We start from the raw sequence: 55,938 nt of genomic DNA on the forward strand, positions 1-55,938 counted from the left end.
CCGGGGGGGGCGCGGGCGGGGGGGCGACCCGCGGCGCCCCCCCCCCCCCCCGCCCGCCCCCCCCCCCCCCCCCCCCCCCCCCGCCCCCCCCCGCCCCCCCCCCCCCCCCCCGGCCGGGGGGCGCCGGACCCGGCGCGGTGCTGCCGGGTCCGGGCGCCGGGATCAGACCTCGGCCGGAGCCGGGGCGGGGACGGTCAGCGCGTGGGCACCGCAGGTGCAGCTGCCCGACGAGCGGGAGGACAGGACCAGCGAGACGGCGTGCGCGCGGTCGCGGGCGCCGAGCTTGCGCAGGATCGCCTTCACGTGCGACTTGACGGTGTCCTCGCTGATGAAGAGGTTGCGGCCGATCTGCCGGTTGGACTGGCCCTGCAGCAGCTCGTCGAGGACGTCCTGCTCGCGGCGGGTGAGCGGCACCTCCGGGGTGAGCGGCTTGCCGGCCGGCGGGGCGGTGGCCCCCTCGACCCGGCGGATCTGCGGGTCGACGACGGTGCGGCCGGCGCGGGCGGCCAGGATCGCCCAGCCGAGCAGCGTCGGCGAGGTGTTGAGCATCAGGTAGCCGCGGACACCGGCGGCGACCGCCTCGTTGACCACGGCCGGGTCCTCGGAGGTGGCGAGGGCGACGACGGCGACCCGCGGGAAGCGGCGGCGCAGGTCGCGGACGACGTTGAGGGTGGCGGCGCGGCCGGCGCCCATCTCGACGACCACGGCGTCGGGCCGGGCGGTCTCGACGAGGGTCAGGGCGCGGCGCAGCTCGCCGGGGGTGCCCACCGACTGCATGCCGGCGGTCTCGTTGATCATGCTGACCAGGCCGCGCCGCAGGACGGGGGCGTCGGCGAGGAGGAGCACGCGGGCGACGCCTCGGGTAGCGCTCGCCAGGGGTGCGGACACGACTTTCTCCATTTCGGTGGACCGGGTTGCTCTCGACTACTCCATCGGGATGAATGGTGCGGTCCTTGAACACTTCCTGAGGATTTTTTCCACGATCCATATTGGTAGCGCTCGTCACAGGAGAAACCGAAAAGGTGACCGTCTCCCATTTGTCGACATGGGGACGCCGATACCGGGAATGGCGCACGAAAGACGACGGCGCCGTCCCTCGGGGAGGGACGGCGCCGTCGGGAGGCGGGCGGAGGTCAGTCCGGGGGCGCGCGGCGCAGCCGGCGCCGGTGGTTCCACACCGCGACCGGCAGTGCGCCGACGAGGCCCGCGCTCAGCGGGAGCACCCGGCCGACCGCGCCCGCGGCGGCGGCCGCCTCCGTGCCCTGGATGTCCGGGGAGTCCAGCGTGCCGAACCGGGACACCGGCCAGACGATGAGCGCGGCCTTGCCGATCACGTCGTCGACGGCGACGGTGCCGCCGTACCGGTCGCCGACGTGCGAGCGGGAGTCGGCCGAGGCCGACCGGTGGTCCCCCATGACCCACAGCCGGCCCTCCGGCACGGTGACGGGGCCGAAGGCGCGGGACTCCAGCGGGGTGTCCTCGTAGATGTAGGGCTCGTCGAGCGGCTCGCCGTCGACGGTCACCCGGCCCTCGGCGTCGCAGCACTGCACGGTCTGCCCGCCCACGGCGATGACCCGCTTGACGTAGTCGTCCTCGCTCGGCGGCGCCACGCCGACGGCCCGGCCCAGCCACAGCAGCCCGCCGGTGAACCAGTTGGTGGGCTCGGAGACCTCGACCTCGGGCGTCCAGGTGTCCGGCCCCTCGAAGACGACGATGTCGCCGGGCTCGGGGTCGCCGAACCAGTACGGGACCTTGTTGACCAGGACGCGGTCCCCGGTGCAGCCGGTGCAGCCGTGCAGCGTCTGCTCCATCGACCCGGAGGGGATGAAGAAGGCCTGCGCCAGGAAGGTCTTCACCAGCAGCGCGAGCACGAAGGCCACCAGCAGCAGCACGGGCAGCTCGCGCAGCAGCGAGCCCTTGTTCTCCGGCTCGTCCCGCCGCCGCCAGGTGCGGCGACGGCCACCGGCGTCCGGCCGCTCGGGCGTGGGGTCGTCCCCCGGGACGACGTCGGCGGGCCCTCCGGACCGATCGCTGCTCATCAGGAGCCAGCGTACGGCCGCGGAGGACCCGCCGTGGTCAGGCCGGGTCGGACCGGCCCGGAGTCGTCCGGCCGGAGCCGGGGACGGTCAGCGCGCGACGGTCTCGCGACGCTCCTTGATCTTGGCGGCCTTGCCGCGCAGCTCGCGCAGGTAGTAGAGCTTGGCCCGGCGGACGTCACCGCGGGTCAGCACCTCGATCTTCTCGACGACCGGGGTGTGCACCGGGAAGGTGCGCTCGACGCCCACACCGAAGCTGACCTTGCGGACGGTGAAGGTCTCGCGGATCCCGCCGCCCTGGCGCCGGATCACGACGCCCTGGAAGACCTGGATCCGCGAGCGGTTGCCCTCGACGACGCGGACGTGCACCTTGACGGTGTCCCCGGGGCGGAACTCGGGGATGTCGTCGCGCAGCGAGTCGGCGTCGAGTACGTCCAGGGTGTTCATCGCGGCATTCCTCGGTCTCAGCGTTGGCTCGTCGTCGGCCCGGGCATCGGGGTGCCCCACGCTCCGGACCAGGTGGCTGCGACTCCGGGAGGAGTGCCCGTCGGCGGCGCCTCCGGTCTGCAGCGACTCTCTACTGTGCCACACGGTCGCCACCCTGCCGAGCGCGGGCCGGGCGGAAGCGGTCAGTCGACCACGCGGGGTGGCCGGCGCCACGGCCCGGCCAGCAGCTCGGGCAGCACGCCGGCGAGCTCGCGGGGAGCGAACTCCACGTCCGCGGCGGCGATCTCGGCGGCGGTCCACCAGCGATGCGGCTCCTCCCCCAGCAGCTCCAGCTCGGTGCGGCCGGTGGCGTCCACCTCGTGGACGACGTCGCGCAGGACGAAGAAGGTCTCCCGCGAGTCGACCTGCACGCCGGCGAACGGCCCGACGTGCCGCCGGAACCACACCGGGCCCTCCAGCGCCGCAGGGTCGACGACCAGGCCGATCTCCTCGGCCAGCTCGCGAGCGGCGGCCTCGCGGACGCTCTCGCCGTCCTCCACTCCCCCGCCGGGCGTGTACCAGAACAGCACGTCGCCGGGCGGGACGGCCGGGTCGGTCAGCCGGGCGCCGAGCAGCAGCACCCGCCCGTCAGGGTCGAGGACGACGACCCGCGCCGTCGGGCGGACCACCGCCGGGGCGACCTCCGCGCGCTCAGGCACCGTCGAGGACCGCGCGGTCGGCGGGCGACAGGGCGTCCCCGGGCAGCGCGGCCAGCAGGTCGGGACGCCGGGTCGCGGTCCGCCGCAGCGACTCCGCGCGGCGCCAGCGGGCGATCGCGGCGTGGTCGCCGGACAGCAGCACCGGCGGGACGTCCAGCCCGCGCCAGGACGCCGGACGGGTGTAGGAGGGGCCCTCGAGCAGCCCGTCGGCGTGCGAGTCGAACTCGACCGACTCGCGGTTGCCGACGACGCCGGGGATCAGCCGGGTGACCGCCTCGACCATCACCAGCACCGCGGACTCGCCGCCGGCGAGCACGTAGTCGCCGATCGAGACCTCCGACACCGGCCCGGCCGCGGCGGCCCACTCGGCCACCCGCTGGTCGATGCCCTCGTAGCGGCCGCAGGCGAACACCAGCCCGGGCTCGGCGGCCCACTCGGCGGCGACGGCCTGGGTGAACGGGCGCCCGGCGGGCGTGGGCACCACCAGCCGGGTGCCCGGCGGGCGGACGGCCTCCAGGGCGCGCGCCCACGGCTCGGGGCGCATGACCATGCCGGGGCCGCCGCCGTAGGGGGCGTCGTCGACGGTGCGGTGGACGTCGTCGGTCCACTGCCGCAGGTCGTGCACGCCGACGGAGACCAGGCCGCGCTCGGCGGCCTTCCCGAGCAGCGACTGGCGCAGCGGCGCCAGGTACTCGGGGAAGATCGTGACGACGTCGATCCGGAAGGCGTCGCTCACAGGTCGAGCAGCCCCTCGGGCGGGTCGACGACGACGAACCCGCCGGGCACGTCGACCGTCGGCACGATGGCCGTGACGAACGGCACCAGCAGCTCGCCGCCGTCGGGGCGCGCGACGACCAGCAGGTCCGCGCCCTCGTGGCGGACCGCGGTGACCTCGCCCAGCGGCGTGCCGTCGGTCAGCCGGGCGGCCAGGCCGACGAGCTGGTGGTCGTAGAAGGCGTCGGGGTCCTCCAGCGCCGGCAGGTCGGCGACCGGGACCTCGAGCAGGGTGTCGCGGAGGGTCTCGACGGCCTCGCGGCTGTCGTAGCCCTCGAACGCGAGCAGCAGCACCTCGCGGTGCCAGCGGGCGCCGGCGACGGTCAGCGGACCCCGCCCGGCGGGGACGGTGCGCAGGACGGCGCCGGGGCGGAAGCGCTCACCGGGGTCGTCGGTGCGGACCTCGACGGTGGCCTCACCACGGACACCGTGGGGCCGGCCGATGCGGCCGACCACCACGGTGTCGGTGGAGGAGTTCTGCGCGTCCAAGCCGCGCGGCTCAGCGCCCGTCGGTGTCGACGACGTCGACCCGCAGGCCGCGGCCGCCGACGCCGGTCATGACGGTGCGCAGCGCCTTGGCGGTGCGCCCGCCGCGACCGATCACCTTACCGAGGTCGTCGGGGTGGACCCGGACCTCGAGGGTCTTGCCGCGACGGCCGCCGACCAGGTCGACGGTGACGTCGCGCGGGTGGTCGACGATGCCCTTGACCAGGTGCTCGAGCGCCTCTTCGAGCACGTCTTACTCGGCGGGCGTCGTGGTGGCGCCGGCGGCCGGGCCCTCGCCACCGGCACCGGCGGCCTCGGCCACCGTGGCGGCGGCGTCGTCGGCCTTGGGAGCGGCCTTCCTCTTCGGGGTGGTCGCACCGGCGGCCGGCTCCTCGCCGGCGCTGCGGACGGCCTCCTCGTAGAGGGCCTTGCGGTCGGGCTTGGGGGCGGCGACCTTCATGGGCGGCGGGGCCGGCTCGCCCTTGAACTTCTGCCAGTCACCGGTCACGCGGAGGATGGCCGCGACCGGCTCGGTCGGCTGCGCGCCGACACCCAGCCAGTACTGCGCGCGCTCGCTGTCGACCTCGATGAAGGAGGGCTCCTCCTTCGGGTGGTACTTGCCGATCGTCTCGATGACGCGGCCCTCGCGCTTGGTGCGCGAGTCGGCGACGACGATGCGGTAGTACGGAGCACGCATCTTGCCCAGACGCATGAGCTTGATCTTGGTGGCCACGGTGGCTCGGAATCTCCTCGAACGCTGTTCGTCGGTGCTCGCCGGACGGACGCGTGGGGTTACGCCGGGGCGGAGCCAGGGACACGGCCGGCGTCGGTGAGAGGGCCGCACACCGCCGTGTTCGACCGACCATGATGCCAGATGCCGGGAGGCGTGCCATGACCAGCCGGGGTCTGCTGCACCACGTCGAGCTGTGGGTGCCCGACCTGGCCCGCGCCGAGCGCTCGTGGGGCTGGCTGCTCACCGCGCTGGGTGCGGCGCTCTACCAGTCGTGGGAGCACGGCCGGTCCTGGCGGCTCGGCGACGTCTACGTCGTCGTCGAGCGGTCGCCGGACCTCGCCGCGGACACCCACGAGCGCCGCCGGCCCGGCCTCAACCACCTCGCGTTCTGGGCCGGCACCGCTGACGACCTCGACGCCCTGGTGGCCGCGGCGCCGGCGCACGGGTGGCGGCTGCTGTTCGCCGACCGCCACCCGTTCGCCGGCGGCCCGCAGCACCGGGCGGCCTACCTCGAGGACGCCGACGGCTACGAGGTCGAGCTGGTCTCCGACCGGACCTGAGCGAGCACGGCCGCGGCGGCGTCGGCCACCGGCACCTCGGACCGCTCGCCCGTCGGCCGGTCGCGCAGCTCGACGACGCCGTCGGCGAGCCCGCGGCCGACGGTCAGGATGGTCGGCATCCCGAGCAGCTCGGCGTCCTTGAACTTCACCCCGGGCGACACCTTCGGCCGGTCGTCGTAGAGCACGGTCAGCCCGGCGGCGACCAGCTCGTCGGACAGCGCCTCCGCGGCCTCGAACACCGCGGCGTCCTTGCCGGTGGCGACGACGTGCACGTCGGCCGGGGCGATCTCGCGCGGCCAGACCAGGCCCAGCTCGTCGTGGGTGGACTCGGCGATCGCGGCGACGGCGCGGGAGACGCCGATGCCGTAGGAGCCCATGGTGACCGTGACGAGCTTGCCGTTCTCGTCGAGCACCTGGAGGCCGAGGGCGTCGGCGTACTTGCGGCCGAGCTGGAAGATGTGCCCGATCTCCACGCCGCGGGCGAGCTCCAGCGGGCCCGAGCCGTCGGGCGCCGGGTCGCCGGGCAGCACCTCGGCGGCCTCGACGGTGCCGTCCCAGGAGAAGTCGCGGCCGGCCACCAGGTCGAACACGTGCTTGCCCGGCTCGTTGGCGCCGGTGATCCAGCGGGTGCCGGGGACGACGCGGGGGTCGACGAGGTAGCGGATGCCCGACTCGCTGTCCTTCCCGAGCACCTGCGGGCCGATGTAGCCCTTGACCAGCGCCGGGTGCGCCTCGAAGTCGGTGAACGGCTCCACCTCGGCCGGCGCCACCTGCGCCTCGAGCCGCTTGGCGTCGACCTCGCGGTCACCGGGGATGCCGATCACCAGCGGCTCCCGCGTGCCGTCGGGGTGCACGAGCGTGACGACGACGTTCTTCAGCGTGGAGGCGGCCGTGTACCCGGCGTCGGGGAACAGCTCCCGCGCGACGGCGACCAGCGTCTCGATCGTCGGGGTGTCGGGGGTGTCCTCGACGTGCGCCTCGGGCAGGCCCTCGATCGGCAGCGGCTCGGGGACGACGGTGCTGACCGCCTCGACGTTGGCCGCGTAGCCGCCGGCCGAGCGGACGAAGGTGTCCTCGCCGATCTCGGTCGGGTGCAGGAACTCCTCGCTCCTGGAGCCGCCCATCGCCCCGGACATCGCCGAGACGATCACGTACTCGAGGCCCAGCCGGTCGAAGATCCGGACGTAGGCGGCGCGGTGCGCGGCGTAGGAGGCGTCGAGGCCCGCGTCGTCGACGTCGAAGGAGTAGCTGTCCTTCATCGTGAACTCGCGGGTGCGGAACAGCCCGGCCCGGGGCCGCGCCTCGTCCCGGTACTTGGTCTGGATCTGGTACAGCGACAGGGGCAGGTCCTTGTAGGACGAGTACAGGTCCTTCACCAGGAGCGTGAACATCTCCTCGTGCGTGGGCCCGAGGAGGAAGTCCGCGCCCCGGCGGTCCTGCAGCCGGAAGAGGTTGGGGCCGTACTCGGTCCAGCGGTTGGTGGCCTCGTAGGGCTCGCGGGGCAGCAGCGCCGGGAAGTGCACCTCCTGCGCGCCCATCCGGTCCATCTCCTCGCGGACGACGCGCTCGACGTTGCGGAAGACCCGGTAGCCCAGCGGCAGCCAGGTGAAGCCGCCCGGCGCGGCCCGGCGGATGTAGCCGGCCCGCACGAGCAGGCGGTGGCTCGGGACCTCGGCGTCGGCCGGGTCGTCGCGCAGGGTGCGCAGGAACAGGGAGGACATCCGCAACAGCACGGCACGAGTCTCCCAGGGCGCGCGAACGGGTTGTGCCGCACGGTCAGCCGCGCGCAAGAGCGGCGCAAGCACCGGCCGCGACCGTCGTCCCCGGCGAGCCGCCGACCGGCGGCCTCTCCCCCGCCGAGACCCGGCTCGAGCTCCCTGGAGTCCCCCGTGCGCACGCCCCGCCGCCTGGCCACCGCCGTCCTCGCCCTCACCGCCGGCGCCTCGCTGGCCGCCTGCGCCACCGCGGTCAGCGGCTCGGCCACGCCCGTGTCGCGGTCCGCGGAGGCCTCGGCCGAGCCGGCCGCCCCGCCCGTGGAGGAGGCCGGGGAGACCGGGCCCGTGACCGACCCCGCGCCCGGGACCGGCAGCGTGCCCGCGGGCGACGACGACCTGCCGGTCCCCGGCGCCGGCGTCCCCGGCGACGAGGGCCTGTGCCAGGCGGTGGCCGGGTGGTTCGGCTACGTCGGCCTGTCGCTGATCTCGGTCGACGAGACCGGCTACGTCGACCCCGCCGGCGTCGTCCCGCTGCTCGAGGCCCTGCGCGACGCCCCGGCCGACCACCGGGACGCGAGCGCGCCCCTGCTCGCCGCCGCCGACGCCGTCTCCGCGGCCACCGGCGCCGCGATCGACGACGTGCGGGCCGGCGGCGACGTCATCACCGCGGTCACCGACCTGACCGGCCCGGTCACCGAGTTCGGCACCGCCTGCGCCGCGGCCGGCGTCGACGTCTGACCGGACCGCGGACCGCCCGGACGGCGCGCGGTCGCCGTCCGGGCGGGAGCGCTCAGTCGTCGGAGCCGTCGTCGTCGGAGCCGTGCCCGCCGCCGGAGCCGTGCCCGCCGCCGGAGTCGCCGGGGGTCGGGGTCACCGCTGGGGCGGACGGCTCGGCGCCGGCGGGGTGGTCGCCGTCGGCGCGGCTGGGGTGACCGCGCTCGAGCTCGGCGCCCCTAGCGGTACGCCCGGCCGCGCAGCACGGTGAGCCGCGGCCGGGTCAGGACGCCGAGGTCGGCGCGCGGGTCGGCGTCGTAGACCGTGAGGTCGGCCGGCGCGCCCTCCTCGATGCCGGGCAGGCCCAGCCAGGCCCGCGCGGACCACGACGCCGCGGCCAGCGCCGCCTCGGCGGGCAGGCCGGCGTCGCACAGCGCGCGGACCTCGTCGGCGATCCGGCCGTGCTCGATGCCGCCGCCGGCGTCGGTGCCGGCGAACACCGGCACGCCGGCCTCGAACGCCGCCCGCACCACCGCGCCCGACGACGCGTACAGCCGCCGCATCGTGCTCGCGTACGCGGGGAACCTCGCCTCCCCCGCCGCCGCGAAGCCGGGGAAGTTCTCCACGTTGACCAGCGTCGGGACGACGGCGGTGCCGCGCGCGGCCATCTCGCCGACCAGGTCCTCGGTGAGCCCGGTGCCGTGCTCGATGCAGTCGATGCCGGCGCGGATCAGGTCGGGCAGCGCGTCGGTGCCGAAGGTGTGCGCGGTGACCCGCGCGCCCTCCTCGTGCGCCGCCGCGATCGCCGCAGCCACGACGTCGGCCGGCCACTCGGGCGCGAGGTCGCCCACCGACCGGTCGATCCAGTCGCCGACCAGCTTCACCCAGCCGTCGCCGCGGCTGGCCTGCACCCGCACCTGCTCGACCAGCCCGGCCGGCTCCAGCTCGACGGCCAGCCCGGGGATGTAGCGCCGGGTCGCCGCCAGGTGCCGGCCGGCGCGGACGATCGTCGGCAGGTCGGGCTCGTCGTCCAGCGCCCGGGTGTCCACCGGCGAGCCGCAGTCGCGCAGCGCGAGCACCCCGGCGGCCCGCTCGGCCAGCGCCTGCTCGCGCAGCCCGGCGAGGTCCTCGACGGGGGCCCCGCCGCGGCCGATGCCGACGTGGCAGTGCGCGTCGACCAGGCCGGGCAGCAGCCAGCCGCCGCGGGAGACGGTCTCGGCGCCCGGGACGCGCTCGAAGGTGACCCGGCCGTCGCGGACCCACAGGTCGCGGTGCTCGCCCTCGGGGAGGACGACCCCGGACAGGTGCAGGGAGGGGGCGGTCACCGCCCGGGCCGCTCGTCCCCGAACTTGCTGAAGTCGAGCTTGGACAGGTCCGGCAGCGCCTGGCCCGGCGGCAGCGAGGGCATGCCGCCCGGCAGGCCGCCCGGGAAGCCGGCGCCCGGGGGCAGGCCCGGGGCGCCCATCGGCCGGCGGGCCGGGGCCTTGCCGCCGCCCTTGCCCTTCTTGCCCTTGCCCTTCTTCGAGGACTGGGCCTGCATCTGCCGGCCGCGGGCCTTCTTCGACATCGGGCCCATGCCCGGCAGGCCCATGCTGCCGGCCATCTGGCCCATCATCTTCTGGGCCTGCGCGAAGCGCTCCAGCAGCTGGTTGACCTCGGTGACCGTCACACCCGAGCCGTTGGCGATGCGCACCCGCCGCGACGCGTTGATGATCTTCGAGTCGACCCGCTCCTGCGGGGTCATCGAGCGGATGATCGCCGCGGTGCGGTCCAGGTCGCGGTCGTCGACCTGCTTGAGCTGCTCCTTCATCGCGCCCGCGCCGGGCAGCATGCCGAGCAGGTTGGCGATCGGGCCCATCTTGCGGATGGCCATCATCTGCTCGAGGAAGTCCTCGAGGGTGAAGCCCTCGCGGCTGACGAGCTTGCCGGCCATCTTCTCGGCCTGCTCGGCGTCGAAGGCCTGCTCGGCCTGCTCGATGAGGGTGAGCACGTCGCCCATGCCGAGGATGCGCGAGGCCATCCGCTCGGGGTGGAAGACGTCGAAGTCGGTGAGCTTCTCGCCGGTGGAGGCGAACATGATCGGCTGCCCGGTCACGTAGCGGACCGAGAGCGCGGCACCACCGCGGGCGTCGCCGTCGAGCTTGGTGAGCACGACGCCGGAGAAGCCGACGCCGTCGCGGAAGGCCTCGGCCGTGGTGACGGCGTCCTGGCCGATCATCGCGTCGACGACGAACAGCGTCTCGTCGGGCTGCACGGCGTCGCGGATGCCGGCGGCCTGCGCCATCAGCTCGGCGTCGATGCCCAGCCGGCCGGCGGTGTCGACGACGACGACGTCGTGCATCGTGCGGCGGGCGTGCTCGATCGAGTCGGCGGCCACCCGGATCGGGTCGCCGACGCCGTTGCCCGGCTCCGGCGCGTAGACGTCGACCCCGGCCTGGCCGGCGACGATCGTGAGCTGGTTGACCGCGTTGGGGCGCTGCAGGTCGCAGGCCACCAGCAGCGGGGTGTGCCCCTGGGACTTCAGCCAGCGGCCGAGCTTGCCGGCCAGCGTGGTCTTACCGGAGCCCTGGAGGCCGGCGAGCATGATCACCGTGGGCGAGGTCTTGGCGTAGCGCAGCCGCCGGGTCTCCCCGCCGAGGATCTCGATGAGCTCCTCGTTGACGATCTTGATGACCTGCTGGGCCGGGTTCAGCGCCTGCGACACCGCGGCACCGCGCGCCCGCTCCTTGATCGCGGCGATGAACGCGCGCACCACAGGCAGCGCGACGTCGGCCTCCAGCAGCGCGATGCGGATCTCGCGCGCGGTGGCGTCGATGTCGGCGTCGGTCAGCCGGCCCTTGCCGCGCAGGCCGGTGAAGACCTTGTCGAGGCGGTCGGAGAGAGTCTCGAACACGAGCAGTCCTCAGCAGTCACGGGCGCGGACGGGCCGCGCCACCTGACCCCAGGGTATCGAGCCGGGACATCGCGGCCCGGCCGTGCGCGCCGCTCAGGCCGCGCGCCGCACCGCCGCCCCGGCGACGACCTCGGGCCCGCCGACCACCAGTGCGCCGCCGCAGCCGGTGCAGGCCCACTCGGGGCACTCACCGCCGTCGTCGGTGTGCCCGTCGGCGCACGGCGGCTGCTCGAACAGGCGGTCCTCGCCGCAGTCCCGGCACGGCCAGGTCGGCAGGGCTGCGGTCTGCTGGACGGTCACGCGGGTCCCCCTCGGCGTCGGGTTGCGGGACCGGTCCGTCCCGCCTCGTCCCGACGGTCGCACGGGGCACCGACAGTCCCGGCCCGCCTCAGCCCGGCGTGTCGCCGCCGGTGCGTGCCGGGTCGGGGACGGCGCCGCGCGCCGCGGCCACCAGCGCCGCCTCGACGCGGGCCCGCTGCCCGGCGTCGATCGGGCAGCCGGTGGGGCTGCACACGTAGAAGTAGTCGGCGGCGTCGGCCCCGAGGGTCTCGATCCGCGCGGAGGTGACGTCGAGGCCCTCGGCGGCGAGCGCGGCGGTGAGCCGGTACAGCAGGCCCGCCCGGTCGCCGGCGCGCACCTCGACGATGCTGGTCGCCTCCCCGCTGACCTCCGAGTCGTGCCAGGAGATCCGCGGCGGCGCGGCCCGGGCGGCGTCCTGCCGGTAGTCGGCCTCCCGCTGGCGCAGCCGGTCGGCCAGCGGCAGCGTCCCCTCCAGGGCGGCACGGACGGCGTCGGCCAGGATCGTCGGCTGCGGCGCGCGGCCGAACCGCGGGCGGACGGCGAACACCGCGGTCGCCCGGCCCTCGACGACGTTCACCTTCGCCGCGCGGACGTCGAGCTGGTTGAGCGCGAGCACCCCGGCGAGCCGGCTGAACAGGCCGTGCGCGTCGGGCGCCCCGATGGTCACCTGCTGCCCGTCGGCGACGTCCTCGACGCCCACGGTGACCGCGCCGTCGCCGCCGGCCTGGGTGACCGTCGGCTCGGTGGGGTGCAGCACGGGGTCGGGCCCGTCGACCGGGGTGCCGCCGAGGTGCGCCTGCACGCGGGCCACCAGGTGGGCGACCAGGTGCGCCTTCCACGGCGACCACGCCGAGGTGCTGGTGGCCGCGCCGTCGGCCTGCGCCAGCGCGTGCAGCAGCTGCAGCACCTGGCCGTCCCGGCCGATGGTGTCGGCGACCCGCTCGATGGTGGCCGGGTCGTCGATGTCGCGGCGGGTGGCGGTGTCGGGCAGCAGCAGGTGGTGGCGGACCAGCGTGCCCACGGTGGCGACGTCGGCGGGCGCGAAGCCCATGCGCTCGGCCACGCCGGCGGCGATCGGCTCCCCGACGACGCTGTGGTCGCCGGGCCACCCCTTGCCGACGTCGTGCAGCAGCGCCGCGACCAGCAGCAGGTCGGGCCGGTCGACGTCGTGGGTGAGCTCGGCGGCGGCCGCGGCGGCCTCCACCAGGTGCCGGTCGACGGTGAACCGGTGCCACGGGTGGCGCTGCGGCAGCGACCGCACCTGGGCCCACTCGGGCAGCAGCCGGGTGAGCAGGCCCTCCTGGTCCAGCTGCTCGAGGACCGGCACCGCCGGGCGGCCGCTGGCCAGCAGCCGCAGGAACGACCAGCGGACCTCGGCCGGCCACGGCTCGGGCACCGGCGGCGAGTGCGCCGCGAGCACCTTGAGCGTGTAGGGCGACAGCAGCAGGTCGGCCCGGGCGGCGGCCGCGGCGCCGCGCAGCACGAGGCCGGGGTCGGCGGCCGGGCGGGCGTCGCGGGCGAGCACCACCTCGTCGCCCTGGCGGACCACGCCCTCGGCCAGCGGCTCGCGGCGCACCCGGCGGTAGCGGCCGCGCGGCCGCCGGACCAGCGCGGCCTCCACCCGCCGCCAGGTGTCGTCGGCGACGAAGGCCAGCCGGCGCCCGGCCAGGCTCACCTCGCGCAGCAGCACGTCCTCGTCGGCGAGACCGAGTGCGGCGGCGACCGGGCGCTGCTCCTGGCGCACGAGGACGTCGCTGGGCCGGCCCGAGCGGCGGCGCAGCTCGTCGCGGACGTCGAGCAGGAAGGAGTAGGCCGCCTCGGCCTCGGCGGACGGTTCGTCGCCGAGCTGGGCGGCGGCGACCGCGCGCAGCACCTGGCCCTCGCGCAGGCCGCCGTAGGCCTCCTTGAGGTCGGGCTCGAGCAGGAAGGCCAGCTCGCCGACCTGGCGGGCGCGGCCGCGGCGCAGGTCGCGCAGCTGCGGCAGCAGCCTCGACGCCGACTGCCGCCAGCTGGCCAGCGTGGCGGTCCGCAGCGACGCGGCCAGGGTCGCGTCACCCGCGACCAGCCGCGCGTCGAGCAGCCCGAGGCCGGCCTTCACGTCGCTGGAGGCCACCGACACGGCCTCGGCCACCGAGCGCACCGAGTGGTCCAGCCGCACGCCGGCGTCCCAGATCGGGTACCAGACGGCGTCGGCGAGGGCGGCGACCTCCGGCCGGCCGTCGTGGACCAGCACGAGGTCCAGGTCGCCGTGCGGGGGCGGCTCGCGCCGGCCGAGGCTCCCCACGGCCACGAGCGCGACGCCGTCGGTGCCGGTGCGCGGGGGCGGGCCACCGCGGCCCTGCCGCGGGGGCGGCGTGCCGGCCACGGCGTCGGCCAGCAGGCCGCCCAGCCAGGCGTCGAGCACCCGCACCCGCTCGGCGCGCGGCCGCTCGGGCAGCGACCCCAGGTCCGGCACGGTCTCCCCCTCGGTCAGCGGTTCGGGAACGGCGTCGGCCGGGGCGGTGGTCCTCCCACCACCCCGGCCGACGGACGGGCTCCGGGCAGGGCCCCGGCTAGAGCGCGTCCTCGCCGCGCTCGCCGGTCCGGACCCGCACGATCTCGTCGATCGTGGTGACCCAGACCTTGCCGTCGCCGATCTGGCCGGTGGAGGCGGACTCGACGACGGCGTCCACCACGCGGGCGGCCTCGATCTCGCCGACGACGACCTCGATGCGGACCTTCGGGACGAAGTCCACCTGGTACTCGGCGCCGCGGTAGACCTCGGTGTGGCCGCGCTGGCGGCCGAAGCCCTGGACCTCGCTGACGGTGAGCCCGGTGATCCCGATCAGCTCGAGGGCGTTCTTCACGTCGTCGAGCTTGAACGGCTTGATGATGGCGGTGACGAGCTTCATGCCCGGACCCCTTCCGTGGTCTTCGGGGTGGTGGCCTGGTGGAGGGCGGATCCACTGCCGCCCCCGAGGCTGGTGAAGTCGTACCCGGACTCGGCGTGGACGACGGTGTCGATCCCGGCGACCTCGTCCTCCTCGCTGATCCGGAAGCCCATGACGGCCTTGACGACCGTGGCGATCACGAGCGTCAGGACGAAGGAGAACACGAGCACCGCGACGGCACCGACGGCCTGCCGCCAGAGCTGGTCGACACCGCCACCGTAGAAGAGCCCGTCGACCCCGGCCGGCGCGTCGGCGGTGGCGAAGAACCCGACGGCGAGGGTGCCCCAGAGGCCGCCGACCAGGTGGACGCCGACGACGTCGAGCGAGTCGTCGTAGCCGAGGCGGTACTTCAGCCCGACGGCGAGGGCGCACAGCGCACCGGCGACGAGGCCCACGACGATGCTGCCGACCGGTGAGAGCGACGAGCAGGCCGGGGTGATGGCGACCAGACCGGCGACGGCCCCGGAGGCCGCGCCCAGCGACGTGGCGTGCCCGTCGCGGACCTTCTCCGTGGCGAGCCAGCCCAGGATCGCGGCGCCGGTGGCGGCGAGGGTGTTGACCCAGACGACGGCGGCGGTGTTGTTGGCCGCGAGCGCGGAGCCGGCGTTGAAGCCGAACCAGCCGAACCACAGCAGGCCGGCGCCGAGCATGACCAGCGGCAGGTTGTGCGGGCGCATCGCCTCGCGGCCGAAGCCGCGCCGCTTGCCGAGCACCAGGGCCAGCGCCAGGCCCGCCGCGCCGGCGTTGATGTGCACCGCGGTGCCGCCGGCGAAGTCGATCGCCGCCAGGTTGTTGGCGATCCAGCCGCCGGTGTGGGTGACCACGCCGTCGTCGTCGGTGAGGGTGAAGTCGAAGACCCAGTGGGCGACCGGGAAGTAGACGACGGTGGCCCACAGGCCGGCGAAGACCATCCAGGAGCCGAACTTGGCCCGGTCGGCGATGGCGCCGGAGATCAGGGCGACGGTGATGATCGCGAAGACGGCCTGGAAGCCGACGAAGGCCATCGACGGCAGGCCGCCGGCCTCGCTCGTCGTGTCCTCCATGAGGCCCCTGAGGCCGAAGAACTCGCCCGGGTCGCCCAGCAGGCCGGCGCCGACGTCGTTCCCGAAGGCGACGGAGTAGCCGTAGAGCACCCAGAGCACGGTGATGAGCGCCAGCGCGCCGAAGCTCATCATCATCATGTTGAGCACGCTCTTCGCGCGGACCATGCCGCCGTAGAAGAGCGCGAGGCCCGGCGTCATCAACAGCACGAGAGCCGCGCTGGTGAGGATCCAGGCGGTGTCGCCGGTGTTGACCACGGCAACCTCCTGAAGTGGGTCGTGGGCCGTCGGCCGCAACGAGGGAGAGGGCCCCGGCGGGCCGGGGACGGGTGGGGTCGCGGTCGCCTCCGTCCCTGGCGGCGACGCGGCGTTCACGGTGCCGGGGTGTTGTTTCCGGGGGCGTCGTCGCCGCGTTTCCGGACCGTGAACTCCGCGCCGCGTGTCCCGGGGTCGTGTGACGGCCGTGTTGCGGGCACGTCCGGGCGTGGCGACGGCCACACGCGGGGTCCGCCTGCGAGGCATGTGCAGTTGCAAACCGTGTGCAATAAGGTCGGCGCGTCCGTCCGCCGCCCCCCGCTGGAGGAACCCGTGTCCGTGCCCGCCCGAGCCGTGCCCGCCCCGCTCGGGGCACCGCGCTCGCCCGCCGGGGTGCGCGGGGGCTTCTCCCCCCGCGAGTGGCGGTCCATCGGCGGGATGGCGGCGTTCGTGCTCCTGCTGCACGTCGTCGGCTGGGGCGTCCTCGTCCTCGCCGTGGCGCCGCAGGAGTACCAGCTGGGCAGCACCGGCGTGCTCGGCGTCGGCGTGGGCCTGACCGCCTACATGCTCGGCGTCCGGCACGCCTTCGACGCCGACCACATCGCCTCGATCGACAACACCACCCGGAAGCTGGTCGAGGACGGCCGCCCGTCGGTGAGCACCGGCTTCTGGTTCTCCCTCGGGCACTCGTCGGTGGTCTTCGTCGCGAGCCTGTTGCTGGTGGCCGGGGTGCGCTCGGTGGCCGGGGTGGTCCAGGAGGACGACAACGCCGTCGGGCAGACGCTGGCGCTGGTCGGCACGCTCGTCGCCGGCAGCTTCCTGCTGCTCATCGGCCTGATGAACCTGGGCTCGGCCGTGGGCATCGCCCGGGTGTTCCGCCGGATGCGCACCGGCGAGTACGACGAGGCCGAGCTCGAGCACCACCTGCACAACCGCGGTTTCCTCGCCCGGCTGCTGGGGCGGGTGACCCGCCGGGTCGACCGCGCCTGGCACCTCTACCCGGTCGGGCTGCTCATGGGCCTCGGGTTCGACACCGCCACCCAGGTCGCGCTGCTGGTGCTGGCGGCGGGCTCGGCGGCGTTCGTGCTGCCCTGGTACGCGATCCTCGTCCTGCCGGTCCTGTTCGCCGCCGGCATGAGCCTGTTCGACACCGCCGACGGCGTCCTGATGTCGCGCGCCTACGGCTGGGCGTTCCTCAAGCCGGTCCGCAAGGTCTTCTACAACCTGACGATCACGGTGCTGTCGGTGACCGTGGCCCTGGTGATCGGCGCCCTCGTGCTCATCGGCCTGCTGGTCGAGCGGCTGCACGTCGACGGCGGCCCGCTGGCCTGGCTGGCCTCGCTCGACCTGGAGTTCGTCGGGTTCGCGATCGTCGGGCTGTTCGCGGTGACCTGGGCGGTCGCCGCGGTGGTCTGGCGGGTCGGCCGGATCGAGCAGCGCTGGTCGGACCCGGCCGGGGCCCGCTAGTCCGCGGCGCCGACCAGGCCCTCGGCGAAGGCCTCCGGCTCGAACGGCGCGAGGTCGTCGGCGCCCTCCCCCAGGCCGATCAGCTTGACGGGGATGCCGAGCTCGCGCTGCACCGAGACGACGATGCCGCCCTTGGCGGTGCCGTCGAGCTTGGTGAGCACCACGCCGGTGACGTCGACGGCCTGGGTGAACACCCGCGCCTGCACGATGCCGTTCTGGCCCGTGGTCGCGTCGAGGACCAGCAGCGTCTCGGTGACCGGGCTCTGCTTCTCCACGACGCGCTTGATCTTGCCCAGCTCGTCCATGAGGCCGGACTTGGTGTGCAGCCGGCCGGCGGTGTCGACGACGACGGTGTCCACCTCGGCCTCGACGCCGGTGCGCACCGCCTCGAACGCCACCGACGCCGGGTCGGCGCCCTCCCGCCCGCGGACGGTGAGCACCCCCACCCGCTCGCCCCAGGTCTCGAGCTGGTCGGCGGCGGCGGCGCGGAAGGTGTCGGCGGCACCGAGGACGACGCTCCGGCCGTCCCCGACGAGCACGCGGGCGATCTTGCCGACCGTCGTCGTCTTGCCGGCGCCGTTGACCCCGACGACGAGGAGCACGCCGGGCCGGCCGCCGTGCCGGTCGGTGGCCAGGCGGCGGTCGAGGTCGGGCCCGAGGACCGCGGTCAGCTCGCGGACCAGCAGCGCGCGCAGGTCGGCGGGGGTGGCGGTGGCCAGCACCATCGACTGGGTGCGCAGCCGCTCGACGATCTGGGTGGTCGCGGCGACGCCGACGTCGGCGGCCAGCAGGGTCTCCTCGACCTCCTCCCAGTCGTCCTCGGTGAGCCGCTCGCGGGCCAGCACGGTGAGCAGGCCGCGGCCGAGCGAGGACTGCGAGCGGGCCAGCCGGGAGCGCAGCCGCACCAGCCGGCCGGCCGAGGGTGGGGGCGTCTCGAAGACGACGCCCGGCTCCGCCTCGGCCGGCGGCAGCTCGACGGCGGGCGGCGTCTCGGGTGTGACGGTGTCCGGCTCGGCCGGCGCGAGACCCTGACCGGAGGCGGTGGCCCCCGAGGGGCGGTCCTCCCGCGGCGGCGCGGGCGGCGCCGTGGGCGGGCGCGGGCGGGTGAGCGTGGTGCCGGAGGCGGCGTCCTCGTCCAGCCGGGTGGTGCGGCGACCGCGGCCCACCAGGAGGCCCACCCCGGCGACCAGGGCCACGAGGACGATCGCGATCGCGATCAGCACGAACTCCATGCCGGTCAGTCTCCCAGCTCCCGCACGGCGGGCTCTGGGCGGAACCCGGGTCGGTGGACGAGGCTGGCGGTCATGCCGCCGTCCGACGGGGATCCCCCGGCCCTGCTGCTCGGCCCGCTCCTGCGGCACGTCGACCCGGTGTCGGCGACCGTGTGGGTCGAGACCGACAGCGCGTGCACCGTCGAGGTCCTCGGGCACCGCGCGCGCACCTTCCGCGTGGGCGGGCACCACTACGCGCTCGTCGTCGTCGAGGGGCTGGCACCGGGCAGCACCACGCCCTACGAGGTGCACCTGTCGACCGACGGCACCGACGGCACGCGGGTGTGGCCCGAGGAGGGCTCGCCGTTCCCGCCGAGCCGGATCCGCACGCCGGGGCGACCCGGGCCGTTCCGGCTGGCCTTCGGCTCCTGCCGCTACGCCGCGCCGGGCACCGTCGACGTCGCCGAGGGCATCCCGCCCGACGCGCTGGACGCCTACGCCGAGCGGGTCGCGGCGCTGCCGGAGGACGAGTGGCCCGACGCGCTGGTGCTGCTCGGCGACCAGGTCTACGCCGACGAGCTGACCCCGGCGACCCGCACCTGGCTGGGCCTGCGCCGCGGCGGGCCGGTGGAGCGCGACGCCCAGGTGGGCGACCTGGAGGAGTACACCCGGCTCTACGCCGAGTCCTGGAGCGACCCGCAGGTGCGGTGGCTGCTGGCCACGATCCCGTCGTCCATGGTCTTCGACGACCACGAGATGATCGACGACTGGAACACCTCGGCGGCCTGGCGGCGCCGGGTGACCGCCACCGGCTGGTGGGCCGACCGCATCGCGGGCGGGCTGGTCAGCTACTGGGTCTACCAGCACCTGGGCAACCTCTCCCCCGCCGAGCTGGCGGCCAGCGGGACGTGGCAGGCGGTGTGCGCGCTGCCCGAGGACGCCGACGCCGAGCCGGTGCTGCGCGAGATGGCCGAGGCCGCCGACCGGGACCCGCGGTCGGTGCGCTGGAGCTACGTGCGCCACTGGGGCGAGGCGCGGCTGCTGATGGTGGACAGCCGGGCCGGGCGGGTGCTCGAGGAGCAGTCCCGCCGGATGGTCGACGACGAGGAGTTCGCCTGGATCGAGGAGCAGATGCGCGCCGCGGTCGCGGACGGCGTCGAGCACCTGCTGGTCGGCACGTCGCTGCCCTGGCTGCTCCCCCACGCGATCGACGCGATCGAGCGCTGGGACGAGGCGCTGGCAGTCCGGCACGAGGGGCGGCCGCTGGGCCGGCTGGCCGAGGCGCTGCGGCAGGCCGCCGACCTCGAGCACTGGGCCGCCTTCGGGCACTCCTTCGACCGGCTGGCCGCCGCGCTGCTGGCCGTGGCCCGCGGCGAGCACGGCCGGGCGCCGGCGACGGCGGTGGTCCTCTCCGGCGACGTCCACCACGCCTACGCCGCCGAGGTGGTCTCCCCCGGCGGCCTGGCCGGGCGGGTGCACCAGCTCACCGTCTCGCCGCTGCACAACCAGGCGCCGCACCCGATCCGGGTCGGCTTCCGCATCGGCTGGAGCCGCTGGGCGCGGCGGCTGACCGGGGTGGTCGCGCGGGCGGCCCGCGTCCGTCCCGCGTCGGTCGAGTGGGCCAAGGCGGCCGGGCCGTTCTTCGGCAACCAGGTGGGCGAGCTGGTGCTCGAGGGCCGGCGGGCGCGGTTCGTGCTGCACGTGACCGACCACCGGCCCGACGGCGAGGAGTGCCTGCAGCAGGTGCTCGACCTGCCGCTGGCCGGTCCGGTGCCCGCTGCGGCCCCGGCGGCGGAGGTGACAGGCTGACGGGGTGACCGATCCCCGTGGTCAGAAGCCGGCCCCCGGGCCCGACCAGCCGCCCATCCCCGTCCGGCTGGTCACGTTCAACACCCACCACGGCGTGGGCGACGACCGGCGGCACGACCTGCCGCGGCTGGCGAAGGTGCTCGCCGCCGCCGACGCCGACGTCGTCTGCCTGCAGGAGGTGGACCGGCACTTCGGCGAGCGCAGCGAGGACGTCGACCAGGCGCTGCTGCTGTCCCGGGCGCTGGACATGCAGCTGGCCTGGGGACCGGCGATCGACGAGGCCCGCCCCGGTGACGCGCGGCGGCGCCAGTACGGCAACGCGCTGCTGTCCCGGCTGCCGATCCTGGTCAGCGACGTCCACCCGCTGCCGGGCAGCGGCGAGCCGCGCAGCGCGCTGCGCACCCTGGTCGAGCTCGACGGCGGCGCGCTGTGGGTGACCACCACCCACCTGACGACGCGGTCGGCGGCCGAGCGGGCCGAGCAGGTGGAGTTGCTGGCGGCGCTGACCACCGAGTCGATGTCCACCGGCGTGCTGGTCGGCGACCTCAACGCCGGCCCCGACGCCCCCGAGCTCGCCGGCCTGCGCGAGCGGTTCACCGACGCCTGGGAGGTCGCCGGCGAGCGCGAGGACCAGGCGCGGTGGCGCTTCTGGCAGCGCGACGAGGGCCTCACCCACCCCGCGCGCGCCCCGCACGTGCGCATCGACCAGGTGTGGGTGACCCCGGGCATCCAGGTCGCCGGGGCGCGGGTCCTCGACGGCGCCGGCGCCTCGGACCACCTGCCGCTCGTCGTCGACCTGCTGGTCCCCTCCGGCGTCTGAGCGGCAGAAATGGCCATTTCTGCCGCACGGGTCAGGCGGAGGCGGCGTCGGCCTCGCGCAGGCGCTGGCTGATGACGCCGGTGATGCCGTCGCCGCGCATGCTCACGCCGTAGAGGGCGTCGGCGATCTCCATCGTCCGCTTCTGGTGGGTGATGACGATCAGCTGCGACGTCGCCCGCAGCTGCTCGACGAGGGTGAGCAGCCGGCCCAGGTTGACGTCGTCGAGCGCGGCCTCGACCTCGTCGAGCACGTAGAACGGCGAGGGCCGGGCCCGGAAGATCGACACCAGCAGCGCGACGGCGGTCAGCGAGCGCTCGCCGCCGGACAGCAGCGACAGCCGCTTGACCTTCTTGCCCGGCGGACGCGCCTCGATCTCCACGCCGGTGGTGAGCATGTCCTCGGGGTCGGTGAGCACCAGCCGGCCCTGCCCGCCGGGGAACAGGGTGGCGAAGACACCTTCGAACTCGCGGGCGACGTCGGCGAACGCGGACGCGAACACGTCGTGGATGCGCCCGTCGACCTCGCGGACGACGGTCAGCAGGTCCCTGCGGGTGGCCTTGAGGTCCTCGAGCTGGGTGGCGAGGAAGGTGTGCCGCTCCTCGAGCGCGGCGAACTCCTCCAGCGCCAGCGGGTTGACCTTGCCGAGGGTGGTGAGGTCCCGCTCGGCGCGGGCCGCCCGGCGCTCCTGGGTGGCGCGGTCGTAGGGCACCGCGGGCGGCTCGGGCTCCCCGGCGGCCTCGGCGGCGACCTGCGCCGGGGTCGGCGGAACCGGCGCGGCGGGCCCGTACTCGGCGACCAGCGTGGGCAGGTCGACGCCGAACTCCTCGGCGGCGCGCTCCTCCAGCGCCTCGATGCGCAGCCGCTGCTCGGCGCGGGCGACCTCGTCGCGGTGCACCTCGTCGGTGAGCCGCTCCAGCTCGGCGGTCGCCGCGCGGACGCGGGTGCGGACCTCGAGCAGCTCGGCCTCGCGGGCGGTGCGCTGCCGGGCCAGCTCGTCGCGCTCGGCGGCGGCGCGGGTCAGCGAGCCGGCCAGCGCGGTGAGGGCCTCCTCGGCGCCGGCGCGCACCCGGGCGGCGACCTCGGCGCCGCGGCGGCGGGCCAGCCGGGCGGCCGCGGCGCGCTCGCGGGCGGCCCGCTCCTGCCGGGCCTGGCGGCGCAGCGCGTCGGCGCGGCCGGACAGGGCGCGGGCCCGCTCCTCCGCCGTCCGCACGGCCAGCCGGGCCTCGGTCTCGGCCTGCCGGGCCGCGGCCACCTCCAGGCGCAGCCGGTCGCGCTGCTCGGCCGACGGCTCCTCCTCGACCGGCGCCGCCTCCGCGTCGGCGAGCCGGGCCTCGAGCTCGGCGAGGCCGGCCTGCGACTCCTCGAGCGCGCGCTCGGCGCGGCGCCGGGCGGCGTCCGAGCGCTCGGCCTCGGCGGCCGCCGACCGGGCCGCCGCACCCAGCTCGGCGAGCTCCGCAGCCAGCTTCGAGCGGCTGCGGTCGGCGGCCTGGCGGGCGGCCAGCGCGGTGTCGACGTCGGCCGACCGGGCGCGGGCGGTCTCACGCGCGGCGGCCAGCCGGTCGGCGAGGTCGGCGGCGCGGTCGCTGGCGGCGGCGAGCTCGCGCTCGGCCTCGTCGACGCGGGCGCGCACCTCCAGGCCCGAGGGGGCGTTGGTCGCGCCGCCGGTGGCGGCGTCGGCGCCCACGAGGTCGCCGTCGGCGGTGACCGCACGCACCCGCGGGTGCGTGGCGACCAGCGCGCGGGCGGCGTCGAGGGTGGGGACGACGGCGACCCGGTCCAGCGCGCGGGCCAGGGCGGGGTGCAGCTCCGCGGGCGCCTCGACGAGGTCCAGCGCCCAGGCCAGGCCCTCGGGCAGCGCCGGCCAGCCCTCGCGCGGCAGCGGCGGCGGGCCGCCGGTGACCAGCAGCCCGGCGCGGCCGGCGTCGGTGTCGCGCAGCTGCGCGAGCACGGCGGTCGCCTCGGCCACCCCGGTCACGACGACGGCCTCGGCCAGCCCGCCCAGCGCGGCGGCCAGCGGCACCTCCGCGCCGGGCGCCACGGTGATCCGCTCGGGAACCGGCCCGACGACGCCGGGCAGGCCCGAGGCGAGGACGGCGGCCGCGCCGTCGGCGGGGGCCAGGCCCAGGGCGAGCGCGTCGCGGCGGGCGGCCCAGGAGGCGCGGTCGCGCTCGGCGGCCCGCTCGGCGTCGGCGAGCTCGGTGACGGTGCGCGCCGCGGCGGTGTGCGCGGCGACGGCGTCGGTGTGCGCCGTCACCAGCGCGACGTCCTCGTCGTCGGCGTCGGCGACACCGGCCCGCCGCTCGGCCAGCCGCGCCCCGGCGGCCTCGGCGCGCGCGGCCGCCTCGGCGGCGGCCTGCGCCAGCCGCTCCACCTCGGCCTGCCCCGCCGCGGCGCGGGAGCGCCCGGCGGCGACCTTCCCCGACAGCCGGGCCAGCCCCTCGCGGCGGTCGGCGAGCGCGCGGGTGGCGGCCACCCAGGCGCGCTCCTCGGCGGCCAGCGCCTCGTCCAGCTCGGCGCGGGCGGCGACGGCGGTGGCGAGCCGGCCGCGCTCGGCCTCCAGCCCGGCGGCGAGCTCGGCCTCGGTCGCGGCGACCCGGTCGGCCTCGGCCTCCAGCTGCTCGGGGTCGCGGCCGCCGGTGGCCGCGGGCCCGGCGGCGGACAGGTGGCGGTGCCGCTCGGCGGCCAGCTGGGCGACGCCGCGGAACCGCTCACCCAGCGCGGACAGCCGGTACCAGGTGTCCTGCGCGGCGCCCAGCCGGGGCGCGTCGGCGGCCAGCGCGGTCTCCAGCTCCGACTCGCGGCGGGAGACGGCGGCGTGCTCGGCCTCGACGACGGCGCGCCGCTCGCGGGCCGCGGTCTCGTCGGCGACGTCCTTGGCCAGGGCGTCGCGCAGGCCGACCAGGTCGTCGGCGAGCAGCCGCAGGCGGGCGTCGCGCAGCTCGGCCTGCACCCCGGCGGCGCGGCGGGCGACCTCGGCCTGGCGGCCCAGCGGCTTGAGCTGGCGGCGCAGCTCGGCGGTGAGGTCGGCCAGCCGGTCGAGGTTGGCCTGCATCCCGTCGAGCTTGCGGAGCGCCTTCTCCTTGCGCTTGCGGTGCTTGAGGACGCCGGCGGCCTCCTCGACGAACGCGCGGCGGTCCTCGGGCCGGCCGGACAGGACGGCGTCGAGCTGGCCCTGCCCGACGATGACGTGCATCTCGCGGCCGATGCCGGCGTCGCTGAGCAGCTCCTGCACGTCGAGCAGGCGGACCTTGTCGCCGTTGATCTCGTACTCGCTCTCGCCGGAGCGGTACATCCGGCGGGTGACCGAGACCTCGGTGTAGTCGATCGGCAGCGCGCCGTCGGCGTTGTCGATGGTGAGCGTCACCTCGGCCCGGCCCAGCGCCGGGCGGCCGGCGGTCCCGGCGAAGATGACGTCCTCCATCTTGCCGCCGCGCAGCGACTTGGCGCCCTGCTCGCCGAGGACCCAGGCGATGGCGTCGACGACGTTGGACTTGCCCGAGCCGTTGGGGCCGACGACGGCGGTGATGCCCGGCTCGAGCCGGAGCGTCGTCGGGGACGCGAAGGACTTGAAGCCCTTGAGCGTCAGGCTGGACAGGTGCACGGACTCGACAGCCTAGTCCTCCCGGGGTGAGGCGCCGGGACGGACGAGGCGGGTGGTGCTGGTGGTGTGGAGAACGCGGTTACGCCAGGGCCGGCTCGGCGTTGTCGCCGGTCAGGCTCAGCAGCTCGTGGGCGAGGGCCGCCTCCCGCTGGGCCCGCAGCTCGGTCAGCTCCTGCTCCAGGCGGCGCACCTTGGCACGCAGGACCGCGTTCTCCTCGAGTACGCGGAGCTCCGCGGGGGACACGACGGAACCGAACAGGGCCTTGGCCATGGCGGAAACGGCCTTTCCGACAGCGAGAGGGAGTGCCCGCCGCCCCGGGAAGGTCGGTCGGCGCGGGCTCGGTGTCCCCAGGGTGACAGCCCCCGACACGCAGGTCAACGCCAAGACTGGAGCGTCATCGTGTCGGGGGGATGTCGTCTTCGTCACGCGGTGGTGAAGCCGCGGACCCCCTGCACCACGCGGTCCTCCTGCACCGTCCCGGTCACCCGGCCGGGGGCGCCCGGACCGCTCAGCGCGGCGACGACGGCGCGGACGTCGTCGGCCGGTCCCTCCAGCTCGACCTCGACGCGGCCGTCGGGCAGGTTGCGCGCCGAGCCCGCCAGCCCGGTGGCCTCGGCCAGGCCGCGGACGAACCAGCGGTAGCCGACGCCCTGCACGTGGCCGGAGACCAGCACGCGCACGCGGACGGGGTCGCTCACGACCGCCTCGCGCGCGGGCGCGGCTGGCACTGCGGGCAGCTGTAGCTGGACCGGTTCATGAAGGACTCCCGGACGATCGGCGTGCCGCACCGCGGGCAGGGCCGGTCGGCCTGGCCGTAGACGGCGAGGAAGCGGGAGAAGTAGCCGCTCTGCCCGTTGACGTCGACGTACAGCGAGTCGAACGAGGTGCCGCCCTGCGCCAGCGCCTCGCCGAGCACGCTGCGCACGCCGTCGAGCAGGTCCGCGACCTGGGTGCGGGTCAGCCGGTCGGTGGGCCGCGCGCCGTGCAGGCGGGCCCGCCACAGCGCCTCGTCGGCGTAGATGTTGCCGACGCCGCCGATCAGCGTCTGGTCCAGCAGCGCGCGCTTGACCTCGGTGCGCCGGCGGCGCAGCGCGGCGCTGAAGCCGGCCTCGTCGAAGGAGGTGTCCAGCGGGTCGATCGCGATGTGCGCCAGCCGCTGCGGGATGCGCTCGCCGTCGGCGTCCTCCACCGCCAGCCCGCCGAACGTGCGCTGGTCGACGAAGCGGAGCTCGCGGCCCCCGTCGGTGAAGGTGAACCGGGCGCGCAGGTGGGTCTCGTCGGGCTGGGAGCGCTTCTCGACCAGCAGCTGCCCGCTCATGCCGAGGTGGGCGACCATCGCCCGGCCGGCGGGCGTGCCGTCGACCTCGGTGAGCGGCAGCCACAGGTACTTGCCGCGGCGGTGCGCGGCGCTGAGGGTGCGGCCGGTCAGCGCCGCGACGAAGTGGTCGGCGCCCTCGAGGTGCCGGCGGACCGCGCGCGGGTGGTGCACCTCGACGGCGGCCACGGTGCGCCCGGCGACCCAGCGCTCCAGGCCGCGCCGGACCACCTCGACCTCGGGCAGCTCGGGCACGGGTCAGTCCCCGGCGGCCGCGGGGGCGTCGGCGGAGACGGCGCGCCAGGCGGCCTCGGCGGCCTCCTGCTCGGCGGCCTTCTTGGTGCGCCCGGTGCCCTTGCCCCGGACGACGCCGGCCAGCGACACCGCGGCGGTGAAGGTCTTGGCGTGCGGCGGGCCCTCGTCGGTGACGTCGTAGACCGGGGCGCCCAGGCCGCGGGCGGCGCCGAGCTCCTGGAGGCTGGTCTTCCAGTCCAGGCCGGCGCCGCGGGTGGCGGACTCGACCAGCAGCGGGTCGAACAGGCGGTGCACGACGGCCGCCGCGACCTCCAGGCCCACGCCCAGGTGCACCGCGCCGATCAGCGCCTCGAGCGCGTCGGCGAGGATCGAGTCCTTCTCCCGGCCGCCGGTGGTCTCCTCGCCGCGGCCGAGCAACAGGTGCGGCCCCAGGCCGCCGTCGCCGAGCCGGCGGGCGACCCCGGCCAGCGAGGTCATGTTGACCACCGAGGCACGCAGCTTGGCCAGCCGGCCCTCGGGGAGGTCCGGCTGGCTGCGGTAGAGCTCGTCGGTGACGACGAGGCCGAGCACCGCGTCGCCGAGGAACTCCAGCCGCTCGTTGGTGGGCAGGCCGCCGTGCTCGTAGGCGTAGGAGCGGTGGGTCAGCGCCAACGCCAGCAGGCCGCCGGGCAGCTCGACGCCGAGGGCGTCGAGCAGCCAGGCGGCCGCGGAGTCGGCGTGCGCCGGTCCCGCCGGCGAGCCGCCGTCGGGGACGACCGGCGTGCGGGCGGCGCTGCCCACGTCGTGCCGGGTCAGACCGAGAGGACCTGGCGGCCGGCGTGCTGGCCGCAGTTCGGGCAGGCCTGGTGCGGCGGCTTGAGCTGGCCGCAGGCGCGGTTCGGGCAGGGGGCCAGCGTGGGGGCGCTCGCCTTCCACTGCGACCGGCGGGCGCGGGTGTTGGCGCGGGACATCTTCCGCTTCGGGACGGCCACGGTCAGTTCTCCTCAGGGTCGCCCGGACGGTCGGTGACCGCTCCGGTGGTGAAACGGCCGGCGAGGCCGGCCCAGCGGGGGTCGACCAGCTCGTGCGAGTGGTCGTCCGGCAGGTCGTCGAGGCGCTGGCCGCAGCCGGAGCACAGCCCGGCGCAGTCCTCGGAGCAGGTGGGCGAGAGCGGCAGGGCGAGGACGACGGCGTCGCGCACCATCGGCTGGAGGTCGATCCGCTCGCCCTCGACGAGGCGGACCTCGTCCTCCTCGCTGGTGGCCTCGGTGGCGCTGCCCGGGTAGGCGAACAGCTCCTGGACGTCGAGGTCGTAGGTGTCCTCGACGGGGTCCAGGCACCGGGCGCACTGGCCCTCGACCCGGACCTCGACGTCGCCGGAGACCAGCACGCCCTCCATGACCGACTCCAGCCGCAGCCGCAGGTGGACCGGCGCGCCCTGGGGGACGCCGATCATCTCCAGCCGCCAGCCCTCGGGGGCCGGGATGGTGCGGTCGAGCTCCTGCATCGAGCCCGGGCGGCGGCCGAGCTCGCGCAGTTCCACGGCCCAGGGGTCGGCAGCGGGGCGCCGGGCGTCGGGGGACGCGGCGCCGGGGCGGCGGTCGGCAGGTGCGGCAGGCATGTCGGTACTCGCGGTCGTCAGGTGGGAGGGGATCCGGCCGGGCGCGGACACCGGTGGTCGGACCAGCAACCGAGACTACCCGATCCCGGGCCGGCGCCGTCCGGGCCGCCGGGGCGTCCCTCCGGCCTAGGGCTCGCGCAGCGTCTCGCGGGCCTTCTCCACCGAGCGCAGCATCCGCTCGAGGGTGGTGCCGAAGTCGGCCAGCCGGGTGTCGACGTACTCGTCGACCTCGGCGCGCATCCGGTTGACCTCGGCGACGGTCTGCGCGCCGAGCTCGTCGGAGCGGGCGACCGCGCCGCGGTAGACCTCGGTCTCGGTGACCAGCCGCTCGTGCTCGGCCTGGGCGGCGGCGAGGATCTCGGCGTGCTGCGCCTGGGCGTCGGCGAGCACCGCCTCGTGGTGGGCCTGAGCCTCGGCGAGGAGCCGGTCGGCCTCCGTCTCGGCCCGGGTGAGCAGGTCCTCGGCCTCGGCCTGGGCGCGGGCGAGCAGCTCGTCGCGCTGCCGCCGGGCGGTGCCGAGGACCTCCTCGCGCTGGCGGCGGGCGGAGGCGACCAGCCGGTCGGCCTCCTCGCGGGTGCGGCCGGTGAGCTGCTCCGCCTCGGCCTGCGCCTGCTCGAGGATCTCGGTGCGCTGCTCGACGATCGCGCCGGCCGCGTGCACCTCCTCGGGCAGGTTCTCCCGCAGGTCGTCGAGCAGGTCGAGCACCTGGTCGCGCGGCACCATGCAGGAGCCGGACATGGGCACGCTGCGGGCGCTCTCGATGAGCCGGCTGAGCTCGTCGACGGTCTCGTAGAGCCGGTACACGACCTCGGTCACGACGCCGCCCCGTCGTCGCGCTTGGCCAGCAGCCGCTCCAGGACCGCCTTGGGCACCAGCCGGGAGACGTCGCCACCGAAGGTGGCGATCTGCTTGACCAGGCTGGAGGACAGGTGGCCGACCTGCGGCGCGGTGGGCACGAACAGCGTCTCGACGCCGGCCAGCTCGCGGTTCATCTGCGCCATCTGCAGCTCGTACTCGAAGTCGCCGACCGCCCGCAGGCCCTTGACCACCACCGGGATCCCGTGGCTGCGGCAGTAGTCGACGAGCAGGCCGCTGAAGCTGTCGACGACGACGTTGGGCAGGTCGGCCACCGCCTCGCGCAGCAGCTCCATCCGCTCGTCGACGGAGAACAGCCCGGCCTTGCCGGGGTTGACCAGGACGGCGACCACGAGCTCGTCGTACAGCGCGGCGGCCCGGGTGATGACGTCGACGTGGCCGTTGGTGACCGGGTCGAACGACCCGGGACAGACCGCTCGCCTCACGGGAGGCGACCGTACCGGAGCAACGCCTCCCCGTAGCGGCGGTCGCGGATCCCGGTCAGCGGTGTCGGCCACTCCCAGGGCTCCTCGCGGGAGGAGCGCTCGACGACGACGACCGCGTCGGGGGCGAGCCACTCCCCCGTCACCAGCGCACTCAGCACGCCGCGCACCTCCTCGGCCGGGACGGCGTAGGGCGGGTCGGCGAGCACGAGGTCGAACCGGACCGGCGGCGCGCCGCCGACGACGGTGGGCACCGACCCGGCGACCACCCGCGCGCCGGGCAGGCCGACGGCGGCGACGTTGGCACGCAGCACCGGCAGCACGCGCGGGCCGTTCTCGACGAGCACCACCTGCGCCGCGCCGCGGGACAGCGCCTCCAGCCCGAGCGCGCCGGATCCGGCGTAGAGGTCGAGGACGGCGGCGCCGTCGAGGTCGAGCAGGGTGCCCAGGCTGTTGAACAGCCCCTCGCGGGCGCGGTCGCCGGTGGGCCGCACCCCGCTGGGCGGCACCTTGAGCCGCCGCCCCCCGGCGGTGCCGGCGATCACCCGCGTCACCCGCCCGCCTCCCTCACGCCTTCTCGAGGTAGCCGGCGCGCTCGTCGGTGGCCAGGGCGGCGACCTCGGCGGCGAGGCCCGGGTGGTCGGCCAGCCCGCGCTCGGTGGCCAGCAGCGCGGTCGCCTCGGCCCGGGCGGTGGCGATGAGCTCCTCGTCCTCGAGGAGGGACAGCAGCTTGACGGTGGAGCGCCGCCCGGACTGCGCGGCGCCGAGCACGTCGCCCTCGCGGCGGGTCTCGAGGTCCACGCGGGCGAGCTCGAAGCCGTCGGAGGTGCCGGCGACCGCGGCCAGCCGCTGCCCGGTCGCCGTCGTCTCGCGGGCCTCGGTGACCAGGAGGCACAGGCCGCGGTGCCTGCCCCGGGCCACCCGGCCGCGCAGCTGGTGCAGCTGGCTGACGCCGAAGCGGTCGGCGTCCATGACCACCATGACGGTGGCGTTGGGCACGTCGACGCCGACCTCGACGACGGTGGTGGCGACCAGGACGTCGACCTCGCGGGCGGCGAAGGCCCGCATGGTCGCCTCCTTGGCCTCGGGCGTCATGCGGCCGTGCAGCACCGCCAGCCGCAGCCCGGCGAGCGGCCCCTCGCTCAGCGCCTCGGCGACGTCGAGGACCGCCAGCGGCGGGCGCCGGTCGCCGTCGCCGCCGCTGTCCTGCGGGGCGTCGGCCTCGTCGGGCTCGTCCTCGCTGCCGGTGTCCTCGTCGCCGATACGCGGGCAGACGACGTAGGCCTGCCGCCCGGCGGCGACCTCCTCGCGCAGCCGCTCCCAGGCGCGGTCGAGCCAGGCCGGCCTGTCGCTGACGGGGACCACCGAGCTGGCCACCCCGCCGCGGCCGCTGGGCAGCTGCCGCAGCACGGAGGTCTCCAGGTCGCCGTAGACGGTCATCGCGACCGTGCGCGGGATCGGCGTGGCGGTCATGACCAGCACGTGCGGCGGGCGGTTGCCCTTGGCGCGCAGCGCGTCGCGCTGCTCCACGCCGAAGCGGTGCTGCTCGTCGACGACGACCAGGCCGAGGTCGGCGAACTCGACGCCCTCCTGCAGCAGCGCGTGGGTGCCGACGACGATCCCCGCGCTGCCGTCGGCCACCGCGGCGCGGGCGGCGCGGCGCGGCGCGGCCTTGAGCGAGCCGGTGAGCAGCACGACCTTCGTGCCCGCGGGGTCGCCGTCGAGCTCACCGGCGCGGGCCAGCGGGCCGAGCATCGCCGAGATGCTGCGGGCGTGCTGCGCGGCGAGCACCTCGGTGGGCGCCAGCAGCGCGGCCTGCCCGCCGGCGTCGACCACCTGCGCCATGGCCCGCAGCGCGACGACGGTCTTGCCGGAGCCGACCTCGCCCTGCAGCAGCCGGTGCATCGGGTGGTCGCGGGCCAGCTCGGCGGCGAGCTCCTCCCCCACCTGCCGCTGCCCCTCGGTCAGCTCGAAGGGCAGCGCGGCGTCGACGGCGTCGAGCAGGCCGCCGCCCCGGCGCGGGCGGGCGGTGCCCGGTTCCAGGGCCGCGGCCCGGCGGCGGGCGCCGAGGACCAGCTGCAGGACCAGCGCCTCGTCCCACTTGAGGCGCTCCTCGGCGCGCTCGACGTCCTCGTCGCTGGTGGGGCGGTGCACGTCGAGCAGGGCGGCGGGGAGGCTGAGCAGCCCGTGGCGGCGGCGCAGGTCCTCGGGCAGCGGGTCCTCGACGAAGCCGAAGCCGCCGGAGGCGTCGAGCAGCAGCCGCACCGACTTCTGGATCACCCAGCTGGAGACGTCCTTGCTCGCCGGGTAGATGGGGATGAGCGCGCGGGCCCAGTCCTCGTCGTCGTCGCCGGTGATGAGGTGGAAGTCGGGGTGGGCGAACTGCTTGGTCCGGCGGTACTCGCCGACCGTGCCGGCGAACAGCCCCCAGGCGCCCTCCTCGAGCTTCCCGAACTTCCGGTTGAAGAAGACCAGCTGCATCTCGCCGGCGCCGTCGCCGACGGTGACCTCGGTGAGCGTGCCGGGCCGGTTGCGCATCCGCCGGCTGGTCACCCGCCGGACCTGCGCGAGCACGGTCACGCGGTCGCCGACCTGCAGGTCGTCGAGCCGGGTCATCTCGCCGCGGCGGGCGTAGCGGCGCGGGTAGTGGCGCAGCAGGTCGCGGACGGTGCGCAGGCCCAGCGACTCGGCCATCGCCTTGGCCGTCTTGGCGCCGAGCACGCGCGCGAGGTCGGTGTCGAGGGTCACCGCCATCGGGCTACTCCACCCCCACCTGCAGCGGCAGGACGGCGCCGGCGTCGTAGCGGACCACCTCGACGGTCGGGTGGACGGCGGCCAGGTGCGCGCAGACGGCGTCGCCGAGCGCGGGGTCCGGCCCGACGACGAGCGTGGCCATCTCGCCGCCGGCCGACAGCAGCCGGTCGAGCAGGTCGCAGGCGACCGCGGCGAGGTCGCGCCCGACCACCACGACGTCGCCCTCCGCCGAGCCCAGCGCGTCGCCGGGGTGGCAGAACCCGGCGCTGGTGAGCGCCTCCTGCCCGGCGACGGTGACCTCGGCCCAGCGGGTGGCCGCGGCGGCCTCGGCCATGGCGATGACGTCGTCGCCGAACCGGCGGGCGGGGTCGGCGACGGCGATGGCCGCCAGGCCCTGCACCGGCGAGCGGGTGGGGACGACGGCGACGTCGCGGCCGGCCTCGCGGGCCCGCTCGGCGGCGCGCGCGGCGACCGGGGTCAGCGCGGGATCGTTGGGCAGGACGACGACGTCGCAGGCGGCCGAGACGAGCACCTCGTCGAGCAGCTCGTCCTCGTCCACGCCGTCGGGCCCGCAGGTGACCACGCGGACGCCCTCCCCGGAGAACAGCTGCGCCAGGCCCTCCCCCGGCACGACCGCGACGACGGCGCGGCGGCCGGGCACCGGGGCGGCCGGCCGGACGGGCGCCAGCGGGGTGACGGTGATCCGGTGCGGCCGGCCTGCCTCGATGCCCGCCTCGATGGCGCCGCCGACGTCGCTGGTGTGCACGTGCACGTTCCACTGCCGGCCGGTGGGGGTGTCGACGCCGACGACGACCAGGCTGTCGCCGAGGGCGGCCAGCCGGGACTGCAGGACGGCGACGGCGGCCTCGTCGGCGTCGGCGAGCAGGTACTGCACCTCGCTGCCGGGGCCCGGCGGCGGCTGGTGCGGCACGTCGGCGGGGCGCGCCGGGCGGGGCACCAGCGGCGGGCGCGCGGGCTCGACGCCGGTGACGGTGGCGACCAGGGCGTCGAGGACCAGGCAGAGGCCGGCGCCGCCGGCGTCGACCACGCCGGCGTCGCGCAGCGCGTCGAGCTGGCCGGGGGTGGCCTCCAGGGCCGTGCGGGCGCCGTCGGCGGCGGCGGTGACGACGTCGGCCAGCGCGGTGCGGCCCTCGGCGACGGCTTCCACGGCGCACTCGGCGCCCGCACGGGCGACGGTGAGGAAGGTGCCCTCCTCCGGGTCGGCGACCGCGGCGTAGGCGGTGTCGGCGGCCTTCTGCAGCGCCGCGGCCAGCGCGGGGCCGTCGGCGGGCTCCTGGCCGGCGAGCTGGTCGGACAGGCCGCGCACCAGCTGGGCGAGGATCGTGCCGCTGTTGCCGCGGGCGCCGAGGACCGCACCGCGGGTGAGCGCGGTCCAGGCCGGCTCGCGTCCCGCCGCGGCATCGAGCTCGGCGACCGCCGCCTGCGCGGTGAGCAGCAGGTTGGTGCCGGTGTCGCCGTCGGGCACGGGGAAGACGTTGAGGTCGTCGAGGCTGCGCCGTCCCGTGGACAGCGCGGTGACCGCGGCCCGGCACCAGCGACCGACCGCGGCGTCGTCCAGCGCCTGCAGCACGGCCGGAGGGTACCCGCGGAGACGGACGGACCCGGTTCTCCTGCCACCTCGGCGACGGCTGCGCGGAGGAGCGGTTATGCTGGACGACGGTCTCGCGGTCGCCTCCTGTGCGCCGCCGTCTGAAAATCGATTCTCTGGGAGTGATCCACCGTGGCTGCCGTGTGCGATGTCTGTGGCAAGGGGCCCGGTTTCGGTATGTCGGTGTCGCACTCGCACCGCCGCACGCCGCGCCGTTGGAACCCGAACATCCAGTCGGTGCGGGCGCTCGTCGCCCCCGGCAACCGCAAGCGGATCAACGCCTGCACCTCGTGCATCCGCGCGGGCAAGGTCGTCCGCGCCTGATCGCCGGGCCTCCTGACGGAGGCCGCCCGCTCGCCGAGGACCCCGGAGGTCGCCGACCTCCGGGGTCCTTCGCGTGCGCGGAGGTCTAGCAGGCGCCGATCCCGCGGGCCCGCGCCGCGGTGACCACCAGGTCCACCACGGTCCCCAGCGGCAGCGCCGTCCCGTCGACGACGAGGTGGTAGTGCCGGGCGGCCGCCGGGTCGCACCGGTAGAAGTGCCGGACGTAGGTCTCGCGGGTGGTGTCGTTGGCCTCGAGCTCCCGCCGCAGCTCGTCGGCCGGGCGGCCGTAGCGCGCCACCGCCGCCCGGAGCCGGGCGTCCGGCGGGCCGTCGAGCCGCACGTGCAGGGCGTCGGGCCGGTCGCGCAGCACCAGCGCCCCGGCTCGGCCGAGCACCACCCCGCCGGCGCCGTCGGCGATCTCGCGCAGCACCCGCTCGGTGTGCTCGCGGTAGGCCCGCTCGTCGGGCTGCGTGGTCGCCGGCATGACGCCGCCGACGGGATCGGGCATGGCCCCGAGCGAGGCCACCAGCCGCCACAGGCCCCGTACGACGCGCTCGTCGTTGGCCTCGGCGTCGTCCTGGGAGACGCCGAGCCGCCCGGCCACCTGCGCCGGGATCGCCCGGTCGTGGAAGGCCAGGCCGAGCCGCTCGGCGACGGCGGGGCCGACCTCCGGCCCGCCCGCGCCGTACGACGCGGAGATCGTCACGACGCCCACGGTCGCTCCTCCTCGTCGACGAGGTCCCTGCCGAGGAAGACCGCCCCGGCCTCGCCGGCGTAGATGCCGTACCCCGGGACGGGCGTGTATCCCATCGCCGCGTACAGCGCGAGCGCCTCGGGCTGGCGGTCGCCGGTGTTGAGCACGACCGAGCGGTACCCCGAGGCGCGTGCGGAGTCCTCGAGCGCGGTGACCAGCACCTGGGCCAGGCCGCGCCGGCGGAAGCGGGGCACGACGTACACGCGCTTGACCTCGGCGACGGTGGGGTCGTCGGGCCGGGTGGGCGACGTCCCGGTGTGCCGGCGCCAGGCGCCGCAGCCGGCCGGCTCGCCGTCGACCTCCGCGACGAGGAACAGCCCGGCCGGGGGCACGAACTCGGCCGGGTCGACGGCGGCGCCGTCCGGGCCGCCGTAGCGGACCACGTACTCCTGCTGCACCCGCTCGACCAGGTCGCGGGCCAGCGGGTCGTCGTAGGGCACCGCGCGCAGCCGGGCGAGCGACCCGTCGCGCAGCCGCGCCTCAGCCGAAGTGGACATGCCCGGTCCCCTCCGCGCCGACCGCCACCGCGACGTCGGCCGCGGGCTCCCCGCTGACGGACACGCCCGGCTCCCCCTCCTCGACCCGCCCGATCGGCACCCACCCCTCCGGCAGCGCCGCGTCCGGCGGGAAGGTGGCCAGCAGGGCGTGGTCCTCCCCGCCGGTGAGCACCCAGGCCAGCGGATCGGCGCCGAGGGCCGCCGCCACCTGCTGCAGCGGACCGGGCGGTTCCAGGGTCGCACGCACCAGCGCGGCCCGGTCGACGTCCAGGACGACGCCGCTGTCGGCGGCCAGGTGCCCGGCGTCGGCGAGCAGGCCGTCGCTGACGTCGCACATCGCGGTCGCGCCGGCGTCGGCCGCGGCCGGCCCGGCGAGGTACGGCGGGGTGGGGCGGCGGTGCGCGGTCACGGCGGCCAGCGGGCTGCTGAAGCCGCGGCGCAGCACGGCCAGCCCGCACGCCGACCAGCCCAGCCGCCCGGCGACGGCGAGCACGTCGCCGGGCCGGGCCCCCGAGCGCAGCACCGGCGCCCGGCCGCCGAGGTCGCCCAGCGCGGTGACCGACAGGACGACGGCGCCGCTGTCGGGCGCCGAGGCCACGGTGTCCCCGCCGACGACGGCGGCGCCCAGCGGCGCGCACTCGGCGGCCATCCCGGCGGCCACGCCCTCCAGCCACGAGGTGGGCGTGTCCGCGGGGCAGGCCAGGCCGACCAGCAGGGCGGTGGCCACCCCGCCCATCGCGGCGACGTCGGCGAGGTTCGCGGCGGCGGCCTTGTGCCCGACGTCCTCGGCCGAGGACCAGTCGCGGCGGAAGTGGCGGCCCTCGACGAGCACGTCGGTGGTGGCGACCACCCGGCCGTCGGGCACCCGCAGCACCGCGGCGTCGTCGCCGGGGCCGACCTGGGCGACCCGGGCGGAGCCGGCGCGGGCGACCACCCGGGCGATGACGCCGAACTCCCCCACGACCCGCACGCTGTCGGCGGGGTCCTCGCGCGGCACCAGCGGACGGGGCCGTGTCACAGGCCACTCCGGGTCGCTGGGGTACGTTGCGCTCCGGTCCGTCTGCCGGTGGCAGGCAGCCACCCGCAGAGCCGTCCGAGGAAGGTCGTCCCGTGGTCCACGCCTACATCCTGATCCAGACCGAGGTCGGCAAGGCCGCCCAGGTGGCGTCCACGATCAGCGAGATCGCCGGCGTGACCAAGGCCGAGGACGTGACCGGCCCCTACGACGTCATCGTCCGTGCCGAGGCCGAGACCGTCGACGAGCTCGGTCGCCTGGTGGTCGCCCGCGTCCAGTCGGTCGACGGCATCACCCGCACGCTGACCTGCCCCGTCGTCAACATCTGAGCCGCTGAGCGAGGACCCCCCCGCCCCCGACCCGGCACCGGCGCCCGAGCGCGACCCGCTGCGCCGGCTGGCGCTGGTCGTGACCGCCGTCGTCGTGCCGGTGCTCGTGGCGCTGCTGGTCCTGGTCCGGGTGGTCGGCGGCGACGACGACGGGGACGACCCGGTCGCCGACGTCAGCGGCGCCCCGACCCAGCAGCGCGCCGAGGACCTCCCGGTGCTGCCGGTCGAGGTCCCGCCGCCGACGCCGGAGGCCGACGCGAACTGCCCGGCGCTGATGTCCGGCCTCCCCCTCGACCTGACCGGGGAGCCGCAGCGGCTGGTCGACTCCGACACCCCGTACGCCGCCGCCTGGGGCGACCCGCCGATCGTGCTGGTGTGCGGCGTGCCGCAGCCCGCGGGCCTGGTCCCCGGCGAGGGGCTGCTGCAGATCGACCAGGTCACCTGGTTCGTCGAGCAGACCGAGGAGGCGACGACCTGGACCGCGGTCGACCGCGCCGCCTACGTGCAGGTCACCCTGCCGCCCGACGTCGACAGCGCCCCGGTCACCGTGCTCAGCGGCGTCATCGCCGACACCCTGCCGCCGCGCTGAGGCCGCTCAGGCCACCGGGAGCTCGTCCAGCTGGGCCCGGACGGTGGCGTGCACCTCGTCGCCCGCGGCCTGCTCGGTGGCCGCCACGGCGGTCACCCCGACGCTGAACACCCCGTGCGCGCACCAGGCGAACGCCGCCGGGCCGGACAGCCCGGTCGCGGGGTCGACCTCGGCCACGGTGAGCAGGCTGCAGCCCTCGGGCAGCGACGCCGGGTCGTGCTGCAGCACGCCGTCGTAGAGCTCGGCGTCGTTGCCGGCGAGGTCGCGCGCGTAGGCGGCGGCGCCGGCGGGGTCGGTGAACTGGTCGAGGAAGACGCTGGTGAGCGGGCCGGCCGTGGCGCCCCAGAAGCGCTCCCAGCCGTGCCGGTAGCCGTACTCGCGCAGCACCGTGCGCTCGCGGGCGGGGTCGTCGGAGTAGGTGGCCACGTCGTCGACGGTCTTGGCGCCGGCGGGGGGCTGCAGGTCGGCGTCGGCGATCCGCGGGAGGCCGGAGGGCACCTCGTCGAGCAGCAGCTCCCCGAGCTCCTCGACGCTCTCCGGCGTGGCGGGCGCGGGCGCGGGGGTGGCGCTGGTCGGCGTGCAGCCGGTGGCCGGGACGAGCGACGCCAGCCCGGCGAGGACGGCCGCGAGCCGGCCCCGGGTCACCGGGGGGTCCGCTGGTCCCCCGGCCGGCCCGCACGGGTCAGTGCGGAGGTGACCAGCCGGTCCACCAGCTCGGGGTAGGACACCCCGCTGGCCGCCCACATCCGCGGGAACATCGAGATGGGCGTGAAGCCCGGCATGGTGTTGACCTCGTTGACCACGAGCCGCTCGCGGCCGTCGGGCCCGGTGCCGAGGAAGAAGTCCACCCGCGCCAGGCCCTCGCAGTCCAGGGCGAGGTAGGCGCGGCGGGAGGCCTCCTGCACCCGCCGCGTCTGCTCGGGCGTGAGGTCGGCCGGGACGTCGAACTCGACGGCGTCCTCGAGGTACTTGGCGTCGAAGTCGTACCAGTCGGTGCCCGGCTTGAGCCGGATCTCGGCCGGCAGGCTGGCCTCCGGCGGCCCGCCGTCGCGGCCGGCGAGCACGCCGCACTCGACCTCCCGGCCGGGCACGGCGGCCTCGACGACGACCTTCGGGTCGACGGCGGCCGCGGTGGCCACCGCCTCGGGGAACTGCCCCCAGTCGGTGACCCGGGTGATGCCGATGCTGGACCCGGCGCGCGAGGGCTTGACGAACACCGGCAGGCCCAGCCGCTCGCGGTCGGCGGCGGTCAGCAGGTCCGGGTCGGCCGACAGGGCGCCGTCGGCGTCGCGGAGCACCACGTGGTCGCCCTGCGGCAGCCCCGCAGCGGCCAGGAGCTGCTTGGTGAACTCCTTGTCCATCGACGCCGCGGAGGCGAACACGCCCGACCCCACGTAGGGCAGCCCGCTCATCTCCAGCAGGCCCTGGATGGTGCCGTCCTCGCCGTAGGCGCCGTGCAGCACGGGGAAGACGACGTCGACCTCGGTGAACGCCGGGCCGATCGCGGCGGCCGGGTCCAGCACGGCCAGCCCGCGCCCGGCGGGGTCGCCGACCAGCGACACCGCCGTCCCGCCGGTGACCTCGGGCAGCCGGCCACCGTCGATGGCCAGCTGCTGGCCCTCGTCGGGGAGCACCCAGCGGCCGTCGCGGGCGATGCCGACGGGGACCACCTCGTAGCGCTCCCGGTCCAGCGCCGCCATCACGCTCCCGGCGCTGACGCAGGAGATGGCGTGCTCGGCGCTGCGCCCCCCGAACACGACCGCGACGCGCACCTTGCCCGTTCCGCTCATCGCCGCCGACCCTAGTCGACGGCGTCCGCGCGTCCTCCGGCTCCCGCGGGGCCGGCACGCGGGGCGTGTGGGAACCTCGTCGGCGATGCGGGAGAACGCGGCCCCTCCGGTGGACCCCCGACCCCCGGCGACGACGGCGCACCAGGGGGACGCCGCCGCGCGCCGGCACCCGCTCCCCCTGCGGCTGGCCGGCGCGGCGGTGCACGCCTACACGGCGCTGGGCTCGGTGCTGGCGCTGCTGTTCGTGCTGGCCGCGATCGAGGGCGAGGTCGAGGCCGCGCTGTGGATCGGGCTGGCCGCGCTGGTGGTCGACGGCACCGACGGGATGCTGGCCCGGCGCGCGCGGGTCAAGGAGACGATCCCCTGGTTCGACGGCTCCCTGCTGGACAACATCGTCGACTACCTGACCTACGTCTTCGCCCCCGTCGTGCTGCTCTGGACCACCGGCGTGCTGCCGCACGGGCCGGTGGGCTGGCTGCTGGCCGCGCTGCCGCTGCTGGCGTCGAGCTACCAGTTCTGCCGGGTGGACGCGAAGACCGACGACCACACCTTCCTCGGCTTCCCGAGCTACTGGAACGTCGTGGCGTTCTACGCGGTCGTGCTCGACCTGTCGCAGGTGGCCGTGGCCGTGGTGCTCGTCGTCTGCTCGGTGCTGGTGTTCGTGCCGGTGCGCTACCTCTACCCGTCGCGGACCGAGGCGCTGTGGCAGGTGAGCATGGCGCTGACCGCCGTCTGGTTCGTCTCCTACGCGGTGCTGGTCGCCCAGCTGCCCGACCCGAACCCGTTCGTCGTCGCGCTGTCGTTCGCCTACGTCGTCTACTACCTGGCCTTCAGCGGCTGGCTCACCGCCCGCGCCGCCCACCGCCGCCGCCGGGACGCCCGCACCGCCCGGTGAGGTGCTGGAACGGCCCTCCTGCAGGGGCCCGCGCCGAGCGGAGCGAGGGGTGGGGGGCAGGAGGGTCCTTCTAGAACGGGGCGCGGAGGACCAGCTCGACGTTGCGGTCGGCGGGCGTGCCGGCCAGCGGCGAGCCCAGGCCCGCGTAGGGCACGTTGGCCGCCAGCTCGCGGTGCAGCGCCGCCAGCGCGGCGGGGTCCCCGGCGGCCGGGTCGTCGGCGGCCGGCGGCCGGGCGGGGCTGTCGTGGTCGACCATCGTGCAGACCAGCGACAGGGTGCCGTCGCCGTTGTCGAGCAGCTCGACCAGCCGGGCCTGCCCGGGCCAGTCGACGACGGCGCAGGTGGTGACCTCCCACAGCCCGCGGCCCGGCTCGTGCGGGTGCGCCCACGGCCGCACCTCGCTGACGTGCGTGTGCCCGTTGAGCCACAGCACCACGTTGGGGTACCGGTGCAGCAGCGCGAGCAGCTCGGGGGCGCCCAGCGCGGTGTCGTCGGCGGCCGGCTGCCCGCCCAGGGCGTCGGAGCGGGTGAGCGTGCCCGACCCGTGGTGCGACAGCAGCACCACCAGCCGGTCGGCGTTGCCGGTGGCCACCCGCCCGCCGTCGGGACCGGGCGCCGACGACGACACCTCGCGCAGCCGCTCCTCCAGCCACCGCGCCTGCGCCGCGTCGACCGAGCCCGCGGCGCCGCCGGTGACCCGGGTGGTGTCCAGGCAGACCACGCGCACGCCGGGCAGCCCGTCCCAGGCGTAGTAGGCGGTGCCGTCGCGCAGGTTCTCCTCGGTGAACCCGTGGCCGGTGGGCGCGCCGCCGTCGGCGAGGTGCGCGGCGACGAAGGACCGGCGGTCGATGAAGCGGCGGTCGGCCACCGGCGTCACCGGGCGGGAGGTGGCGGTGGTGAAGACCTCGGAGCGGTGCGTGAACAGGTGCAGCGCGTCGTCCAGCGGCAGGGCGGGGTCGACGTCGACCGGCTTGCGCCCGGCGCCGAGGACGGCGGCCAGCGCGGGCGTGGGGACGCCGACGCCCTGGATGAGCGCCTCGTGGTTGCCGTGGCAGCCCAGCCACGGCAGCCGCAGCCCCTCGGCGGCGAACGCCGCGAACGCCGCCTCCAGCAGGCCCGGGCGGGCGGGGAAGCCGAACCGCTCGTGGTGCACGCCGCCGTCGTCGTCGGGCCGCCAGAACAGGTCGTGCGGCCACCCGGAGGCCTGCACGCCGTCGTAGGCGGTCAGCCCGGCGCCGGGCGAGACCACTCCCCCGCCGAGGACCGCCAGGTACAGCTCCAGCTCGTTCCACTGCGCGTTGTCGATGGCGTCGCCGGTGGTGACCACCACCTGCAGCGGCTGCCCGGTGCGTGGCGCCCCGGCCAGGCCGTTGAGGGTGCGCACCAGCGCGTCGACGGCGTGCGCGGTCAGCGCCTCCTGCGGCCGGTGCATGGGCACCAGGGCGCGCATCCGCGGGTCGGCCTCGAAGCGGTGGAAGAACTCGAAGCGAGCCGGGGAGCAGACGTCGGCCAGCTGCAGGTCGGTGACGTGCGCGAGGCAGGCGACCGCCCGCACGCCCCGGCGCGGCGGCTCCCACGCCGGCCCGACCAGCTCGCGGCGCACCCGGTGCGGCTCCCCGGCCGCCCACGCCAGCGCCCGGTAGTCGCCGTCCCGGGCGGCGTGCAGGACGGGGCCGGCCGCGAGGACGCGGTCGAGGGTGGTGCGGCTCATCCCGTCAGACGGCGTCGAGCGCGGTGGTGAGGTCGGCGACGACGTCATCGGTGTCCTCGATGCCGCAGGAGAAGCGCAGGAAGCCCCCCGGGACGGCGTCCCCACCCCACTGCGCCCGCCGGTCGACGGTGCTGTGCACGCCGCCGAAGCTGGTGGCCGCCGTCCACAGCCGGCTGACGGCGAGGAAGCGCGACACCGCGGCCTCGTCGGCGAGCTCGGCCGAGACGACGCCGACCGGCCGCAGCATCTGCCGGGTGGCGAGCTCGTGGGAGGGATCCGAGGGCAGCCAGGGCCACCGGACGCCGGTCACCGCCGGGTGGCCGGCGAGGACCTCGGCCACCGCCGCGGCGGTCTCCGCCTGACGGGCCAGCCGCAGGTCCAGCGTGCTCATCGACCGGTGCCCGAGCCACGCGTCGAACGCGCCGGGCGTGCTGCCGGTGTGGTCGCGCCAGCCCTTGAGCCGGTCGAACACCTCGCCGGAGGTGGTGCTCACGTGGCCGAGCAGCAGGTCGCTGTGCCCGGTGAGCGCCTTGGTGTCGGCGCCCACGGTGAGGTCGGCGCCCAGCGCCAGCGGCCGCTGGCCGAGCGGGGTGGCGGTGGTGTTGTCGACGGCGAGCAGGGCGCCGGCCGCCCGGGCCGCGCGGGCCACCGCCGCGACGTCGCAGACGTCGAGCTGCGGGTTGCTCGGCGTCTCGAGGAGGACCATCCGGGCGCCGTCGAGGTCCCCGCGGGCGGCGACGTCGCCGATCCCGGTCGTCGGCACGTACTCGACCCGGATCCCGAGCCGCTCGAGCTCGTCGCGGGCGAGCAGCCGGGTCGCGTAGTAGCCGTCGGCGGGCAGCACCAGGCGGTCGCCGGCCGACACCAGCGCGGTCACCGCCGCGGTGACCGCGGCCATGCCGGTGGAGAAGGCGAGGCACCGGCCGCCGTCGAGCTCGCCGACGGCGTCCTCGAACGCCCGGAAGGTGGGGTGCTCGGTGCGGGCGTAGGCGTCGGCGCCGTCGGCGCGCGGCGGGCGGTCGCCGAGGTGGAAGGGAGCGGCGAACACCGGCGAGGGGCGCAGCGGGGTGCCCGGCACCGGCGGGGCGTCGCCCGCCCGGACCGAGCGGGTGCCGTCGCCCCACCCCTCGGGGAGCGTCGTCACTCCGGCTTGGCCTCCCGACTCATGATCTCCTTCACCATCTGCGCGGCCGGCACGCCCTCGTGGCAGACCCGCACGACCGCCTCGGTGACCGGCACGTCCACGCCGTGCGCGCGGGCCAGGTCCAGCACCGGGCGGCAGCTCTTGACCCCCTCGGCGGTCTGCCGGGTGGTGGCCTGCACCTCCTCCAGCGACAGGCCCCGCCCCAGCTTCTCCCCGAAGGTGCGGTTGCGCGACAGCGGCGAGCTGCAGGTGGCCACGAGGTCGCCCAGCCCCGCCAGCCCGGCGAAGGTCGAGGGCTCCGCGCCCAGGGCCGTGCCCAGGCGGGTGGTCTCGGCCAGGCCGCGGGTGATCAGGGAGGCCCGGGTGTTGTCGCCGAAGCCCATCCCCTCGGCGATGCCGCAGGCCAGCGCGATGACGTTCTTCACCGCGCCGCCCAGCTCGCAGCCGACGAGGTCGGTGTTGGTGTACGGCCGGAAGTAGACGGTGTGGCAGGCGGCCTGCAGCGCGGCGGCCCGGTCGGCGTCGGTGCAGGCGATGACGGTGGCCGCCGGCTGCTCCTCGGCGATCTCCCGCGCCAGGTTCGGCCCCGACAGCGCCGCCACCCGGTCCGGGCCCGCGCCCGTGACCTCGCAGATGACCTCGCTCATCCGCTTGGTCGTGCCGAGCTCGACGCCCTTCATCAGCGACAGCAGCGTCGCGTCCGGGGGCAGCAGCGGCGTCCACTCCAGCAGGTTGGCGCGCAGCGACTGCGAGGGGACGGCGAGCACCACGACGTCGGCGCCGTCGAGGGCCTCGGCGGCGTCGGGGGTCGCCGTCAGCGCGCGGGGCAGCGGCACGCCGGGCAGGTACTCGGCGTTCTCCCCCGACTCGGCGATCGCCTTGGCCAGCTCCGGCCGGCGGGCGTGCAGGGACACCGTGCAGCCGGCGTCGGCGAGCACCTTGGCGAAGGTGGTGCCCCAGGAGCCGGCGCCCAGGACGGCGGCGCGGGTGCCCCGCCCGAGGCGGTCCAGCTCGCTCACGCAGCGCTCCCCGGGAGGTCGCCGGGCAGCGACCGCCCCGGCCGGGGGGCGAACGAGGCGGGGGCCGGCTCACCCCGGACACCGGACAGCAGGTCGCGCACCCGGCCCATGATGAGGTCGGTGGTCTCCCGGAGCAGGTCCGGGGTCAGTGGGCGACCGGCGCGGACCTCGGCCCGCAGCGCGGACAGGTCGACCGGCTCCCCGACGGCGTAGTCGGCGGGTGCCCGGAAGCGCAGGTGCAGCTTCTTCGTGTGGTAGTCGTGCACCCGGTGCGGGCCCCACTGGGCCACCGGCAGCACCACCGCGTCGGTGGTCAGCGCCAGCCGCGCGACGCCGGTGCGCGCCTGCATCGGCCACCAGTCGGGGTCGCGGGTCACCGAGCCCTCGGGGTAGATCACGACGACGTTGCCCGCCTCCAGGTCGGCCGCCGCGGCGGCCAGGGAGCCGCGGGCGTCGGCGGAGCCGCGAGCCACCGGGATCTGCCCGGCGTGCCGGAGGATCTTCCCGATGACGCCCTTGAACACCGCCTGCTTGGCGAGGAAGTGCGGCACCCGCCCGTTGTCGTAGACCAGCCGCGCGCAGGCCAGCGGGTCGAGCACCGACACGTGGTTGGCCACCAGCAGCACCGGCCCGGTGCGCGGCAGCCGGTCGCCGTCCCGGTAGCGCAGCCGGAACACCAGCGACGTGGTCGGGTAGATGAGCGCGACCGCCAGCTTCAGCGACCACGGCAGCCGGCCGCGCTCGTGCAGCGCGCGCCGCTGTACCGCAGTGGTCCCGGAGGACTGCTCCTCGGTCACCGGCACACCTCCGCTCGGTCGTGACGACCGGCACATGATCGACCCTCCGGCCGGTCCGGGTGCGCACCGGGGTCCTCCGGCGTCCGCGGCGGGCCGCGGCGGTGTGCTCACATGGTGCCCGTGCGGTGGTCCCTGGTCGTCCCGGCGAAGCGGCTGTCCGCGGCCAAGACCCGCCTCGTGCCGCTGACCGGCGGCGGTCCCGGGCTGCACGCGGACCTCGTGCTGGCGCTGCTCGCCGACACCGTCGCCGCGGCCCGCGCCTGCCCCGCGGTGGCCGACGTCGTCGTCGTGACCGACGAGGACCGCGCGGCCGCCACCGTCCGGGCGCTCGGCGCGCGCACGGTGCCCGACGAGCCCGACCGCGGGCTCAACCCGGCGCTCGCCCACGGCGCCCGGGCCGGCGGCGGGCACGCCGTCGCCGCCCTGTCGTCGGACCTGCCGGCGCTGCGGCCGGCCGAGCTGGCCGCGGCGCTGGCCGCGGCCGCGGCGGCGCCGCGCTGCTTCGTCGCCGACGCCGCGGGCACCGGCACCACCCTGCTCACCGCGGCCGGCGTGCCCCTGGAACCGCGGTTCGGCCGGGACTCCGCCGCCGCGCACGCCGCCGCCGGCGCGGTGCCGCTGGACGGCGACTGGCCGGGCCTGCGCCGCGACGTCGACACGCCCGCCGACCTGGCCGCCGCCACCGGCCTCGGCGTCGGGACGGCGACGGCGGCGCTGCTGCCGCGGCTCCCGCGCCCGGCCGCCTGAGAGAACCCGCGGAACGCACCCGGCCGTTCACCTCGGTGCGGCACGATGACCCCGTGGCAGCCGAGACGACGTCCCCGATCACCGGGCCCGAGACCCCCGCGCCCGCGGAGCAGCCCCCGCTGCCCGCGGACCGCTTCCTCAACCGGGAGCTGTCCTGGCTGGACTTCAACGCGCGGGTGCTCGAGCTGGCCGAGGACGCCTCGATGCCGCTGCTCGAGCGGGTCAAGTTCCTGGCGATCTTCGCGGGCAACCTCGACGAGTTCTACATGGTCCGCATCGCCGGGCTGAAGCGGCGGCTGAGCACCGGGCTGACCGTCCGCTCCCCCGACGGGCTGACCATCCGCGAGCAGCTGGCCCGGGTCACCGAGCGCACCCAGGAGCTGGTGCACCGGCACGCCGACTGCTTCGAGCGGGACGTCACGCCGCGGCTGGAGGCCGAGGGCATCCGGATCGTGCACTGGGACGACCTCGCCGAGACCGAGACCCGGCGGCTGCGCGAGTACTTCCGCGACCAGGTGTTCCCGGTGCTCACCCCGCTGGCCGTCGACCCGGCGCACCCGTTCCCCTACATCAGCGGCCTGTCGCTCAACCTCGCCGTCGTGGTGCGCGACCCGGAGACCGGCGCGCCGCGGTTCGCCCGCCTCAAGGTGCCCAACAACGTGCCGCGGTTCGTGCCGGTCGGGCCGGTCGACTCCCAGGCCACGTTCCTGCCCCTCGAGGACCTCATCGCCGCGCACCTGTCGCAGCTGTTCCCCGGCCTCGACGTCATCGACCACCACCTGTTCCGGGTCACCCGCAACGCCGACCTCGAGGTGGAGGAGGACCGCGACGAGGACCTGCTGCAGGCCCTCGAGCGGGAGCTCGCCCGCCGCCGGTTCGGCCCCGCGGTCCGGCTCGAGGTCACCGAGACGATGGACCCGCAGATCCTCGACGTCCTCGTCTCCGAGCTCGAGGTCAGCCCGCAGGACGTCGTCACCGTGCCCGGGCTGCTGGACCTCGCCTCGCTGTGGGCGCTGTACGACATCGACCGCCCCGAGCTCAAGGACGAGCCGTTCGTGCCGGCCACCCACCCGCGGCTGTCCGAGGGCGAGACCCCCAAGAGCGTGTTCGCCACGCTGCGCGAGGGCGACGTGCTGGTCCACCACCCGTACCACTCGTTCGCCACGAGCGTGCAGCGCTTCATCGAGCAGGCCGCCGAGGACCCGCACGTGCTGGCGATCAAGCAGACGCTGTACCGCACCTCCGGGGACTCCCCCATCGTCAACGCGCTGATCACCGCCGCGGAGCTCGGCAAGCAGGTGGTCGTCCTCGTCGAGATCAAGGCGCGCTTCGACGAGGAGGCCAACATCACCTGGGCCCGGTCGCTGGAGCGGGCCGGCTGCCACGTCGTCTACGGCCTGGTGGGCCTGAAGACGCACTGCAAGACGGCGCTGGTGGTGCGCCGGGAGAACGGCGTCATCCGCCGCTACGTGCACATCGGCACCGGCAACTACAACCCGAAGACGGCGCGGCAGTACGAGGACCTCGGCATCCTCACCGCCGACCCGCGGGTGGGCGCCGACCTCACCGACCTGTTCAACGTGCTCACCGGCTACTCGCGGCAGACCACCTACCGGCAGCTGATGGTGGCGCCGCACGGGATCCGCGCCGGGCTGGTGGAGAAGATCCGCCGGGAGGCGCGGCACGCCGCCGAGGGCCGCCCGTCGGGCATCCGGTTCAAGGTGAACTCGCTGGTCGACGAGCGGGTCATCGACGCGCTCTACGAGGCGTCCGGCGCCGGGGTCCCGGTCGAGCTGTTCATCCGCGGCATCTGCGCGCTGCGCCCGGGCGTGCCCGGGTTGAGCGAGACGATCCGGGTGCGCTCGATCGTCGGCCGCTTCCTCGAGCACTCGCGGGTCATGGCGTTCGAGAACGCGGGCGAGCCGGAGTGGTGGCTCGGCAGCGCCGACCTCATGCACCGCAACCTCGACCGCCGGGTCGAGGTGCTGCTGCGGGTGTGCGACGACACCGCCCAGCGGGAGCTGCAGGCGGTCTTCGACGCCGCCATGGCCCCCGGCGTGTGCTGCTGGGAGCTCGGCTCCGAGGGCCAGTGGACCCGCACCGGGACCCGGGACTACCAGGCCGCCCTCATGCACCGGGTGACCGAGCATGCCGGCTGAGCGGACGGCGGTCGTCGCGGCCGCCGGCGGGGTGGTGTGGCGGCCGGCCGCCGACGGCGGGGTCGAGACCGTCCTCGTGCACCGGCCGCGCTACGACGACTGGTCGCTGCCCAAGGGCAAGCTCGACGCCGGGGAGAACGCGCTGTCCGCCGCGGTGCGGGAGGTCGTCGAGGAGACCGGCCTGCAGGTGGCGCTGGGCCGCCGCAGCCTGCGCACCCGCTACGAGGTCGCCGCCGGGCCCAAGCACGTGGACTACTGGCTCATGCAGGCGGTCGGCACCGAGCAGCCGTTCGAGCCCAACGACGAGGTCGACGAGCTGCGCTGGCTGCCGCTCGACGACGCCTCCGCGCTGGTCACCCACGAGCACGACCGGCGGGTGCTGGCCGACCTCGCCCGCGACGACGTCCCGCGGGCGCCGTCGCTGCTGCTGGTGCGCCACGCCAAGGCCGGCAGCCGCAGCGACTGGGACGGCCCCGACGACGAGCGGCCGCTGGAGACCAAGGGGTGGCGGCAGGCGCGGCAGCTGGCCGACGTCCTGCCGGCGTTCGGGCCGGTCGAGCTGCTCACCGCCCCCCGGGTGCGCTGCCGGCAGACCCTGGAGCCGCTGGCCGAGCGGACCGGCCTGCCCGTGCGCGACCTGCCGGAGCTCGGCGAGGAGGAGTTCGCCGCCGACCCGCAGGCGGGCCTGGCCGTCGTCGAGCGGCTGCTGGAGCCGCGGGAGGGCGCCGGGGTCACCGTGGTGTGCAGCCAGGGCGGGGCGATCCCGTCGGTGCTGATGAGCCTCGGCGTCCGGTGGGAGGGCGTCGCCGGGCGCCTGTACCCGCCGGCGGCCAAGGGCAGCGTGTGGGCGCTGGGCGGCCGCCCCGGCGCGCTGCTGGCCGACTACTACCGCGACCTCGGCCCGGACCCCGACGCCCCCGAGTGAGGGGCGCCGGGGCAGGCGGACGAAGGACCACCCTTGCCCCCCCCACGCCTCGCAGGCTCGGCGCGGGCCCCTGAAGGGTGGCCGTTCCATCACGTCACCTCGCCGGGAGCGCCCTCGGCAGCCAGGCGGGGCGCTGCGCCTCGTAGGCCTCGATGTCGGCCAGGTGCCGCTCGGTGAGGCCGACGTCGTCGAGCCCCTCCAGCAGCCGCCAGCGGATGTAGTCGTCGACCTCGAACGGCACGGTGGTGTCGCCGTAGGTGACCGTCTTGGCCTGCAGGTCGACCGTCACCGGCAGCGCCGGGTCGGCCTCGACCGCCTGCCACAGCGCCTCGACGTCGGCCTGCGGCAGGACGACGGTCAGCAGGCCCGACTTGGTCGAGTTGTTCCGGAAGATGTCGGCGAACCGCGAGCTGATCACGACGCGGAAGCCGCCGTCGAGCAGCGCCCAGCAGGCGTGCTCCCGCGAGGAGCCGGTGCCGAAGTCGGGTCCGGCGACCAGGATCGAGGCGTCGGCGTGGTGCGGCTGGTTGAGCACGAAGTCCGGCTCGTTGGTGCGCCAGGCGACGAACAGGCCGTCCTCGAACCCGGTGCGGGTGATCCGCTTCAGGTACTCGGCCGGGATGATCTGGTCGGTGTCGACGGCGCTGCGGCGCAGCGGGGCGGCGGTGCCGGTGTGCGTGGTGAACGGCTGCATCTCAGACTCCAGCGGGGACGTCGGCGAGGTCGGCGGGGGCGGTCAGCCGGCCGGTGAGCGCGGTGGCGGCGGCCACCGACGGCGACACCAGGTGCGTGCGCCCGCCCTTGCCCTGCCGGCCCTGGAAGTTGCGGTTGCTGGTCGACGCCGACCGCTCCCCCGGCTGGAGCTGGTCGGGGTTCATGCCCAGGCACATCGAGCACCCCGCGCCGCGCCACTCGGCGCCGGCCTCGGTGAACACCCGGTCCAGGCCCTCGGCCTCGGCCTGCTGCTTGACCCCGATCGACCCGGGGACGACGAGCATCCGGGTGTTGGCGTCGATCCGCTTGCCGCGCAGCAGTTCGGCGGCGGTGCGCAGGTCCTCGATCCGGCCGTTGGTGCAGGAGCCGAGGAAGACGGTGTCCACCTCGATCTCGCGCAGCGGCGTGCCCGGGGTGAGGCCCATGTAGGCCAGCGCCTGCTCGGCGGCGCGGCGCTCGTTGTCGTCGGCGAAGTCGGCCGGGTCGGGCACCCGCCCGGTCAGCGGCAGGCCCTGGCCGGGGTTGGTGCCCCAGGTGACGAACGGCGAGAGCTCGGCGGCGTCGAGGACGACCTCGGTGTCGAAGACGGCGCCCTCGTCGGTGCGCAGCGTCCGCCAGTGCGCGACGGCGGCGTCCCAGTCGGCGCCCTGCGGGGCGTGCGGGCGGCCCTGCAGGTAGGCGAACGTCGTCTCGTCGGGGGCGATCATCCCGGCGCGGGCGCCGGCCTCGATCGACATGTTGCAGATCGTCATCCGGGCCTCCATCGACAGCGCCTCGATGGCGCTGCCGCGGTACTCGATGACGTGGCCCGCGGCGCCGTTGGTGCCGATCCGCGCGATGACGGCGAGGATGACGTCCTTGCTCGACACGCCCTCGGGCAGCTCGCCGTTCACCGTGACGGCCATCTGCTTCGGCCGGTACTGCGGCAGCGTCTGGGTGGCCAGCACGTGCTCGACCTCGCTGGTGCCGATGCCGAACGCCAGCGCGCCGAACGCGCCGTGGGTGGAGGTGTGGCTGTCCCCGCAGACGATCGTCATGCCCGGCTGGGTCAGCCCCAGCTGCGGGCCGATGACGTGCACGATGCCCTGGTCGCGGTCGCCCATCGGGGCCAGCCGGATGCCGAACTCCGCGGCGTTCCGCCGCAGCGCCTCGACCTGCGCCCGGCTGACCGGGTCGGCGATCGGCGCGAGGACGTCGAGCGTCGGGACGTTGTGGTCCTCGGTGGCCATGGTGAGCTCGGGGTGCCGCACGCGGCGGCCGGCGGCCCGGAGCCCGTCGAACGCCTGCGGGCTGGTGACCTCGTGCACGAGGTGCAGGTCGATGTAGAGCAGGTCCGGCTCGCCCGCGGCACTGCGCACGACGTGGGCGTCGTAGACCTTCTCCGCCAGGGTCTTCGGCACGGGGTCCCTCCCGATCGGGTCATCCCACGGTGGTATCTCACTGTGTGGGATGAGAGTATCGCTGTGTGGGACAGCCTAACCCCGTCGCCGTTCTGGACAAAGCAGTGGCCATCCTCCGCGCCGTCGCGCAGGAGCCGGCGTCGCTCGCCGACCTCGTCGCGCGCACCGACCTGCCGCGGGCGACCGCCCACCGGCTGGCCGTCGCGCTCGAGGGCCACCGGCTGCTCCGGCGCACCCCGGCGGGCACGTGGGCGCCGGGTCCCGCCCTGGCCGAGCTCAGCCACGGCAGCGCCGACCTCGCCCGGGTCGCGGGCCGGCACCTCGCGGCGCTGCGCGACGTCAGCGGGGAGAGCGCCCAGTTCTACGTGCGCGAGGGCGGGTCGCGGGTGTGCGTCGCCGCCGCCGAGCGGGCGCACGGGCTGCGCGACACGGTGCCGGTGGGCGCGCGGCTGCCCATGACGGCGGGGTCGGCGGCGCACGCGCTGCTGGCCTTCGCGCCGCCGGAGGAGGTCACGCCGCTGCTGCCGCAGGCGAGTTTCACCGCCCGCACGCTGCTCGACGTCCGCCGGCGCGGGTGGGCGCACAGCGTGGCCGAGCGCGAGCCCGGGGTCGCCTCGCTGTCGGCGCCGGTGCGCGACCCGGTGGGCGCCGTGCTCGGCGCGGTGTCGATCTCCGGCCCGGTCGAGCGGCTGGGCCGCCGGCCGAGCCCCGAGGTCGTCGGCGCGGTCCTGGAGACGGCGGCGGCGATCGCCCGCGCCGCCTCCTAGGAGGTTCTCCCCGGCGGCCGCGGGGCGGAGACTCCTCCCATGACCGCCACGGAGCCCCGGCAGCGCGGGCGGGCCCGGATCGCCGGGCCCGGTGAGGGCATCGGCCTGGACGAGCTGGCGCTGGCCACCCGCAACCACGGCCTGCCGCTCGAGGCGCTGCGCTACGACGTCACGCCGCCGGGCCTGCACTACGTGCTCACCCACTACGACATCCCCGCCGTCGACCCCGGCACCTGGCGGCTGGAGGTCACCGGCGCGGTCGAGCGGCCGCTGCGGCTGGACCTCGACGACCTGCGCCGGCGGCCGGCGGTCACCGCGCGGGTGCTGCTCGAGTGCGCCGGCAACGGCCGCGCCCGGCTGGAGCCCCGCCCGGTCAGCCAGCCGTGGCTGCTCGAGGCCGTCGGCAACGCCGAGTGGACCGGCACGCCGCTGGCGCCGCTGCTGGCCGACGCCGGCGTCTCCCCCGCCGCGGTCGACGTCGCCTTCACCGGCGCCGACCACGGGGTCGAGCGCGGCGTCGAGCAGGACTACACCCGCGGCCTGCCGCTGGCCGAGGCGCTGCGGACCGACGTGCTGCTGGTGTGGGCGGTCAACGGCGCTCCCCTGCCGCCGCAGCACGGGGCGCCGCTGCGGCTGCTGGTGCCCGGCTGGTACGGCATGGCGCACGTGAAGTGGCTGACCCGGGTCGAGGTGCTCGAGCACCCCTTCGGCGGGTTCCAGAACGCCACGGCCTACCGGCTGAAGACCGAGGCGCACGAGGCCGGTGTACCGGTCACCCGGATCGCGCCGCGGGCGCTGCTGGCCCCGCCCGGCTTCCCCGACTTCATGACCCGCGAGCGGTTCCTGCGGCCGGGCCCCGTGATGCTCACCGGCCGGGCGTGGTCCGGCCGCGCCCCGCTGACCGGCGTCGAGGTCAGCACCGACGGCGGGGCCACCTGGACCCCGGCCGGCCTCGCGCCGGCCGACCCGGCGCACCCGCACGCGTGGCGGGCGTGGACCTGCGCCTGGGACGCGGCGCCCGGCGGGTACGAGCTGGTCGTGCGCGCCGCCGACGCCGAGGGCCCGCAGCCGGTCGAGCAGCCCTGGAACCGCCAGGGGATGGCCAACAACCTCGTGCAGCGGGTGCCGGTCACCGTCCTCGACGACTGAGCAGGCGGGCCGGCCGGGATACGCCCCGTCGCGTATTCCGCGCGGGCCGGCGCAGGCGGAGCGTCGTGGTCCCCGGTCACCCACCGCCGGGTCGCGCATCCCAGGGACGGCCCCGTGCCGCACCCGGAGGGGCCTCCCGATGACCACCGCCACGCACGGCCCGGCCGCCGCCTGGGCCGCCGCCCACCGCACCCTGCTCGTCCTGTTCGCCGTCGTCGCCGCCCTGGCCGTCGCCGCGGCCGTCACCCTGACGGTGCTGCTGACCACCGACGACGCGGCCCCGGTCGCGCCGTCGCCGGCACCCGTCGACGAGGCGGCCTGCGCCCTGCCCGGCGCGATGACGATCACCATGGCCAAGCCGTTCTGCTGACGGCCACACGGACCGGGTCAGCCGCCCCACCGGACCACCGGCTGACCCGGTCCCGGCCCGTACGGCAGGCACCGGGCGGCCGCCTCGGCGACGGTGTGCGTCCCGCACTTCTCCCGGATGTGCTCGGTGTGCTTGCGCACCGTGCCGACGGCGATGCGCAGCGCCGCGGCGATCTCCTCGGCGTACAGCCCCGCGCCGGCCAGGCCGAGGACCTCCCACTCGCGCGCGGTCAGCCGCGGCACGCCCGCGCGGCGGTGCTCGGCGTCCAGCCACAGCTCCAGCAGGTGCGGCCGGGCCAGCTCCAGCAGCCGCTGGTCCGGCCCGCCGAACGGGGTGCCGTCGGACCGGAGGAACAGCAGGACGGGCACCTCGCCAGGGGGCGCGCGCAGCGGCACCGCGAGCTCGCCGGGCACGTCGGCGGTCACCTCGGGGTACCGCGGGCCGGTGCCGTCGCCCGGGTGGGAGTCCCCGGCCGACAGCACGCGGCGCAGGGCGCGCCGGCACTGCGGCCCGACCAGCGGCGAGCGCAGCCCGCCGGCGGAGTCGGCCAGCGCGCCCTCGCCGGCGCGCTCGACGCCACGCGTCCCGTCGGCGCGCACGCCCTGGACGACGACGGTCCGGAGGTCCCGGTGGTCGACCAGCCGGGCGGTCAGGTCGAGGTCGGCGGGGACCAGGCGCAGCAGCCCCTCGAGCAGCTCCCAGGGCAGCACCGGCCCGGGGTCGAGGGACCGCGCCGCCCGGAGCAGGCCGAGCAGGTCCTCGGCGTCCCGCGCGCGCAGGTACCCGGTGGCCATGGCGGACCCCCCGTCGGCCGTGCCGGTCACGCTAGGCCGCCCGGCCGCGCCCGCGTGATACGCACACTGACGTATTCCGCCCGCCGCGGCGGAGGTGCAGCGTCGTCGTCCCGGGTGTGCCACGCCCGGGACCGGCACCTCAGGGGCGGCACGGCCGCACCCGGAGAGGGGCTCCCGATGACCGTGCCCGTCCACCACCCGGCCGGCGCGTGGGCCGCCACGCACCGCATGCTCATCGCCGTCATCGCCGTCCTCATGGCGGCCGCCGTCACCGTCGGCATCGTCCTGCTCGTGCAGCTGAGCAGCGACGAGCCCGTGACCGGGACGACGCCTCCCGCCGTCCCCGTCGAGGACTCCGGCGGGGTCCCGCCGTCCGTGGAGCCGTGCACCAGCCTGGCCGGCGTGCAGTCGGTGGCCGCCGCGCTGCTCTGCTGAGCGACGTCCCGGGCCCGCCGTCCCGGAGGACGGCGGGCCCGGGGGTCAGTGCCCGGGAATCGTGCGCCCGCTGCCGTCGTCCTCGGGGTCCTGCCGGTCCGGCGGGGCCTCGACGACGATCGGGCGCAGCCGCGACCACAGCGCGAACGCGGCCGCGAACACGAGCATGGCCAGGCCCGCCCACAGGTTGGCGTTGACGTCGCCGGTCTTCTCCTGGTCCTCCGGTGAGTTGCCGAACAGGCCGACGAGGACCAGCGCGACGCCGTAGAAGCCGATCAGCACGGCGATGACGTTGCGGACGTCGAACGCGCCGGCCTGGTGCTCCGAGGTGCCGGAGCGGGAGGTGCTGCTGCTCATGTCGGGCTCCTGACTCAGCGGAAGATCACGTTGAGGATGATGACCATCACCAGCGAGATGCCGGCCAGCTTGGTCGGCGACTGGTACCAGGGCAGCCGGTGCGCGTCGGGGTCGGTGCGCTGCTCCTTCGGGGTCTCGGAGTAGACGAGCCCGGCGAGCTGGGCGACCGGCTTGGGCGCGGTGACCTGGCTGACCACGACGCTGACCACGATGTCGACGAGGAACGCGGCGCTCGCGGCGACGAAGCTCGCCCCCTGGCCGCTGAGCGGGAGCACGCCCAGCGACGCCGTCCCGAACGCGTCCTCGCTGAGGAACGCGACGGCGACCGCCGCCAGGGTCCCGGACACCAGGCCCGCCCAGCCCGCGGTGGCCGTCATCCGCTTCCAGAACATGCCGAGGATGAACGTGGCGAACAGCGGGGCGTTGAAGAACCCGAACAGCGTCTGCAGGTAGTCCATCAGGTTCGTGTAGCCGGAGGCGATGATCGCCGTCCCGATGGCGGCCACGGTCGCGCCGACCGTCGCCCACCGGCCGACGACCAGGTAGTAGTGGTCGGGCCGGTCCTTCTTCACGTACTGCTGCCACAGGTCGTAGCTGAAGACCGTGTTGAAGGCGGAGATGTTGGCCGCCATGCCGGCCATGAACGCGGCCAGCAGGCCGGCGAGCGCGACGCCGAGCAGGCCGTTGGGCAGGGTGTCGCGGATGAGCAGCAGGATCGCGTTGTTGTAGTCGAACTCCGCGTCGGCGTTCGCGCGGGCCTCGATGACCTCCGGCACCAGGATCGTGGCGATCATGCCGGGGATCACCACGATGAACGGCACGAACATCTTCGGGAAGGACCCGATGACCGGCGTGCTGCGCGCCGCGGACATCGACTTGGTCGCCATCGCGCGCTGGACCTCGACGAAGTTCGTGGTCCAGTAGCCGAACGACAGCACGAACCCGAGGCCGAAGACGATGCCGATCACCGACAGGACCGGGTTCTCGATGCCGGACAGCTCGGTGGCCGGCCACGAGGTGAGCTCCTCGGCGCGGCCCGCCTCGGTGAACGAGTCGACGAGCCCGCCGACCCCGCCCACGCGGTGCAGGCCGATGAGGGTCAGCGGCAGCAGCGCGGCGACGATGACGAAGAACTGCAGGACCTCGTTGTAGATGGCCGCCGACAGCCCGCCGAGGGTGATGTAGCTGAGCACCACCGCCGCGGCGACGATGAGCGACACCCACAGCGGCCAGCCCAGCAGCGCCTCGACGATCGTGGCCAGCAGGTAGAGGTTGATGCCGGCGATGAGGATCTGGGCGACGGCGAAGCTGAGCGCGTTGACCAGGTGGGCGCCGGTGCCGAACCGGCGGCGCATGAACTCCGGGACGCTGCGGACCTTCGACCCGTAGTAGAAGGGCATCATCACCACGCCCAGGAACAGCATGGCCGGGACCGCGCCGATCCAGAAGTAGTGCATGGTGCTCATGCCGTACTGCGCGCCGTTGGCCGACATGCCGACGATCTCGACGGCGCCGAGGTTGGCGGAGATGAACGCCAGGCCGGTGACCCACGCGGGCAGCGAGCGGCCGGACAGGAAGAAGTCCAGGCTGTCGGACACCCGCCGCCGGGCGGCGGCCCCGATGAGCAGCACCACGGCGAAGTAGGCGGCCACCAGCAGGTAGTCGACGAACCCCGCGTCCAGTCTCAGATCGTCCACTCGGGCCTCCTCGGTACTACGGGTCAGGACAGGCGCCGGGCCCCCGCGGAGGGGACCACGACGTAGGAGCGGGTGGCGCCGGCGCGCCCGGTGACGGCGGCGGCGACGTCGTCGACGGCCGCGGCGTCGACGAGCGCGACCGCGCTCCCGCCGAAGCCGCCGCCGACCATGCGCGCGCCGTGCGCCCCGGCGGCCAGCGCCGTCTCGACGATCGCGTCGAGCTCGGGCACCGACACCTC

Annotated in this window: 59 protein-coding genes (1 of these 59 only partly in view); 16 read left to right on the forward strand and 43 right to left on the reverse strand. The window is 76.0% G+C overall.

What is annotated here, in order from left to right; translation table 11 throughout:
- Positions 1-162 precede the first annotated feature (162 nt).
- From ACI8AA_RS05095 to rpsP, 8 genes are all read right to left on the reverse strand, one after another.
- A complete protein-coding gene (locus ACI8AA_RS05095) occupies positions 163-888 on the reverse strand; it encodes a LuxR C-terminal-related transcriptional regulator (protein WP_457043431.1) in 726 nt (241 codons plus the stop codon).
- A gap of 245 nt (positions 889-1,133) precedes the next feature.
- Positions 1,134-2,039, reverse strand: a complete 906-nt coding sequence (gene lepB / locus ACI8AA_RS05100) for a signal peptidase I (protein WP_457043432.1) — start codon at positions 2,037-2,039, stop codon at positions 1,134-1,136.
- Positions 2,040-2,126: 87 nt separating this feature from the next.
- Positions 2,127-2,483, reverse strand: a complete 357-nt coding sequence (gene rplS / locus ACI8AA_RS05105; RefSeq protein ID WP_387993438.1) for a 50S ribosomal protein L19 — start codon at positions 2,481-2,483, stop codon at positions 2,127-2,129.
- A gap of 182 nt (positions 2,484-2,665) precedes the next feature.
- Positions 2,666-3,181: an NUDIX hydrolase gene (locus ACI8AA_RS05110; RefSeq protein ID WP_457043433.1), complete on the reverse strand. Its 516-nt coding sequence runs from the start codon at positions 3,179-3,181 to the stop codon at positions 2,666-2,668.
- Positions 3,174-3,917, reverse strand: a complete 744-nt coding sequence (gene trmD, locus ACI8AA_RS05115) for a tRNA (guanosine(37)-N1)-methyltransferase TrmD (protein ID WP_457043434.1) — start codon at positions 3,915-3,917, stop codon at positions 3,174-3,176. The genes ACI8AA_RS05110 and trmD overlap by 8 nt, the downstream gene beginning before the upstream one ends.
- Entirely contained in the window at positions 3,914-4,444 is a 531-nt protein-coding gene (gene rimM, locus ACI8AA_RS05120; protein WP_456929882.1) for a ribosome maturation factor RimM, read from the reverse strand. Before rimM ends, trmD begins: the two co-directional genes overlap by 4 nt.
- Before the next feature lie 10 nt (positions 4,445-4,454).
- Positions 4,455-4,691: an RNA-binding protein gene (locus tag ACI8AA_RS05125; protein WP_387993447.1), complete on the reverse strand. Its 237-nt coding sequence runs from the start codon at positions 4,689-4,691 to the stop codon at positions 4,455-4,457.
- A gap of 3 nt (positions 4,692-4,694) precedes the next feature.
- Complete coding sequence (gene rpsP / locus ACI8AA_RS05130) at positions 4,695-5,174, reverse strand: 30S ribosomal protein S16 (RefSeq protein WP_457043435.1); 480 nt, start codon at positions 5,172-5,174, stop codon at positions 4,695-4,697.
- Positions 5,175-5,332: 158 nt separating this feature from the next.
- Between rpsP and ACI8AA_RS05135 the strand changes: the two genes are divergently transcribed.
- The gene (locus ACI8AA_RS05135) at positions 5,333-5,734 is read left to right on the forward strand and encodes a VOC family protein (RefSeq protein ID WP_457043436.1); all 402 of its coding nucleotides are present in this window, start codon (positions 5,333-5,335) and stop codon (positions 5,732-5,734) included.
- On the opposite strand, the gene ACI8AA_RS05140 is transcribed toward ACI8AA_RS05135, so the two are convergent.
- Positions 5,701-7,467 carry a proline--tRNA ligase gene (locus ACI8AA_RS05140; RefSeq protein ID WP_457043437.1) on the reverse strand — a complete coding sequence of 589 codons (1,767 nt, stop codon included), beginning with the start codon at positions 7,465-7,467 and terminating at the stop codon, positions 5,701-5,703. The two genes, ACI8AA_RS05135 and ACI8AA_RS05140, sit on opposite strands and share 34 nt — an antisense overlap.
- A gap of 156 nt (positions 7,468-7,623) precedes the next feature.
- Here ACI8AA_RS05140 and ACI8AA_RS05145 point away from each other — a divergent pair, with 156 nt between their 5' ends.
- Positions 7,624-8,187, forward strand: a complete 564-nt coding sequence (locus tag ACI8AA_RS05145) for a hypothetical protein (RefSeq protein ID WP_457043438.1) — start codon at positions 7,624-7,626, stop codon at positions 8,185-8,187.
- Positions 8,188-8,402: 215 nt separating this feature from the next.
- On the opposite strand, the gene ACI8AA_RS05150 is transcribed toward ACI8AA_RS05145, so the two are convergent.
- The 6 genes from ACI8AA_RS05150 to ACI8AA_RS05175 form a co-directional block, all read right to left on the reverse strand.
- The gene (locus tag ACI8AA_RS05150; protein ID WP_457043439.1) at positions 8,403-9,488 is read right to left on the reverse strand and encodes an amidohydrolase family protein; all 1,086 of its coding nucleotides are present in this window, start codon (positions 9,486-9,488) and stop codon (positions 8,403-8,405) included.
- Entirely contained in the window at positions 9,485-11,056 is a 1,572-nt protein-coding gene (gene ffh / locus ACI8AA_RS05155) for a signal recognition particle protein (RefSeq protein WP_457043440.1), read from the reverse strand. The genes ACI8AA_RS05150 and ffh overlap by 4 nt, the downstream gene beginning before the upstream one ends.
- A gap of 93 nt (positions 11,057-11,149) precedes the next feature.
- A complete protein-coding gene (locus ACI8AA_RS05160; protein WP_457043441.1) occupies positions 11,150-11,356 on the reverse strand; it encodes a hypothetical protein in 207 nt (68 codons plus the stop codon).
- A gap of 88 nt (positions 11,357-11,444) precedes the next feature.
- Positions 11,445-13,811: a [protein-PII] uridylyltransferase gene (locus ACI8AA_RS05165; protein ID WP_457043442.1), complete on the reverse strand. Its 2,367-nt coding sequence runs from the start codon at positions 13,809-13,811 to the stop codon at positions 11,445-11,447.
- 97 nt (positions 13,812-13,908) lie between these two features.
- A complete protein-coding gene (locus ACI8AA_RS05170; RefSeq protein ID WP_073421809.1) occupies positions 13,909-14,247 on the reverse strand; it encodes a P-II family nitrogen regulator in 339 nt (112 codons plus the stop codon).
- Positions 14,244-15,584, reverse strand: a complete 1,341-nt coding sequence (locus tag ACI8AA_RS05175) for an ammonium transporter (RefSeq protein WP_457043443.1) — start codon at positions 15,582-15,584, stop codon at positions 14,244-14,246. Before ACI8AA_RS05175 ends, ACI8AA_RS05170 begins: the two co-directional genes overlap by 4 nt.
- A 336-nt stretch (positions 15,585-15,920) precedes the next feature.
- Between ACI8AA_RS05175 and nicT the strand changes: the two genes are divergently transcribed.
- Positions 15,921-17,048 (forward strand): Nickel transporter NicT, encoded by a 1,128-nt coding sequence (gene nicT / locus ACI8AA_RS05180; RefSeq protein ID WP_457043444.1) that lies wholly within the window; start codon positions 15,921-15,923, stop codon positions 17,046-17,048.
- Here the strand turns inward: nicT and ftsY are convergent.
- Positions 17,045-18,280 (reverse strand): signal recognition particle-docking protein FtsY, encoded by a 1,236-nt coding sequence (ftsY, locus tag ACI8AA_RS05185; protein WP_457043445.1) that lies wholly within the window; start codon positions 18,278-18,280, stop codon positions 17,045-17,047. The genes nicT and ftsY overlap by 4 nt on opposite strands.
- A 72-nt stretch (positions 18,281-18,352) precedes the next feature.
- Between ftsY and ACI8AA_RS05190 the strand changes: the two genes are divergently transcribed.
- Together ACI8AA_RS05190 and ACI8AA_RS05195 are read left to right on the forward strand one after the other, a co-directional pair.
- Complete coding sequence (locus tag ACI8AA_RS05190; RefSeq protein WP_457043446.1) at positions 18,353-20,068, forward strand: alkaline phosphatase D family protein; 1,716 nt, start codon at positions 18,353-18,355, stop codon at positions 20,066-20,068.
- Between the two features lie 4 nt (positions 20,069-20,072).
- Entirely contained in the window at positions 20,073-20,888 is an 816-nt protein-coding gene (locus ACI8AA_RS05195) for an endonuclease/exonuclease/phosphatase family protein (RefSeq protein WP_457043447.1), read from the forward strand.
- Between the two features lie 31 nt (positions 20,889-20,919).
- Here the strand turns inward: ACI8AA_RS05195 and smc are convergent, their stop codons facing one another.
- From smc to ACI8AA_RS05255, 12 genes are all read right to left on the reverse strand, one after another.
- Positions 20,920-24,489: a chromosome segregation protein SMC gene (gene smc, locus ACI8AA_RS05200; protein ID WP_457043448.1), complete on the reverse strand. Its 3,570-nt coding sequence runs from the start codon at positions 24,487-24,489 to the stop codon at positions 20,920-20,922.
- A gap of 79 nt (positions 24,490-24,568) precedes the next feature.
- Complete coding sequence (locus tag ACI8AA_RS05205; protein ID WP_457043449.1) at positions 24,569-24,760, reverse strand: hypothetical protein; 192 nt, start codon at positions 24,758-24,760, stop codon at positions 24,569-24,571.
- A 152-nt stretch (positions 24,761-24,912) separates the two neighbouring features.
- Positions 24,913-25,188 carry an acylphosphatase gene (locus ACI8AA_RS05210; RefSeq protein ID WP_457043450.1) on the reverse strand — a complete coding sequence of 92 codons (276 nt, stop codon included), beginning with the start codon at positions 25,186-25,188 and terminating at the stop codon, positions 24,913-24,915.
- The gene (gene mutM / locus ACI8AA_RS05215; RefSeq protein WP_457043451.1) at positions 25,185-26,060 is read right to left on the reverse strand and encodes a bifunctional DNA-formamidopyrimidine glycosylase/DNA-(apurinic or apyrimidinic site) lyase; all 876 of its coding nucleotides are present in this window, start codon (positions 26,058-26,060) and stop codon (positions 25,185-25,187) included. Before mutM ends, ACI8AA_RS05210 begins: the two co-directional genes overlap by 4 nt.
- A gap of 3 nt (positions 26,061-26,063) precedes the next feature.
- Positions 26,064-26,840, reverse strand: coding sequence for a ribonuclease III (rnc, locus tag ACI8AA_RS05220; RefSeq protein ID WP_457043452.1), 777 nt, complete (start codon positions 26,838-26,840; stop codon positions 26,064-26,066).
- Between the two features lie 11 nt (positions 26,841-26,851).
- Complete coding sequence (gene rpmF, locus ACI8AA_RS05225) at positions 26,852-27,031, reverse strand: 50S ribosomal protein L32 (RefSeq protein WP_089402499.1); 180 nt, start codon at positions 27,029-27,031, stop codon at positions 26,852-26,854.
- Positions 27,032-27,033: 2 nt separating this feature from the next.
- Complete coding sequence (locus ACI8AA_RS05230) at positions 27,034-27,660, reverse strand: YceD family protein (RefSeq protein ID WP_457043453.1); 627 nt, start codon at positions 27,658-27,660, stop codon at positions 27,034-27,036.
- A 126-nt stretch (positions 27,661-27,786) separates the two neighbouring features.
- Positions 27,787-28,476 carry a hypothetical protein gene (locus tag ACI8AA_RS05235; RefSeq protein WP_457043454.1) on the reverse strand — a complete coding sequence of 230 codons (690 nt, stop codon included), beginning with the start codon at positions 28,474-28,476 and terminating at the stop codon, positions 27,787-27,789.
- Positions 28,473-28,961 (reverse strand): pantetheine-phosphate adenylyltransferase, encoded by a 489-nt coding sequence (gene coaD / locus ACI8AA_RS05240; protein WP_457043455.1) that lies wholly within the window; start codon positions 28,959-28,961, stop codon positions 28,473-28,475. Before coaD ends, ACI8AA_RS05235 begins: the two co-directional genes overlap by 4 nt.
- On the reverse strand, positions 28,958-29,512 hold the full coding sequence (rsmD, locus tag ACI8AA_RS05245) for a 16S rRNA (guanine(966)-N(2))-methyltransferase RsmD (RefSeq protein ID WP_457043456.1): 555 nt from the start codon (positions 29,510-29,512) through the stop codon (positions 28,958-28,960). Before rsmD ends, coaD begins: the two co-directional genes overlap by 4 nt.
- A gap of 13 nt (positions 29,513-29,525) precedes the next feature.
- Positions 29,526-31,712, reverse strand: a complete 2,187-nt coding sequence (recG, locus tag ACI8AA_RS05250) for an ATP-dependent DNA helicase RecG (protein WP_457043457.1) — start codon at positions 31,710-31,712, stop codon at positions 29,526-29,528.
- A 4-nt stretch (positions 31,713-31,716) separates the two neighbouring features.
- Positions 31,717-33,303 (reverse strand): DAK2 domain-containing protein, encoded by a 1,587-nt coding sequence (locus ACI8AA_RS05255; RefSeq protein WP_457043458.1) that lies wholly within the window; start codon positions 33,301-33,303, stop codon positions 31,717-31,719.
- Between the two features lie 159 nt (positions 33,304-33,462).
- Here ACI8AA_RS05255 and rpmB point away from each other — a divergent pair, with 159 nt between their 5' ends.
- Positions 33,463-33,645 (forward strand): 50S ribosomal protein L28, encoded by a 183-nt coding sequence (gene rpmB, locus ACI8AA_RS05260; protein WP_436277817.1) that lies wholly within the window; start codon positions 33,463-33,465, stop codon positions 33,643-33,645.
- An 85-nt stretch (positions 33,646-33,730) separates the two neighbouring features.
- Here the strand turns inward: rpmB and ACI8AA_RS05265 are convergent, their stop codons facing one another.
- Genes ACI8AA_RS05265 through ACI8AA_RS05275 form a run of 3 tightly spaced genes read right to left on the reverse strand, consistent with a single transcriptional unit; the run spans position 33,731 to position 35,914 of the window.
- A complete protein-coding gene (locus ACI8AA_RS05265; RefSeq protein WP_457043459.1) occupies positions 33,731-34,360 on the reverse strand; it encodes a cytidylate kinase-like family protein in 630 nt (209 codons plus the stop codon).
- On the reverse strand, positions 34,348-34,896 hold the full coding sequence (locus ACI8AA_RS05270; RefSeq protein WP_457043460.1) for a GNAT family N-acetyltransferase: 549 nt from the start codon (positions 34,894-34,896) through the stop codon (positions 34,348-34,350). The genes ACI8AA_RS05265 and ACI8AA_RS05270 overlap by 13 nt, the downstream gene beginning before the upstream one ends.
- Complete coding sequence (locus ACI8AA_RS05275) at positions 34,880-35,914, reverse strand: thiamine-phosphate kinase (protein ID WP_457043461.1); 1,035 nt, start codon at positions 35,912-35,914, stop codon at positions 34,880-34,882. Before ACI8AA_RS05275 ends, ACI8AA_RS05270 begins: the two co-directional genes overlap by 17 nt.
- Positions 35,915-36,006: 92 nt before the next feature.
- Here ACI8AA_RS05275 and ACI8AA_RS05280 point away from each other — a divergent pair, with 92 nt between their 5' ends.
- A complete protein-coding gene (locus ACI8AA_RS05280; RefSeq protein ID WP_091212468.1) occupies positions 36,007-36,240 on the forward strand; it encodes an Lrp/AsnC ligand binding domain-containing protein in 234 nt (77 codons plus the stop codon).
- A 79-nt stretch (positions 36,241-36,319) separates the two neighbouring features.
- Positions 36,320-36,829 (forward strand): DUF3515 domain-containing protein, encoded by a 510-nt coding sequence (locus ACI8AA_RS05285; RefSeq protein ID WP_457043462.1) that lies wholly within the window; start codon positions 36,320-36,322, stop codon positions 36,827-36,829.
- A 6-nt stretch (positions 36,830-36,835) separates the two neighbouring features.
- On the opposite strand, the gene ACI8AA_RS05290 is transcribed toward ACI8AA_RS05285, so the two are convergent.
- Both ACI8AA_RS05290 and ACI8AA_RS05295 read right to left on the reverse strand, forming a co-directional pair.
- Entirely contained in the window at positions 36,836-37,474 is a 639-nt protein-coding gene (locus ACI8AA_RS05290) for a hypothetical protein (RefSeq protein ID WP_457043463.1), read from the reverse strand.
- Positions 37,471-38,619, reverse strand: coding sequence for a D-alanine--D-alanine ligase family protein (locus ACI8AA_RS05295; RefSeq protein ID WP_457043464.1), 1,149 nt, complete (start codon positions 38,617-38,619; stop codon positions 37,471-37,473). Before ACI8AA_RS05295 ends, ACI8AA_RS05290 begins: the two co-directional genes overlap by 4 nt.
- A 109-nt stretch (positions 38,620-38,728) precedes the next feature.
- Here ACI8AA_RS05295 and ACI8AA_RS05300 point away from each other — a divergent pair, with 109 nt between their 5' ends.
- A complete protein-coding gene (locus ACI8AA_RS05300) occupies positions 38,729-39,514 on the forward strand; it encodes a CDP-alcohol phosphatidyltransferase family protein (RefSeq protein WP_457043465.1) in 786 nt (261 codons plus the stop codon).
- Between the two features lie 70 nt (positions 39,515-39,584).
- Here ACI8AA_RS05300 and ACI8AA_RS05305 read toward each other — a convergent pair whose 3' ends face one another.
- From ACI8AA_RS05305 to ACI8AA_RS05320, 4 genes are read right to left on the reverse strand one after another with little or no spacing between them, the layout of a single operon-like run.
- Positions 39,585-41,225, reverse strand: coding sequence for a TIGR03767 family metallophosphoesterase (locus tag ACI8AA_RS05305; RefSeq protein WP_457043466.1), 1,641 nt, complete (start codon positions 41,223-41,225; stop codon positions 39,585-39,587).
- A gap of 4 nt (positions 41,226-41,229) precedes the next feature.
- Positions 41,230-42,369, reverse strand: coding sequence for a cystathionine gamma-lyase (locus ACI8AA_RS05310; protein WP_457043467.1), 1,140 nt, complete (start codon positions 42,367-42,369; stop codon positions 41,230-41,232).
- The gene (locus ACI8AA_RS05315) at positions 42,366-43,388 is read right to left on the reverse strand and encodes an NAD(P)H-dependent glycerol-3-phosphate dehydrogenase (protein WP_457043468.1); all 1,023 of its coding nucleotides are present in this window, start codon (positions 43,386-43,388) and stop codon (positions 42,366-42,368) included. Before ACI8AA_RS05315 ends, ACI8AA_RS05310 begins: the two co-directional genes overlap by 4 nt.
- Positions 43,385-44,185 carry a lysophospholipid acyltransferase family protein gene (locus ACI8AA_RS05320; RefSeq protein ID WP_457043469.1) on the reverse strand — a complete coding sequence of 267 codons (801 nt, stop codon included), beginning with the start codon at positions 44,183-44,185 and terminating at the stop codon, positions 43,385-43,387. The genes ACI8AA_RS05315 and ACI8AA_RS05320 overlap by 4 nt, the downstream gene beginning before the upstream one ends.
- Positions 44,186-44,296: 111 nt before the next feature.
- Here ACI8AA_RS05320 and cofC point away from each other — a divergent pair, with 111 nt between their 5' ends.
- From cofC to ACI8AA_RS05335, 3 genes are read left to right on the forward strand one after another with little or no spacing between them, the layout of a single operon-like run.
- Positions 44,297-44,932, forward strand: a complete 636-nt coding sequence (gene cofC, locus ACI8AA_RS05325; protein WP_457043470.1) for a 2-phospho-L-lactate guanylyltransferase — start codon at positions 44,297-44,299, stop codon at positions 44,930-44,932.
- Between the two features lie 53 nt (positions 44,933-44,985).
- The gene (locus ACI8AA_RS05330; RefSeq protein ID WP_457043471.1) at positions 44,986-47,091 is read left to right on the forward strand and encodes an RNA degradosome polyphosphate kinase; all 2,106 of its coding nucleotides are present in this window, start codon (positions 44,986-44,988) and stop codon (positions 47,089-47,091) included.
- On the forward strand, positions 47,081-48,016 hold the full coding sequence (locus ACI8AA_RS05335; protein ID WP_457043472.1) for an NUDIX hydrolase: 936 nt from the start codon (positions 47,081-47,083) through the stop codon (positions 48,014-48,016). Before ACI8AA_RS05330 ends, ACI8AA_RS05335 begins: the two co-directional genes overlap by 11 nt.
- 94 nt (positions 48,017-48,110) lie before the next feature.
- On the opposite strand, the gene leuD is transcribed toward ACI8AA_RS05335, so the two are convergent.
- Both leuD and leuC read right to left on the reverse strand, forming a co-directional pair.
- Positions 48,111-48,710, reverse strand: coding sequence for a 3-isopropylmalate dehydratase small subunit (leuD, locus tag ACI8AA_RS05340; RefSeq protein WP_457043473.1), 600 nt, complete (start codon positions 48,708-48,710; stop codon positions 48,111-48,113).
- A 1-nt stretch (position 48,711) separates the two neighbouring features.
- Positions 48,712-50,130, reverse strand: a complete 1,419-nt coding sequence (gene leuC, locus ACI8AA_RS05345) for a 3-isopropylmalate dehydratase large subunit (protein ID WP_457043474.1) — start codon at positions 50,128-50,130, stop codon at positions 48,712-48,714.
- 104 nt (positions 50,131-50,234) lie between these two features.
- On the opposite strand from leuC, the gene ACI8AA_RS05350 reads away from it, so the two are divergent.
- From ACI8AA_RS05350 to ACI8AA_RS05360, 3 genes are all read left to right on the forward strand, one after another.
- On the forward strand, positions 50,235-50,897 hold the full coding sequence (locus tag ACI8AA_RS05350; RefSeq protein WP_457043475.1) for an IclR family transcriptional regulator: 663 nt from the start codon (positions 50,235-50,237) through the stop codon (positions 50,895-50,897).
- 39 nt (positions 50,898-50,936) lie between these two features.
- Positions 50,937-52,046, forward strand: a complete 1,110-nt coding sequence (locus tag ACI8AA_RS05355; RefSeq protein WP_457043476.1) for a molybdopterin-dependent oxidoreductase — start codon at positions 50,937-50,939, stop codon at positions 52,044-52,046.
- Between the two features lie 139 nt (positions 52,047-52,185).
- The gene (locus tag ACI8AA_RS05360) at positions 52,186-52,416 is read left to right on the forward strand and encodes a hypothetical protein (protein ID WP_457043477.1); all 231 of its coding nucleotides are present in this window, start codon (positions 52,186-52,188) and stop codon (positions 52,414-52,416) included.
- Between the two features lie 17 nt (positions 52,417-52,433).
- Here ACI8AA_RS05360 and ACI8AA_RS05365 read toward each other — a convergent pair whose 3' ends face one another.
- Positions 52,434-53,210 carry a helix-turn-helix transcriptional regulator gene (locus ACI8AA_RS05365; RefSeq protein ID WP_457043478.1) on the reverse strand — a complete coding sequence of 259 codons (777 nt, stop codon included), beginning with the start codon at positions 53,208-53,210 and terminating at the stop codon, positions 52,434-52,436.
- 177 nt (positions 53,211-53,387) lie between these two features.
- Here ACI8AA_RS05365 and ACI8AA_RS05370 point away from each other — a divergent pair, with 177 nt between their 5' ends.
- Complete coding sequence (locus ACI8AA_RS05370) at positions 53,388-53,645, forward strand: hypothetical protein (protein WP_457043479.1); 258 nt, start codon at positions 53,388-53,390, stop codon at positions 53,643-53,645.
- 45 nt (positions 53,646-53,690) lie between these two features.
- Here ACI8AA_RS05370 and ACI8AA_RS05375 read toward each other — a convergent pair whose 3' ends face one another.
- The 3 genes in view from ACI8AA_RS05375 to galK are tightly spaced (at most 23 nt apart) and all read right to left on the reverse strand, a layout consistent with a single transcriptional unit that may run on beyond the window.
- Positions 53,691-54,002, reverse strand: coding sequence for a hypothetical protein (locus ACI8AA_RS05375; protein ID WP_457043480.1), 312 nt, complete (start codon positions 54,000-54,002; stop codon positions 53,691-53,693).
- A gap of 14 nt (positions 54,003-54,016) precedes the next feature.
- Entirely contained in the window at positions 54,017-55,699 is a 1,683-nt protein-coding gene (locus tag ACI8AA_RS05380; protein ID WP_457043481.1) for a sodium:solute symporter family protein, read from the reverse strand.
- 23 nt (positions 55,700-55,722) lie between these two features.
- A protein-coding gene (galK, locus tag ACI8AA_RS05385; RefSeq protein ID WP_457043482.1) for a galactokinase crosses the window boundary here: on the reverse strand, positions 55,723-55,938 show its 3' portion. 948 nt of this gene lie beyond the right edge of the window; the window shows 216 of its 1,164 coding nt (coding positions 949-1,164); the start codon falls outside the window, past its right edge; its stop codon occupies positions 55,723-55,725.

The organism is Geodermatophilus sp. SYSU D01180, from assembly GCF_054050415.1.

Coding starts and splice junctions, on each gene's coding strand:
- lepB (WP_457043432.1), bottom strand. CDS start 2,039: ATGAGCAGCGATCGGTCCGGAGGGCCCGCCGACGTCGTCCCGGGGGAC.
- rplS (WP_387993438.1), bottom strand. CDS start 2,483: ATGAACACCCTGGACGTACTCGACGCCGACTCGCTGCGCGACGACATC.
- ACI8AA_RS05135 (WP_457043436.1), top strand. CDS start 5,333: ATGACCAGCCGGGGTCTGCTGCACCACGTCGAGCTGTGGGTGCCCGAC.
- ACI8AA_RS05170 (WP_073421809.1), bottom strand. CDS start 14,247: ATGAAGCTCGTCACCGCCATCATCAAGCCGTTCAAGCTCGACGACGTG.
- ftsY (WP_457043445.1), bottom strand. CDS start 18,280: ATGGAGTTCGTGCTGATCGCGATCGCGATCGTCCTCGTGGCCCTGGTC.
- ACI8AA_RS05190 (WP_457043446.1), top strand. CDS start 18,353: ATGCCGCCGTCCGACGGGGATCCCCCGGCCCTGCTGCTCGGCCCGCTC.
- ACI8AA_RS05205 (WP_457043449.1), bottom strand. CDS start 24,760: ATGGCCAAGGCCCTGTTCGGTTCCGTCGTGTCCCCCGCGGAGCTCCGC.
- ACI8AA_RS05230 (WP_457043453.1), bottom strand. CDS start 27,660: ATGCCTGCCGCACCTGCCGACCGCCGCCCCGGCGCCGCGTCCCCCGAC.
- recG (WP_457043457.1), bottom strand. CDS start 31,712: ATGGCGGTGACCCTCGACACCGACCTCGCGCGCGTGCTCGGCGCCAAG.
- ACI8AA_RS05270 (WP_457043460.1), bottom strand. CDS start 34,896: ATGTCCACTTCGGCTGAGGCGCGGCTGCGCGACGGGTCGCTCGCCCGG.
- ACI8AA_RS05295 (WP_457043464.1), bottom strand. CDS start 38,619: ATGAGCGGAACGGGCAAGGTGCGCGTCGCGGTCGTGTTCGGGGGGCGC.
- ACI8AA_RS05305 (WP_457043466.1), bottom strand. CDS start 41,225: ATGAGCCGCACCACCCTCGACCGCGTCCTCGCGGCCGGCCCCGTCCTG.
- cofC (WP_457043470.1), top strand. CDS start 44,297: ATGGTGCCCGTGCGGTGGTCCCTGGTCGTCCCGGCGAAGCGGCTGTCC.
- ACI8AA_RS05335 (WP_457043472.1), top strand. CDS start 47,081: ATGCCGGCTGAGCGGACGGCGGTCGTCGCGGCCGCCGGCGGGGTGGTG.
- leuD (WP_457043473.1), bottom strand. CDS start 48,710: ATGCAGCCGTTCACCACGCACACCGGCACCGCCGCCCCGCTGCGCCGC.
- ACI8AA_RS05355 (WP_457043476.1), top strand. CDS start 50,937: ATGACCGCCACGGAGCCCCGGCAGCGCGGGCGGGCCCGGATCGCCGGG.
- ACI8AA_RS05360 (WP_457043477.1), top strand. CDS start 52,186: ATGACCACCGCCACGCACGGCCCGGCCGCCGCCTGGGCCGCCGCCCAC.
- ACI8AA_RS05365 (WP_457043478.1), bottom strand. CDS start 53,210: ATGGCCACCGGGTACCTGCGCGCGCGGGACGCCGAGGACCTGCTCGGC.
- ACI8AA_RS05370 (WP_457043479.1), top strand. CDS start 53,388: ATGACCGTGCCCGTCCACCACCCGGCCGGCGCGTGGGCCGCCACGCAC.
- ACI8AA_RS05375 (WP_457043480.1), bottom strand. CDS start 54,002: ATGAGCAGCAGCACCTCCCGCTCCGGCACCTCGGAGCACCAGGCCGGC.